Origin of the sequence: Actinacidiphila guanduensis (genome assembly GCF_900103985.1) — a bacterium.
GTDB classification, from domain to species: domain Bacteria; phylum Actinomycetota; class Actinomycetes; order Streptomycetales; family Streptomycetaceae; genus Actinacidiphila; species Actinacidiphila guanduensis.
Genome location: NZ_FNIE01000003.1, coordinates 287,871 through 343,662, shown reverse-complemented (window position 1 = coordinate 343,662; position 55,792 = coordinate 287,871). Strand labels below are relative to the sequence as shown.

Sequence of the window (55,792 nt, the reverse complement as noted above, 5' to 3'; positions counted from 1 at the left end):
CACCGGCACCGCGACCGACGGCCGGCCCGGCACCGACTGGGCCGCCTGGCAGCGCAGCTGGGATCGCCAGCAGGAGTGGTACATGCCCGACCGGGAGGAACGCTTTCGGGTGATGATCGACATGGTCCAGGCCGCGGTCGGCGACACCCCCAGGGTGCTGGACCTCGCCTGCGGTACCGGAAGTATCACCGACCGGCTGCTGCGCCGGCTGCCCGGCGCCCGCAGCACCGGCGTCGACCTCGACCCCGCGCTGCTCGCCATCGCCCGCGGCTCCTTCGCCGGCGACGCGCGGGCCGCCTTCGCCACTGCCGACCTCAAGGCGCCGGACTGGCCCGCCGCGCTGCCGGGCGGCGGGCAGGACGGCGCAGGCGGCCGCCAGGGGTACGACGCGGTGCTCACCGCCACCGCCCTGCACTGGCTGCGCTCCTCGGAGCTTGAGGTGCTCTACGGGCAGCTGGCGGGCCTGGTGCGGCCCGGCGGGGTGTTCCTCAACGCCGACCACATGCCGGACCCCGGCACCCCGCGGATCAACGGGATAGAGCGCACCCAGCGGCACGCCCGCATGGAGCGGGCCCGCCGGGAGGGCGCGCCGGACTGGAGCGAGTGGTGGCGGGCCGCCGCCGCGGACCCGGTGCTCGCCGGCCCGACGGCCGAGCGGTTCCGGATCTACGGCGAGCACGCCGAGGGGGACACCCAGCCGGCCGCCTGGCACGTCCGCGCCCTGCGCGCGGCCGGTTTCGGCGAGGCCCGGGTGGTGTGGGCCTCGCCGTCCGACGCGATGGTGCTCGCCCTGCGCTGACGGGCGGGCCGGGCGGCCCGCCGGAGCGCCCCGCGCGCTCACGTCACCCGCTCACAGCACCTTGGACAGGAACGCCTTGGTGCGGTCGTGGCGGGGATTGGTGAGCACCTCGCGCGGGTGGCCGGTCTCGACGACCTGGCCGTCGTCCATGAAGACCAGCGCGTCGCCCACCTCGCGGGCGAACCCCATCTCGTGGGTGACCACGATCATCGTCATGCCGTCCTCGGCCAGGCCGCGCATGACGTCCAGCACCTCGCCGACCAGCTCGGGGTCGAGCGCGGAGGTCGGCTCGTCGAAGAGCATCAGCTTGGGCTCCATGGCCAGCGCCCGGGCGATCGCCACCCGCTGCTGCTGGCCGCCGGAGAGCTGGGCCGGGTAGTTGGCCGCCTTGTCGGCCAGCCCCACCCGGTCCAGCAGCCGCCCGGCCCGCTCGCGGGCCACGGCCTTGGTCTCCTTGCGGACCATCACCGGGCCCTCCATGACGTTCTCCAGCGCCGTCATGTGCGGGAAGAGGTTGAACCGCTGGAAGACCATGCCGATGTCGCGGCGCTTGGCGGCCACTTCGCGGTCGCGCAGCTCGTGCAGCCGCCCGCCGTGCTCGCGGTAGCCGACCAGCTCGCCGTCCACCCACAGCCGGCCGGCGTTGATCTGCTCCAGGTGGTTCACGCAGCGCAGGAAGGTGGACTTGCCCGAGCCGGACGGGCCGATCAGGCAGAACACCTCCCGCGGGGCGACCTCCAGGTCGATGCCCTTGAGGATGTGCGCGGCTCCGAAGGACTTGTGCACCCCCTCGGCCCGCACCATCGGCTGCACCCCGCTCGGGGTGCCCTTGGCCGGGCCGGCGGTGCTCGGTGTGCTCGGTGTGCTCATCGGGGTCAGGCCACCTTCGGTCGGCGCACGGTGGTCAGGCTCGCCCGCACCTTCTGCCACGGCGTGGGCGGCAGGGTGCGCAGCGAGCCGCGGGCGTAGCGGCGCTCCAGGTAGAACTGGCCGACGCTGAAGACGCTGGTCAGCACCAGGTACCAGATGGAGGCGACGAAGTAGAGCTCCATCACCGCGGTGGTGTCGCTGCCGATGTTCGAGGTCGCGCGCAGCAGTTCGGTGTACTGCACGACCGAGACCAGCGAGGAGGTCTTCAGCATGTTGATGAACTCGTTGCCGGTCGGCGGGATGATCACCCGCATCGCCTGCGGCAGCACGATCCGGCGCATGGTCTGCACGCTCGTCATGCCGAGCGCGTGCGCGGCCTCGGTCTGACCCTCGTCCACCGACTGGATGCCGGCCCGGACGATCTCGGCCATGTACGCGCCCTCGTTCAGCCCCAGGCCCAGCAGCGCGGCCACGAACGGGGTGATGACGGCGACGGTGTTGTTCTTGTAGAGCGGCATCAGGTTGATCACGGGGAAGATCAACGAGAGGTTGAACCACATCAGCAGCTGCACGTACACCGGGGTGCCGCGGAAGAACCAGATGTAGAGCCAGGCCACCGCGCCTGTCACCGGGTTGCGCGACAGCCGCATCACCGCGAAGAGCACGCCGAGCACCAGGCCCATCGCCATGCTGCAGATGGAGATGAGCAGGGTGTGCCAGACGCCCTGGAGCACGGTGTGGTCGAAGATCCGGTCCCCGACGGTGTGCCAGAGGATGTTGCCCTGGGAGAAGGCGTAGCCGAGCCAGCCCAGCAGCGCGAGCACCACCAGCCCGGCGACCCAGCGTCCGTAGTGGCGCACCGGGACCGCCCGGATCGCCTCGTACGGCTGGCCGCCGGGGACGGCGTCGCGGGGCGGGCTGTCGGGGCCGCCCGTCGTCACGCCACTCACGTCAGGAGCCGCCGTTGATGGTCGCGGACTTCACGGCACCGATGGAGGCGTTCCACTTCTGCAGCACCTTGCCGTAGCTGCCGTCCGCGATGATCGCGTCGAGCGCTTCCTTCAGGGCGTCCCGCAGCTGGGTGTTGCTCTTGTCCAGCGCGATGCCGAACGGGCCGGCGTCGGCGGGCGAGCCGGCCACCTCGAAGGCGCCGCCGGACTTCTGGGCGATGTAGGCCGCCACGGGCGTGTCGTTGAGGTCGGCGACCGCGCCGCCGGCCTTGACCCGGGTCTGCGCCTCGGTGTCGGTGTCGAACGCCTCGATGGTGAGCTTCTTGGAGCCGCACGCCTTCTGCTGGGTCTTGAAGGCGTCCTCGTATATGGTGCCGCGCTGCACGGCGACCGTCTTGCCGCACAGGTCGGCCATGGTGCTGACGTGCTGCGGGTTGCCCTTCTTCACCAGCAGCGAGGAACCGGACATGTAGTAGTCGACGAAGTCGACGCCGTGGCCGGTCTTCTTGCCCTTGTCGTCCACGCCCTGCTGGCGGTCCTTGGTGTCGCTCATAGCGGACATGACGATGTCGTTGCGGCCGGCGTACAGGGAGGTGATCAGGCCGTCAAAGGTGCCGTTGGTGAACTCGAAGCGCACACCGAGCTGCTTGGACAGGGCGTCGGCGATGTCGGGGTCGATGCCGACGATCTTGCCGTTCTGGGTCTGCTCCATCGGAGCGTAGGAGGCGTCGGTGCCGACCTTGATGACCTTGGACTGCTGGAACTTCGCCGGCAGCTTCGAGAACAGCGGGGCGGAGGAGGTGCTGGTCGAGCCGCTCGGGGCGGAACCGGAGGAGTCGTCCTTCTTCGTCTGGTCACCGCACCCGGCGAGCACCAGGGCGCCGGCGACCGCGAGGGCGGCGACCGCGGCGAGGCGGGACGGGGGAGTGGTACACCGGCGGGTGCCTGCGGTCATCGCTTGGGACCTCCTGCGAGACGGGGGTGTTGCCTGCGGGCGGTGAGGGCACGCACCTTCGGGTACCGCCACCCTGTGTGATCTGTGCATCTTGCCATCCGGACAGCGGCAGACAGGGTGCCCGTTGTGTCAAAATCGGATAACGGGCGATCCCCGGGCTCCCTTCGGGCCGGCACACCAGGGCCGGACCGCGATCGGAGCCGCGCTGGCACTTCAGGACCAACCAGCCCACTCGCCACCGGAGTCGACGTCCGGCGGAGCGAGTCCCCCCATCCCTCATCCGGGGCCCTCGGCGCGCGTGCGGCACGCCGGGCGTGGAATGCGTCACCGCTTCTCACTCGTTACGTGGTGACGCGCCCGCCGAAGCCCGCCTCCCCCTGCTCGCGGGGGGAGAATTCCCTCATCCTTCGACAAAGGGGTCACAAGTGGCAACGGAGATCGTCAACGCCCTGGCCGGTGCGGCGGCCGACGGCGAGAACGGTTCGGCGAACGTGTCCGTCAGCGGTACGGAGAACAGCGCGGCCAGCGGCACGCACAGCACGCACAAAAACCCGGCGACGGGCGGCGGCTCGACCGCGGATACCGGCGCGGACGCCGACTCCGCGGTGTCCGGGCCGGTGTTCGCCCTGCACCGCGGCGGCAAGCTGGAGGTGACCGCCACCGTCCCGGTGCGCGACGCCGCCGACCTGTCGCTCGCGTACACCCCGGGGGTGGCGGAGGTCTGCACGGCCATCGCCGAGCGTCCCGAACTCGTGCACGACTACACCTGGAAGTCCCAGGTGGTCGCCGTCGTCACCGACGGCACGGCGGTCCTCGGCCTGGGCGACATCGGCCCGGAGGCGTCGCTGCCGGTGATGGAGGGCAAGGCGATCCTCTTCAAGCAGTTCGGCGGGGTGGACGCGGTGCCGATCGCGCTCGCCTGCACCGACACCGACGAGATCGTGGAGACCGTGGTCCGGCTCGCCCCGTCCTTCGGCGGGGTGAACCTGGAGGACATCTCCGCGCCGCGCTGCTTCGAGATCGAGCGGCGGCTGAAGGACGCGCTGGACATCCCGGTCTTCCACGACGACCAGCACGGCACCGCGGTCGTCACCCTGGCGGCCCTGCGCAACGCCGCGCGGCTGACCGGGCGCAAGCTCGGCGAGCTGCGGGCGGTGATCTCGGGCGCGGGCGCGGCCGGGGTCGCGATCGCCCGCATTCTGGTCGAGGCGGGCATCGGCGACGTCGCGGTCACCGACCGCAAGGGCGTCGTCCACTCCGGCCGCGAGGACCTCAACGAGGTGAAGCGCGAACTCGCGTCGTATACGAACAAGGCCGGGCTGACCGGCTCGCTGGAGTCGGCGCTGGCCGGGGCGGACGTCTTCATCGGCGTCTCCGGCGGCACCGTCCCCGAGGCGGCCGTCGCCCGGATGGCCGAGGGGAGCTTCGTCTTCGCGATGGCCAACCCGACGCCGGAGATCCACCCCGACGTCGCCCACAAGTACGCCGCCGTGGTCGCCACCGGGCGCAGCGACTTCCCGAACCAGATCAACAACGTGCTGGCCTTCCCGGGGATCTTCGCCGGGGCCCTCCAGGTCAGGGCATCGGCCATCACCGAGAACATGAAGCTGGCCGCGGCCGAGGCGCTGGCGGCGGTCGTCGCCGACGAACTCTCCGCCGACCGGGTCATCCCCTCCCCGTTCGACCCGCGGGTCGCACCGGCCGTCACCGCGGCGGTCGCGGCGGCGGCGCGGGCCGACGGGGTGGCCCGGCTGTAGCGACCAGGCCCGGACCGACCGGGTGCTGACCCGGCCCTGACCGGGTACTGATCGGGCCCTGACCGGGCTCGGCCGGAACCCGATCGGAACCTGACACGGTCCTGACTGGGTCCTGATCGGGGCCGCCGTACCGACGCGGTGCGGCGGCCCCGGCGTCCTTCCCTACCGGAGGGTAGGGAACGTAGGGTCGGCGGCATGTTTGCTGTCTATGCGGGGCGGATCGATCCCGAACAACCGCTGAACGGGCTGGAACTCGGCGAGCGGCCGGAGCCCGAGGAACGGGCGGGGTGGACGACGGTCGAGGTGCGGGCCGCCTCCTTGAACCACCACGACCTGTGGTCGCTGCGCGGAGTGGGGCTCGGCGCCGAGAGCCTGCCGATGATCCTCGGCTGCGACGGCGCCGGGGTGGACCCGGACGGCAACGAGGTGGTCGTCTACCCGGTGGTGGGGCTGAGCGGGCACGGGGTCGGGCCGACCGAGCGGCGCACCATCCTCACCGAGAAGTACCAGGGGACGTTCGCCGAGCGGGTCTCGGTGCCGACGTGGAACCTGGTGCCCAAGCCGCCGGAGCTGTCCTTCGAGGAAGCGGCCTGCCTGCCGACCGCCTGGCTCACCGCGTACCGGATGCTCTTCACCAACGCCGGGGTGCGGCCCGGGAACTCCGTGCTCGTGCAGGGCGCCGGCGGCGGGGTCGCCACCGCCGCGATCGTCCTGGCGAAGGCCGCGGGCCTGCGGGTGTACGCGACCAGCCGGGACGCCGAGAAGCGCGAGCGGGCCACCGCGTTGGGCGCCCACCGTGTCTTCGAGCCGGGGGCGCGGCTGCCCGAGCGCGTCGACGCGGTGATCGAGACGGTGGGCGCGGCCACGTGGTCCCACTCCGTCAAGTCCCTGCGCCCGGGTGGCACCTTGGTGATCTCCGGCGCCACGAGCGGCCCCAACCCGGCGGCCGCCGAACTCACCCGGATCTTCTTCCTCGAACTGAAGGTCGTCGGCTCCACGATGGGCACGAAGGACGAACTCCGGGACCTCCTCGCCTTCTGCGCCACCACGGGCATCCGCCCGGTCGTGGACTCCACCTATCCCCTCGCCGAGGCCCGTGAGGCCTTCACCCGCCTGGAGAAGGGCGACCTCTTCGGCAAACTGGTCCTCACCCGCTAGGACTCCGCGGTCCGCTGGGCGGCGGCGCCTGGACCCGCGGCTGATCAGGGGCGGGGGTGAAGGGTGGCGGCGATGCGGGCCGCCGTCGCGGCCAGCTGGCGGCGGATCTCGCGGAGTTGGGGGTCGGTGACACCGGAGTCGCGGGCCGCGTCGCGGATGTCGTCGCGGAAGCGGTCGAGGAGGCGCTCCAGGTCACGGACCGGATTCTGCGAGGGGGGCTCGGCGTCCGCGGAGGTGTCCGCGGCCGGGGCCGGGTCGGCGGCCTTGTGCGCGGAAGCGGCGTCGGGGCGGGTGAACTGGCCCAGCTCGCGGGTGAGTTCGGCCAGGCCCTCGCGCAGGCCGCTCTGCCAGTCGCCCGTCCGCGCGTGCGTCTGGACCTGCTCCTGGACCTGGCGGACGATCCGCTGGACCTCGTCGCGGGCGGTGTCCACCGCATCGCGGGCCGCCTTGGCCTGCCGGCGGGCGTCGCGGGCCTCCTCCTTCGCCCTGCGGCTCTCCTCCTTGGCCCGGTGCGCCTGCTCCTTCCAGTGCCGCTTGGCCTCGTCCCACGCCTGGCGGTCCCGGGTGTCGCCGCCCGCCCGCGCCTGCTGCGCCGCGGCCCGCACCTCGGCCCGCAGGTCGCCCGCGGCGCCCCTGACGTCCTCGCGGATCTCGGCGGCCAGGAAGGAGACCGACTCGCGGATCTCCTCCTCCAGGCCCGCGATCTCCCCGGCCCGCGAGGCGAGTTCGGCCCGGCCCTCGTCGGTCAGGGCGTACACCTTGCGGCCGCCCTCGGTGGAGTGCGTGACCAGGCCCTCCTTCTCCAGCTTCGCCAGCCGTGGGTAGACGGTGCCGGCCGAGGGCGCGTAGCGGCCCTGGAAGCGCTCCTCCAGCAGCCGGATCACCTCGTAGCCGTGGCGGGGGGCCTCGTCCAGGAGCTTGAGCAGGTACAGCCGCAGCCGGCCGTGTGCGAAGACGGGCGCCATGTCAGCCCTCCTTCCGGAAGGAGGGCGCCCCGCCGGCCGCGGAGGGGTCAGGCCCGCCGCCGTCCTCCAGCGGCGGGCGGCGCAGCAGCGCGATGGCCCCCGAGACGGTGGTGGCCCGCAATCGGGCCCGTCCCGAGCCGATCCGGCCGCTGAGCCGCTTGGGCCCCCACGGGCCGGTGACGTTCAACTCCTCGAAGGCGCAGGAGACCTGGCCGCTGGTGGTGCTCGCATCGACCTCGGCGTCGCCGGGTTCGGGGATGCGGATCGCGATCTCGCCGGAGACGGTGGTGAGTTTGACCTGCGCGCCGCTCGACGGGTCCAGGTCGAGCACCATGTTGCCGCTGACCGAGTCGGCCTTGACCCGCGGCCCGCTGCCCTCCACCACGGTCAGGTCGCCGGAGACGGTATGGAAGTCCAGGTCCCCGGAGAGCGACTGCGCCTCCACGCTGCCGCCGACCGTGTTCGCCTTCACCGCGCCCGTCAGGCCGACCAGCGTCGTGTCGCCGTTGACCGCCCCCACCGTCGTAGCGCCCGAGATGCCCGAGACGACCGCGTTCGCACCCACCACGCCGACCCCCACCCGGGTGCCCTGCGGCACCGCGAGCGAGACCACGGCGTGGCGCTGCCAGCCCTTGCGGTCCCACCATTTGAGGAAGCCGGTCCGGCGCAGGTCCTCGTACCCGACGGTGAGGGTGCCGTCGGAGAGCTCCACGACCAGCGGCGGGCCGCTGATCTCGGTGACCTCCACCCGGGCCGGGCCGCCGTCCGTCCCCACCACGTTGACCGCGCCGTTCACGATGCGCACGTTCAGGGTGTCGACCCGCTCGTCGAAGACGAACTTCTCGGGCTCAGCGACGGTCCGTTCGGACGTACCGCTCATCGCGCCCCTCCTCGGGTGCCGGGCACTCGCGTACCATATCGCGTCTCTGGGGAGACACGATATATCGCGTGAGCGGGAAGTCAAGGGGCGCCCGAGCGGGCGGCGGCCTACTCGTCCTCGTCGTCGTCCAGCCGGGCCAGCCAAGTGGCCAGGCGCTCGACCGGGACCTCGAACTCCGGGTTGAGGTCCACGAACTCGCGCAGCCGGTCGGCCAGCCACTCCAGGCTGACCTCCTCCTCGCCGCGCCGGTCGGCGAGCTCCTCGATACCGCGGTCGGTGAAGTACACGATCTGCTCCGGAACAGGGGGTCGGACGGGAAAGGACGGAACGAAAGACGGCGAGGAAAACGGAACGGGGACGCGGGGCCGGCAGACAGCACCGCCCCCGCCGCGGACGGCGGGGGCGGAAGGGCACTGGCCGGCACCGGACGGCGCCGACGGTCCGGTCGGCGGGCCGGCAGCCACCGGCCCGCCCCCGATCAGATCTCGAACACCTCGCGCACCAGCTGCTGCTGCTGCTCCTGGTGCCGCTTGGCCGAGCCCACCGCGGGGGAGGACGAGGCCGGGCGGGACACCCGGCGCAGCCGGTCCGCGTTGTCGGGCGCGGCGCCGAGCACCAGGTCGAGGTGGTCGATCAGGTTGAGCGCGATGAACGGCCACGCGCCCTGGTTGGCCGGCTCCTCCTGCGCCCAGACGAACTTCTGCGCCTTGGTGTAGGGGGCGAGCGCCTCCTGGATCTCGGTGCCCGGCAGCGGGTAGAGCCGCTCGATGCGGATCAGCGCCACGTCCTGCGCGCCCCGCCGCTCCCGCTCGGCCACCAGGTCGTAGTAGACCTTGCCGGTGCAGAAGACGACCTTGCGGACCGCGTCGGGCTGCACCGAGGTGTCGCCGATCACCGGCTGGAACTGCCCGCTGGTGAAGTCCTCGGCCTTGGAGGCCGCGGCCTTCAGCCGCAGCATCGACTTCGGGGTGAAGACGATCAGCGGCTTGTGGTGCGGGTTGTGCACCTGCCAGCGCAGCAGGTGGAAGTAGTTCGCCGGGGTGGTCGGGAAGGCCACCGTCATGTTGTTCTGCGCGCACAGCTGCAGGTAGCGCTCGATGCGGGCCGAGGAGTGGTCCGGGCCCTGGCCCTCGTAGCCGTGCGGCAGCAGCAGCACGACGCCGGAGGTCTGGCCCCACTTCTGCTCGGCCGCGCTGATGTACTCGTCGATGATCGACGAGGCGCCGTTGGCGAAGTCGCCGAACTGCGCCTCCCACATCACGAGCGCGTCCGGGCGGGCCAGCGAGTAGCCGTACTCGAAGCCCATCGCCGCGTACTCGCTGAGCAGCGAGTCGTAGACGTTGTAGTGCGCCTGGTCCTCGGACAGGTAGAGCAGCGGGGTGTAGTCCTCGCCGGTGACCCGGTCGATGAGCACCGCGTGCCGCTGGCCGAAGGTGCCGCGGCGGGAGTCCTGGCCGGCGAGCCGGACCGGGGTGCCCTCCAGCAGCAGCGAGCCGATCGCGAGGGTCTCGCCCATGCCCCAGTCGATGGTGCCGTCCTCGACCATGGCCGCGCGGCGCTGCAGCTGTGGCAGCAGCCGCGGGTGGACGGTGAAGCCCTCGGGGATGTTCACCTGCGAGGCGGCGATCCGCTTGACGACCTCGCTGGAGACCGCGGTCGGCACCGCCACCGGGAACTCGGCCCGGTTGTCCTGCGCGGAGGACTCCGCGGGCGCGGAGGTGACCTCGCGGACCTCGGTGAAGACCTTCTCCAGCTGGCCCTGGTAGTCCTGCAGGGCCTGCTCGGCCTCCTCCAGGGTGATGTCGCCCCGGCCGATCAGCGACTCGGTGTAGAGCTTGCGCACCGAGCGCTTCTTGTCGATCAGGTCGTACATCAGCGGCTGGGTGAACGCCGGGTTGTCCGACTCGTTGTGGCCGCGGCGCCGGTAGCAGATCAGGTCGATCACGACGTCCTTGTTGAACGCCTGCCGGAACTCGAAGGCCAGCCGCGCCACGCGGACCACGGCCTCCGGGTCGTCGCCGTTGACGTGGAAGATCGGCGCCTCGATCATCCGGGCCACATCGGTGCTGTACATCGAGGAGCGGGCCGACTCCGGGGCGGCGGTGAAGCCGACCTGGTTGTTGATGACCACGTGCACGGTGCCGCCGGTGCGGTAGCCGCGCAGCTGCGACATGTTGAGCGTCTCGGCGACCACGCCCTGGCCGGCGAAGGCCGCGTCGCCGTGCAGGGCGACGGGCAGCACGGTGAAGTCGGTGCCGGCCTTGTTGATGATGTCCTGCTTGGCGCGGGCGATGCCCTCGATGACCGGGTCGACAGTCTCCAGGTGCGAGGGGTTGGCCGCCAGCGACACCCGGATCTGCTCGCCGTCCAGGCCGGTGAAGGTGCCCTCGGCGCCCAGGTGGTACTTCACGTCGCCGGAGCCGTGCATCGACTTCGGGTCGAGGTTGCCCTCGAACTCGCGGAAGATCTGCGCGTAGGACTTGCCGACGATGTTCGCCAGCACGTTCAGCCGGCCGCGGTGGGCCATACCGATGATCGCCTCGTCGAGCCGGGACTCGGCGGCCGCGTCCAGCACCGCGTCCAGCAGCGGGATGACGGACTCGCCGCCCTCCAGCGAGAAGCGCTTCTGGCCGACGTACTTGGTCTGCAGGAAGGTCTCGAACGCCTCGGCCGCGTTCAGCCGGCGCAGGATGCGCAGCTGCTCCTCACGCTCGGGCTTGGCGTGCGGGCGCTCGATGCGGTCCTGGATCCACTTGCGCTGCTTGGGGTCCTGGATGTGCATGTACTCCACGCCGACGGTCCGGCAGTAGGAGTCGCGCAGCACGCCGAGGATGTCGCGCAGCTTCATCAGGGACTTGCCGGCGAAGCCGCCGACGGCGAACTCCCGCTCCAGGTCCCACAGGGTCAGCCCGTGCTCCAGGACGTCCAGGTCCGGGTGCTTGCGCTGGCGGTACTCCAGCGGGTCGGTGTCGGCCATCACGTGGCCGCGCACCCGGTAGGAGTGGATCAGCTCGAAGACGCGGGCGGCCTTGGTGACGTCGTCGTCGTGCCCGGCGTCGATGTCGGTGCGCCAGCGGACCGGCTCGTACGGGATGCGCAGCGCCGCGAAGATGTCGTCGAAGAAGTCGTTCTCGCCGAGCAGCAGCTGGCTCATGATGCGCAGGAACTCGCCGGAGGCGGCGCCCTGGATCACCCGGTGGTCGTAGGTGCTGGTGAGCGTCATCACCTTGGAGATGCCCAGCCGGTTCAGGGTGTCCTGCGAGGTGCCCTGGAACTCGGCGGGGTAGTCCATGGAGCCGACGCCCAGGATCATCGACTGGCCGGGCATCAGCCGCGGCACCGAGTGGACGGTGCCCAGGCCGCCGGGGTTGGTCAGCGACGCGGTGACGCCGGTGAAGTCGTCCATCGTCAGCTTGCCCGAGCGGGCGCGGCGGACGATGTCCTCGTACGCCTGCCAAAACTCGAAGAAGTTGAGCGTCTCGGCCTTCTTGATGGCGGCGACGACGAGCTGGCGGTCGCCGTTGGGCTTCACCAGGTCGATGGCCAGGCCCAGGTTGACGTGGTCGGGCTTGACCAGGGTCGGCTTGCCGTCCTTCTCCTCGAAGTGCCAGTTCATCGACGGCATGGCGGACAGCGCCCGCACCATCGCGTAGCCGATGAGGTGGGTGAAGGAGACCTTGCCGCCGCGGGCGCGCTTGAGGTGGTTGTTGATGACGATGCGGTTGTCGAAGAGCAGCTTCACCGGGATCGCCCGCACCGAGGTGGCGGTGGGCAGCTCCAGCGAGGCGTTCATGTTCTTCGCGACGGCGGCGGCCGGGCCGCGCAGGGTGACGAACTCCGTGACGGGCTCGGCGGCCCCAGAAGGCGCGGCGGGCGCGGCGGCCGGGGCGGGCTTCGCGGTGGCGGGCGCGGCCGGGGCCGCGGGGGCGGGCGCCGGGGCGGCGGGGGCCGCGGCGGGCGCGGGCGGAGCCGCGGGGGCCTGGGCGGCCGGTGCGGCCGGGGGAGCGGCCGGTGCGGCCGGGGCGGGGGCCGTGGGCGCGGGCACGGCCGGTGCGGCCGCCGCGGGGGCGGCGCCGGGCACCCCGGCGTTCGCACGGGTGGCGGCACCGGAGGCACCGCCCTGGCCCGCGGGGGCGGCCGGCGTGGCCGAGCCGTCCGGCTTGTAGTCGGCGAAGAAGTCCCACCAGGCTCGGTCTACCGAGTTCGGGTCCTGGAGGTACTGCTGGTAGATCTCATCGACGAGCCACTCGTTCGGGCCGAAACCCGCTGCAGGGCCCTCGCCCTGCGGTTCGTGGTCGGTCGAGACACTTGAGCTATTGGGGGACTGTGGCGACACGGCGGCAACCGCCCTCTTCCGCTTCACAAGATGGTGGACAGCGGGAATAAAGGCTACGCCTTCGGAACCCCAAGATGCAGTTTAGGGGACCGGTCGTCGCGCAAGTCACACGCGCGGGCGGGTTTCGGTGCGATACGTGGCGGGAAAGTGGTCCCTCTTGGGGGTTGTCCGGCCAGTGGTCTATGCCAGCGGTCCGCCCTGTGTGCTCCGGGTGTCCGCAGGGCGAGACGCCCGGCGGCGTCAACGCGACGCCTCGGGCGCTCCCGGGAGGGTGACGTGGATGCGGCAGCCGCGGGGGGATTCGGCCACCTCGATCCGGCCGCCGTGCAGGTCCACCGCCCAGCGCGCGATGGCCAGGCCCAGGCCCGTGCCGCCGTCCCGACCCGGGTGCGAGCCGCGGTGGAAGCGCTCGAAGACGCGTACCCGGTCCGCCTCGGGTATGCCCGGGCCCTCGTCGCGCACTTCGAGGTCGAGGCTGCCGGGCGTCGGTCCGCCGCGGGCCCGCACGGTGACGCGGCCGCCGGGCGGGCTGTGCTTGACCGCGTTGTCCACCAGGTTCGCCACCACCTGGTGCAGCCGCTCCCCGTCCGCGTAGGCGACCAGCTCCGGCGGTGAGACGTCCAGGTGCAGCGGCACGTCCGCGCGCGGCCGGGAGCGCGAGACGCTCCCCGTCCTGCCGTCCATGCCCAGGCTCGCCGTCTTCAGCACCGCCGACAGGTACGGCCACACCTCGAACCGCTTGGCGTCCAGCCGCACCGCGCCGCTGTCCAGCCGGGACAGGTCGAGCAGCTGGCTGACGAGCTTGCCCAGCCGCTCGGTCTGCTGCAGCGCGAGCCGCATCGTCTCGGGGTCCGCCGCCGAGACGCCGTCCACGACGTTCTCCAGCACCGCCCGCAGCGCGGCGATCGGGGTGCGCAGCTCGTGTGAGACATTTGCCACCAGCTCCTTGCGGTGCCGGTCGGCGGCGGCCAGGTCGGCGGCCATCCGGTTGAAGGTCTCGGCGAGCTCGCCGACCTCGTCCCTGCGGGCCTGGGCCACCCGGCGGCTGTAGTCGCCGCCGGCCATCGCCCGGGCCACCGCGGTCATCTCCCGCAGGGGCGCGGTCAGGTTGGTGGCCACGATCTGGGTGATCAGCAGGGAGGCGATGATCGAGAAGATCGTGATCACCCGGGTCGAGGTGGCCGAGTGGATCGCCACCAGGACCAGCAGCGTGGTGATCATCACGGAGGCGATCACCAGGGCCTGCAGGGCGGCCTTGATCGAGCGGGCGGGGTCCCAGGGGCGCAGCGCCTCCCACAGCCGGGCGATCCAGCCGCGCACCGCCACCCGCAGCCGCGGCCACAGCCGCCGCCGCAGCGTGCGGCCGGCGCCGGAGGGTGTCATGGCGCGGGGGTCTCCAGGGCGTAGCCGACGCCGTGCACGGTGCGGATGCGTTCGGCGCCGATCTTCCGGCGCAGCGCCTTGACGTGGCTGTCCACGGTGCGGGTGCCGGAGGCGTCGGTCCAGTCCCACACCTCTGCGAGCAGCTGCTCGCGGGAGAGCACCGCGCGCGGCTGCTGCGCCAGGCAGACCAGCAGCTCGAACTCGGTCGGGGTCAGGTGCACATCGCTGCCGTGCACCCGCACCCGGCGCTGGGCGTGGTCGATCTCCAGGTCGCCCAGGTGGATGCTGGCGCTGCGGCTGGTCTGCGCGGCGCTCGCGGCCCGCTCCATCCGGCGCAGCAGCACGTGCACCCGCGCGGCCAGCTCGCGCATGGAGAACGGCTTGGTCATGTAGTCGTCGGCGCCGACCCCCAGACCCACCAGCATGTCGGTCTCGTCGTCGCGCGCGGTGAGCATCAGCACCGGCACCGGCCGGTCGGCCTGCACCCGGCGGCACACCTCCAGGCCGTCGTAGCCGGGCAGCATCACGTCCAGCACCAGCAGGTCGGGGTGCCAGGCGTGGGCCGCCTCCACCGCGGAGGGGCCGTCACCCGCCGTGCGCACCTGGAAGCCCTCGGCCTGCAGCCGGGCCGCGATCGCCTGCACTATCGTCTGGTCGTCCTCGACCACCAGCACCCGGCGCTGCGCGCCCGTCGTCTGTGCGCTGTCCACTACCGCCCCATACAAGTCGTCCCGTTACCGGCAGCGTACGGGGCGGGCAGCTGCCATGACTATGACGCCTTTACGCCTTGACGGCTATGTGCACGACGTCCGGGACGCCGCGCCGCACCGGCACTTCCAGCGTGCGCACCCCCGTGAAGCCCGCCCTTCGCAGCGCCGCCTCGAAGGCGGTCGAGGGCTGTGCCGACCAGACGGCGAGCACGCCGCCCGCAGTCAGCCGCTCTCGGCAGTCGAGGAGGCCACTGGGATTGTAGAGATTGCCGTTGTTCTCAGTGACTGTCCAGTCCGGGCCGTTGTCGATGTCCAGGCACAGCGCGTCGAAGCGGTCCTCGGTGGTGCGCAGATGGACCGTCAGATCCTCCTGGACCAACTGCACACGCGGGTCGGCCAGTACGTCGCCGACGTACGGCGCGAAGTGGCCCGCGCGGTGCCAACCGACCACCGCGGCCTCGCGTTCCACCACGGCGATGCGCTCCCAGCGCGGCTCGGCCACCGCCCTGGCCAGCGAGAAGCCCACCCCCAGGCCACCGATGAGCACGCTCGCGCCCGCGCGGCCGGCGGGCAGCGCGGCCAGGGCCGCGTCGACCAGCAGCCGCTCGGAGCGGCCGTCGGCGGTGTCCATCAGGAAGGTGCCGTTGGCGATGATCTCCAGCCGGCCGCCGTGCCGGCGCAGCACCGCCTCGCCGTAGGGGCCCTGCCGCCGGTCCAGCACCTCGGGCCGCTCCTGCGGGTCGCCGTCCCAGCGGTCCGGAGGGGCGGGAGCGGGAAGGTAAAGGTCGTCCATCGCAGCCATGACCCCATTTTGACCGACCCGCGGTGAACCCATGGGCGCCCGTCGGCCGCCGATCCACCGGAGGTTAACCTTCCGTACCGGAGGACTTCCGGCGATCTGTTCCCGCAGTCGGCCCGCTGCCGCGGGGCACCGGCGTAGGTTCCGCCCCATGTCTTCCCTCCTCAGGAACCCGGTGGCCAAACGCCTGCTGCGGCCGGCCGCCGCACTGGTGGACCAGCGCGTGCAACGGCCGGTGAACCGGCTGCGCAAGGAACTGGACTCGCTGCGGCGGGAGGTGCACGAGCTGCGCGGCAACGAGTACGCCGTCAGCCTGCTCTTCGACCGCACCGGGCGCAGCGGCCCGCGCCTGCCCACCCCGGCCCAGATCGACCGGCTCGTCGCCGAGGTGGCCCAGGTCAGCGGCGCCGACCAGGCAGCCGCCCGGCGCAACGTCACCATCGCCTTCCGCAACGTGATCGCCCTGGAGGCGCTGGCGGTCGGCCGGCTCGCCGGCTCCACCCAGAACGTGTGCGGCAAGCTCGCCACCGTCCCGCTGCTCTCCCCGCCCAACGCGCAGGTGCTGGAGATCGGCACCCTCTACGGCCTGTTCTCCGCGACCCTGCTGCGCATGCTGCACCGGGCGGGCATCGAGCCCGAGCTGACCATCGTCGACCCGCTGGCCGGCAGCCAGTTGCAGCCCGGCGGCCTGGAGGGCCTGGACCCGACCGGCACCCCGGTCCGCGTGGACGTGGTGCGCGCCAACCTCGCCCTCGGCGGCAAGGCCGGCGAGCGGGCCCGGGTCGAGGTCGGCTTCTCCGGCGACCCGGAGGTGCGCTCGGCGGTCTCCGACCGGCAGTACGGCGTGATCGTGGTCGACGGCGACCACTCCGCGCGGGGCGTCACCGAGGACCTGGAGTGGGCCGAGGAGATCGCCGCTCCCGGCGCCGTGGTGGTCCTCGACGACTACGGGGACAGGAAGTGGGCCGGCGTGCAGCAGGGGGCTGACGCGTACCTGGCCGGAGCGACGCGGTTCGAGCTGATCGGACGGGTGTCCACCTCGGCCTTCCTGCGCGCCCGCTAGCTCCGCTGGTGCGGGGGAATTCCACCGCCCTTGTGCGCGCTGCGCCCCTCATGCGCTCCCGCTTGCACGGCTCATTGCGCCCTGCCCCCGCCCGGGCCGCTCCTCCCGGCCGTCGCCGGACCGTCCGCCTCCTACGGCTTGTCGCGCAGTTCCTCCCCCAGAGCCTCGTCTGGGGTACCCCCAACGCCCCTGGGGTTGCGCAGGGCTCGCCCTGTGCGCCAAGGGCAAGGTGTTTCGAGGGGTGCGGGGAACTGCGCGACCGGCCATCTGCCGGGTGCAACCCGGCGACGAGACGGAACCGTTACGGCGGGTAGCCGTGCCCCACCCCTAACTCCCCTGCGGCGGCTTCGCTGACGGCGAACGGCAACCCCGGGAACCCCGGGAACACCGGCGGAGCCGATCGCATTGAGTCTGGTGTACTCAACTTGCTTGCAAAGGGAGCGATCATGGCGTTTGAGCCGCAGAGTTCCAACCTCACCCTCCCCGTACTGCCCCTCGACGGTGAAGTGGTCCTGCCCGGCATGGTGGTGCCGCTGGACCTGACCGACAGCGAGGTACGGGCCGCGGTGGAGGCCGCCCAGGCGGCCCACTCGGGCAGCACGTCCGGCAAGCCGCAGGTGCTGCTCGTCCCCCGGATCGACGGGAAGTACGCCGCCGTGGGCACCCTCGGCACCGTGGAGCAGGTCGGCCGGCTCTCCGACGGCGACCCCGGCGCCGTGATCCGCGGCCGCTCCCGGGTGCGGATCGGCGCGGGCACCACCGGCCCCGGCGCCGCGCTGTGGGTGGAGGGCATCCTGGTGGAGGAGCCCGCGCCCCAGGAGGCGCCCGGCACCGTGGCCGAGCTGATGAAGGAGTACAAGGCGCTGGCCACCAGCTGGCTGCGCAAGCGCGGCGCCTGGCAGGTCGTGGACCGCGTCCAGCAGATCGACGACGTGAGCCAGCTCGCCGACAACTCCGGGTACTCGCCCTTCCTGTCCGTCGAGCAGCGGGTGGAGCTGCTGGAGACCGCCGACCCGGTGGCCCGGCTGCGGCTGGCCACCCAGTGGCTGCGCGACCACCTGGCCGAGCAGGACGTGGCGGAGCGCATCCGCAAGGACGTCCAGGAAGGCATGGAGAAGCAGCAGCGCGAGTTCCTGCTCCGCCAGCAGCTGGAGGCCGTCCGCAAGGAGCTGGCCGAGCTGAAGGGCGACCCGGAGAACGAGAGCGACGACTACCGCGCCCGCGTCGAGGCCGCCGACCTGCCGGAGAAGGTCCGCGAGGCGGCCCTGAAGGAGGTCGAGAAGCTGGAGCGCTCCTCGGACGCCTCCCCGGAGGGCTCCTGGATCCGCACCTGGCTGGACACCGTCCTCGAACTGCCGTGGAACACCACCACCGAGGACACCTACGACGTGGCCGGCGCGCGGGCGGTGCTCGACGCGGACCACGCGGGTCTGGACGACGTCAAGGAGCGCATCACCGAGTACCTGGCCGTCCGCAAGCGCCGGGCCGACCGCGGCCTGGGCGTGGTGGGCGGCAGGCGCGGCGGCGCCGTGCTGGCGCTGGTCGGCCCGCCCGGTGTCGGCAAGACCTCGCTGGGCGAGTCGGTGGCCCGCGCGATGGGCCGCAAGTTCGTCCGGGTGGCGCTCGGCGGCGTGCGGGACGAGGCCGAGATCCGCGGCCACCGCAGGACGTACGTGGGCGCGCTGCCCGGCCGCATCGTCCGCGCGATCAAGGAGGCCGGGTCGATGAACCCGGTGGTCCTGCTCGACGAGGTCGACAAGGTGGGCTCGGACTACCGGGGCGACCCGGCGGCCGCGCTGCTCGAGGTGCTGGACCCGGCGCAGAACCACACCTTCCGCGACCACTACCTGGAGGTCGAACTCGACCTGTCCGACGTGGTGTTCCTCGCCACCGCCAACGTGCTGGAGGCGATCCCGGAGCCGCTGCTGGACCGTATGGAGCTGGTCCGGCTGGACGGCTACACCGAGGACGAGAAGGTCGTCATCGCCCGGGACCACCTGCTGCCGCGGCAGCTGGAGCGGGCCGGGCTGGAGGCGGACGAGGTGAGCCTGCAGGAGGACGCGCTGCGCCGGCTGGCGGGCGAGTACACCCGTGAGGCGGGCGTGCGCACCCTGGAGCGGACCATCGCGCGCATCCTGCGCAAGATCGCCGCCAAGCACGAACTGGGCGAGCAGAAGCTGCCGTTCACGGTGGGCGCCGACGATCTGCGGGCCCTGATCGGCCGGCCGCACCACGTGCCGGAGGCCGCCCAGGACCCCGAGGAGCGGCGTACGGCGGTGCCCGGCGTGGCCACCGGCCTCGCGGTCACCGGCGCGGGCGGCGACGTCCTGTACATCGAGGCGTCGCTCGCCGACCCGGAGACGGGCGGCTCGGGCCTGCAGCTCACCGGTCAGCTGGGCGACGTGATGAAGGAGTCGGCGCAGATCGCGCTCTCCTTCCTGCGCTCGCGCGGCGCCGAACTGGAGCTGCCGGTGGGCGACCTGAAGGACCGCGGGGTGCACATCCACGTGCCGGCCGGCGCGGTGCCCAAGGACGGGCCGAGCGCGGGCGTCACCATGACCACGGCCCTGGCCTCGCTGCTGTCCGGCCGCCGGGTGCGCCCGGAGGTCGCGATGACCGGTGAGGTGTCCCTGACCGGTCGGGTGCTGCCGATCGGCGGGGTCAAGCAGAAGCTGCTGGCCGCGCACCGGGCCGGGATCACCACGGTGGTGATCCCGAAGCGCAACGAGCCGGACCTGGACGACGTCCCCGCGGAGATCCTCGACGCGCTCGACGTCCACGCGGTCAGCGACGTCCGCCAGGTGCTGTCGCTGGCCCTGGAGCCGGCCGCCACGGCCGCCGAAGCAGTGCCTGCGGCGGCCTGACGGGGGCTTGATGCGGGGGCAGCCCGGCCCCGTCCGCCCCACGGCGTCCGACGTCCTCACGAGGACGTCGGACGCTCGGCGCGCGGTTCCCCTCCCGGAGCGAAATCCGGGGGAGGAACCGCGCGTTCGGCTGTGTCCGGGGACGGGGTGGAGGGGGGCAGCCCGGACGGAACCCCGTGGTTCCGGGCCGTCAGCCCAGGGCGAGCGCCTGCAGCCGGGAGAGGTCTCCGTTGAAGTAGTCCTGGTCGCCGGGGAACGTCCCGGCGTCCGCGTACTGCCAGAACGTGTAGTACCCGTAACCCGCCGGGAGGGTCCCCGCCGAGGACGCGTACTTCGCGATCCAGAACGGGCTCGTGGTGGCGAAGCCGCTGTTGTTGCCGGTGCAGGTCGACCACCAGTCGTACGTGGAGTAGATCACCGGGTAGACGCCCTCACGCGCGTGGTACTCGTTGGCGAACGCGTGGATCCAGCTGACCATGCTCGCCTGGCTGAGGCCGTAGCAGGTGGCGCCGTAGGGGTTGTACTCGATGTCGAGCGCGCCCGGCAGGGTCTTGCCGTCGGCGGACCAGCCGCCGCCGTGGGCCACGAAGTAATCCGCCTGGGCGGCGCCGCCGGAGGTGTCCGGCGTGGCGAAGTGGTAGGAGCCGCGGATCATCCCGACGTTGTACGACCCGTTGTACTGCTGGGTGAAGTACGGGTTGGTGTAGGTCGTGCTCTCGGTGGCCTTCACGTACGCGAACTTCGCGCCGTTCGCCCAGGCCGTCGACCAGGCGACGTTGCCCTGGTAGCCGGAGACGTCCATGCCGGGGGTCTGCGCGGCCATCGGGACCACCGTGGTGCCGCCCGCGGTGGAGGTGGTGGACGACCCGCTGCCCTCGTGGGCCGGGATGGTGGAGCCCATCCAGTCGAGTTCGGGGTGGGTCAGGTGGCCGGATCGCGCGCCCGAGGTGCCCGCGGCGGCGTGGGCGGCGCCGGGCGCGGTGAACGCCAGGGCGATGGCGGTGAGGAACAGGCCGGCCAGGACTGCCAGTCTGGTACGGGCCGAGCCGGTGCCGTGCACGACGGAGAAGACTCCGTGGGACATGCGTGCCTCCAGTGGGGGACTCGGCATGACCTTGGGATGGTCATGACAGAAATGACCGTACGGTGGGGCCGGGGGCCGTGGAAGAGGGGCCAGGAACCGCCGTTGGTCTACGCCTGCGAAATACTTGACGTGCTGCGGAAACCACCGTCCGTGAAGAGAACTTTCAGCCGTTGAAAGCGGGGCCGACGTGACCCAACAGAACCGAGCCGCACCCGGGACCGGTGGTGGGGGCGGAACCGGTGGTGCGCCGGCGGTACACACCGACGCGACCCAGGGCGCGGCGGCCGCCGTGGAACGGGAACTGACGGTGCTGCTGCGCCGCGCCCGGGCGGCCTCCGGCGAGCTGGCCCGTGCGGTGCACCCCGAACTCGAGCCGGCCGCCTACGGGTTGCTGGTCCGCCTGTCCGAGGTCGAGCCCGAGCGGGCCACCGAGCTGGCCGCGTACTTCGGCGTGGGCAAGGCCACGATGAGCCGGCAGCTGCGGGCGCTGGAGGAACTGGGCCTGGTCGCCCGGGAGCAGGACCCCACCGACGGACGCGCGTACCTCATGCGGATGACGGAGGAGGGCCGGGAGCGCTTCTCGCGCGTGCGCACCGCCCGCCGCCAGCGGTACCTGGACCAGCTGGCCGCCTGGGAGCCCGAGGAGGCGCTGGAGCTGGCGAGGCTGCTGCACCGCTTCAACGAGCTGGGCTGAGACTCGGGGAGCCGGGGAGCCGGGAAGTCCGGTGGGCGGGCGGAAGGGGCCGGGCGGCCGCCGACGGGCCGTCCCGGGCCTGTCGGCGGGCTGTCCGCAGGCAGTCGGCAGCCGGTTCACGGGCTGTCCGCGGCCCGTCCTCGGGCGGGGCCGGGCCTGTCGGCCACCGCGGCGGCGTCAGAACTCGGCGAGCAGCACCGTCGCGTCGTCGTGCGCCTTGCCGGGCGGCGGGGTCCGGGTGGTCTCCAGGGCGCGCACGCGGGCGATCAGGGCCCGCGGGCCGCCCTCGCGCAGCAGCGCGAAGACCGAGGACCAGTCGTCGGCCCGGAAGTGCTCCACGGACCGCGTGGCGCCGTCGGTGAGCGCGGCCAGCGCCCGCACCCGCTCGCGTGGCACGCGCCCGGTGACCGCGCGGGCGGACACCTCCGGGTCGGCCGCCGCGGTGAAGAAGCCGCCCTCCAGATTCCGCAGCGGGGCCACCCGCAGGCCCTGCGCCTGCAGCCGGTCGATCCGGTCGTCCAGCACCGCCTCGACCCCGCCCCGCGGGTCCTCCAGCAGCAGCACGGAGTCCGAGAGGACCAGGTACTCCAGCTCCGCGTCGTCCCAGCGGGCCGTCACCACCGTGGCCTGCGGGGTGAGTCGGTGAGAAAGATCACACGTGGTCCGGTGCGCCTCCGCCGTACGGGAGATCGCCGCCGACAGGCACTCCGCGAGCGCCAGGTCCCGCCGCGCGGCGGCGAGTTCGAGCAGGGCGCCGCCGAGCCGGGCGGTGAACCACGGGACCGAGTGCACGCAGCCCCCGTTGTCCGGCGGCGGCGTCACGCCGTCCAGCAGCACCAGCGCCCCGCCGCTGCCGCCGGCGGGCAGCGCGGCGGACACGTAGTCCTCGTTGGGCACCTCGGCCCGGCCGGGCTCGGTCGCCGTCTCGATCCGCATGGGGCCAGTCTGGCAGCCGCGTGATCGCGGCCGCCGTCCGGCGCCGGGCGGCCGCACGGCGGCGTCCCGCGGGGGCCGCGTGAAGGGGATGTGAGCGGCCGCGGGATTGGTCCGGACCGCAGGACGGCCGGGATGTGCGGGCGCATCCTGCCAAAGCCCGGGGCGCCCGCGCCAGGACCGTCCGCGCCGGCGGCCCGCTGCCGGACTTGTCGGTCAACTCACCTGTGCGATTCACTCGTTCGAGTGTCCGGGGGAGGGACGTCTGGCCCCCTTCCCGTCGCGGCTGCAAGGGTCGGAGCACTCCTGCACATGCCCGGGGACCGGCCCCGGAGCCCATGCGACACGTGATTGCGAGCACCGACAGTGCGTGAACGACGTCCACGGCGCCGGGAACGGCGGGTCAGGCAGCGCATGCTCGGCTGCCTGGTGGGGTGCGCGGCCATCCTCCTGGCGGCCGCCGCCCCAGGCGTCGTCCTCGCGGCCGACGACCTGTCCGCCGCGCAGGACCGGGTCGGCGCCGCCGACCTCGCCACGAAGGCCACCGCGCTGGCCCACAGCCTCGCCGACGAGCGGGACGACCTGGCGGCCGCCGAGGCCGCGGGCCACCCGGCGCTCACGGCCGGCGACAAGGACCGCACCGACCAGCAGGCCCAGGACCTCGCCGCGGGCGCCCACGGCGACCTGCACACGGCCCTGGCCGGCCTGCCGGCCGCCCGCAGGGCCGCCCTGGCGGCCAAGGACCCGCAGGGCGTGGTGAACGCCTACCAGCCGCTCGCCGACGCGCTGGGCCGGGCCGTGGAGCCCGTCACCGCCACCCTGGCCCGCGCCACCGCGGCCGCCGCCCTCCAGCGCGGCCTGCTGGTGGCCGCGCTCACCGGGCACGGCGGGCAGAGCGGGCCGGTGGCCGCCGCGCAGACCGCGCGGCTGCAGGAGCGGGCCGCCCTCGCGGAGTTCCGGGGCACCGCCCCCGCCGCCCTGCGGTCCCGCTGGGACCAGACCGTCACCGGCGCCGACACCGACGAGGCCGACCACGACCTCGACCGGCTGCTGGACGGCCCCGAACTCACCTCGCACGACCGCGACCTGAGCACCTCAAAGGTCAAGTCCGCGCTCACCACCCGGATCGGCCTGATGCGGGGAGTGGAGGCGTCCGCCGCCGCCGACGAGGCCAAGGCCGCCCGCGCACACCGCGATCACGTGGTCACCGTCCTCGAACTGCGCTGCGCCCTGGCCCTGCTGTGCCTGCTGCTCCTCGTCGGCGTGCTCGCCACTCTCTTCCGCGGCCTCACCCGGCCGCTGGCCGCCCTGCACCGCTGGTCCCGGTCCGACCCGGAGAGCGGCGAGGGCGCCCGGGTCGTGGGCGCCGACGAGTTCGCCGTCATCGCCCGCCGGATCAACGCGCTCACCCAGGAGGCCCAGGCCCTGCGCGGCCGCGCCAAGGAGCTGACCCAGGCCCGTACCGCGGCCGCGGCCGCGCACGCCGCCCTGGCCGCCGAGCACCGCGCGGCACTCCAGGCGAACACCGAGCTCCAGCGCACCCGCGACGACCTGATGCGCTCGCGCGAGGAGATCGCCGGGCAGCTCACCGACGCCACCGCGCGCAACGCCGTGCAGGTCGCCTACGTCAACCTCTCGCTGCGCACCCTCGGTCTGATCGAACGGCAACTCGCCGTGATCGAGGGCATGGAGGAGCGCGAGCAGGAACCCGAGCGGCTGGACCTGCTCTTCCGGCTGGACCACCTGGCCACCCGGATGCGGCGCAACAGCGAGAACCTGCTGGTGCTCGCCGGCACCGAGCACAGCCACGGCGCCACCGCCAGCCCGATCGCCCTGGTCGACGTCGCCCGCGCGGCGATCTCGGAGGTCGAGCGGTACGAGCGGGTGCGCATCCAGTCCGTGCCCGAGGCGCAGGTGGCCGGACGCGCCGCCGACGACATCGGCCACCTGATCGCAGAACTCCTCGACAATGCCGCCGCGTTCTCCGCGCCCGGCTCCGACATCCACCTCAGCGGCTGGGTGATGCCCGGCGGCGGCGAGGTGATGCTCACCGTCGAGGACTCCGGCATCGGCATACCCCCGGACCGGATGGCCGAGCTCAACGCGCTGCTCGCCGACCCCGATCCGCCGGCGCCCGGCACGGTCGTCGGGCTCGGCCTCTACGTGGTGGCCCGGCTGGCCCACCGGCACGGCATACGCGTCCAGTTGCGGCCGCAGGAGGCGGGCGGCACCACCGCGGTCGTCGTGCTGCCGCAACTGCTGCTGCCCTCGATCGACCCGCACTCGGCGGTCGTCCCGCCCCGGCACGAGGCACCGCCCCGCCGCGACCCGAACGGCTTCACTCAGGAGCCGGGCGGCTTCACGGCGGAGCCGGCCGTGTCCGCCCAGCAGAGCGAGGCGCTCGGCGCGGAGCGGTTCGGACTCGCTGCGGGGGAGGGCGCCTTCGGGACCGGGGGAGCGGAACTCACCGCGGAGAGCGGTGCGTACGGCTCGGAGGGGGCCGGGTTCGCCACGCAGGGCGGTGGGTTCGGCCCGGACGGAACCGGCGTGGGCGCGCAGGGCGGTGGATTCGGCTCCGAGCAGGCCGGGGCCGACACGCAGGGCGGTGGCTTCGGCTCCGACGGTGCCGGGCTTCCCGCGGAGAGCGGTTCTTTCGGCACGGAGGGGGCCGGACTCGCCGCCGAAGCGGGCCCGTTCGCGCCGTCGCCTGCCCCCCTCCCGCCGGAGGCGCGGCCCTTGGCGCCCGAGCCGGCCCGGTTCGGGGCGCAGGCCGAGCCGTTCACGGCAGAAGCGCCACCCGCGCCTGTCGTGCCGTCGCAGGCGCGGCCGGTGGTGCCGCAGCCGCTGCCGCCCGAGCACGCGCGGGCCGACCAGCAGCCGGTGCGGGCCGAGGTGCCGCCGCAGGGCGGCCCGGCCGCACGGGAAGCGGCGGCGGGTCCCGCGCTTCCCAAGAGGACCAGGGCGGCGGGCGGGGTGCGGTCGGTGCGGCCCGCCGCCGAACGGGCGCAGCGCAGCGCCCCGTTGGACGCCGAGAAGCTGCGGCGCAAGCTGGCCGGCCTGCAGCAGGGCCTGCGGGACGGCCGCAGGGACGCGGAGTTGGAGACGCCGGGGCGCACACCGCCCGGGAGCATCGAGGAGGCGACCCGTTGAACGCGGTCGGCACACAGAACGCACTGAGCCACGAAGCACGCAACCTCCAGTGGCTGCTGGACAACTTCGTGGGGGAGGTGCCGGGGGTCCACTCGGTCGCCGTGGTGTCCTCGGACGGGCTGCTGCTGCTCGCCTCGGAGCCCAAGGGCGCCGACGAGGGCCGCGGCAGGGCGCCGCGGTCCGCCGGCGGGCCCGGTCGCGTCACCGAGGCGCGGATGGACCTGGCCGCGGTCGTCTCCGGCCTGGCCTCGCTCACCTTCGGCGCCGCACGGCTGATGGACGGCGGCAAGGTGCGGCAGACCACGGTGGCGATGGAGGAGGGCATGCTCTTCGTCATGGCGATCAGCGACGGCTCGCTGCTGGGGGTCCACACGGACGCGGAGTGCGACACCAGCGTCATCGCGTACCAGATGTCGCTCTTCGTCGGCCGGGCCGGTCACGTCCTCACGCCCGCCATCCGGGGGGAGTTGCGGCAGGCCATGGACAGTGCCCGCTGATGCGGGCGGACTCGCCGGCGCAGCCGCTGCCCCGGCGCGGGAAGGACCGCAGGACGTCCCGGGTCCGCCCCTACGCGCTCACCGGGGGCCGGACGCGATTCGGACACGTGCTGCTGGTCGAGACTTTCGTGGCTACGATCGATCGTCCGGACGAACCGTCCGCCCTCCCCAGGGGTGGTCGGCCGGAGCGGGTGGTGCCCGAAGTGCGCGCGATCGTCGACCTGTGCCGCAGACTGCGGTCGGTGGCCGAGGTGTCCGCGCTGCTGCGGATACCGCTCGGTGTCGTCCGGGTCCTGATCAGCGACCTGGCCGACCAGGGAAGAATCCGCGTGTACGGTACCGGGCACGGGCCCGGAGGCCCCGACCGCGCGCTGCTCGAAAGGGTGCTCAGTGGACTACGCAGGCTTTGACCAGCGGGAGGGCCTGCAGGACTGGCAGGATCCCCGCGTCCGTGCACCCATCTCCACGAAGATCGTCGTGGCCGGCGGGTTCGGCGTGGGCAAGACCACGTTCGTGGGCGCCGTCTCCGAGATCACGCCGCTGACCACCGAGGCGGTGATGACGCAGGCCAGTGAGGCGGTGGACGACCTGGCGTCCACCCCGGAGAAGGTCACCACCACCGTGGCCATGGACTTCGGCCGGATCACGCTCGACAAGGACCTGGTGCTCTACGTCTTCGGCACGCCGGGGCAGCAGCGCTTCTGGTTCATGTGGGACGACCTGGTGCGCGGCGCGATCGGCGCGGTGGTGCTCGCCGACACCCGCCGGCTGGCCGACTGCTTCCCCGCGCTGGACTACTTCGAGAGCAGCGGCCTGCCCTACACGGTCGCGGTCAACCAGTTCGAGGGCACCGCCGCCTACAGCTCCGAGGACGTCCGGGACGCGCTCGCCGTGCCCTCGCACATCCCGGTGCTCGTCATCGACGCCCGCAAGCGGCACTCGGTGGTGGACGCCCTGCTCGCCCTCGTCACGCACGCGCTGGCCGAAGACCCGCTGTAGGCCGGTGGGGTGCCCGCATGCGCAGTGTCCTCATCGTCGGAGCCGGCCAGGCCGGGCTCCAACTCGCCCTGGGGCTGCAGGCGCAGGGCCACGACGTCACCGTGCTGACCGACCGCACGGCGGACGAGATACGCACCGGCCGGGTGATGTCCACCCAGTGCATGTTCGCCACCGCTCTGGGCCACGAGCGCGCCCTGGGGCTGGACTTCTGGGCCGACCAGGCGCCGGACCTGGTGGGCCTGGGGGTTTCGGTGGCCGAGCCCGGCGGCGGCCGCGCGACCGACTGGCTCGGCCGGTTCACCGCCCCCGCCCAGTCGGTGGACCAGCGGGTGAAGATGGCCGGCTGGCTGGAGACCTTCGCCGAACGCGGCGGCCGGGTCGTGGTGCACGCGGCTTCCGTCTCCGACGTGGACTGGTTCGCCACCGCCTACGACCTGTGCCTGGTGGCCGCCGGGCGCGGCGAGCTGGTCTCCATGTTCGCCCGGGACGCCGCCCGCTCCCCGCACACGACCGCCCAGCGCGCCCTCGCCGTCGCCTACGTGCACGGGCTCGGCCCGCGCCCCGAGCACCCGGGGACGGACGCGGTGCGCTGCAATCTGGTGCCGGGCGTGGGGGAGTTGTTCGTGATCCCCGCGCTGACCACCTCGGGGCGCTGCGACATCCTCTTCTGGGAGGCGCTGCCCGGCGGGCCCGCCGACATCTTCCAGGGCGTGCGCGATCCGGACGAACACCTGCGGCGGACACTGGAGTTGATGGCCCGGCACGTGCCCTGGGAGTACGAGCGGGCGGCCGCGGTGGAGCTCACCGACGCCGGCGCCACCCTGACCGGCCGCCTGGTGCCGACGGTCCGCCGCCCGATCGCCGAACTGCCTTCCGGCGGCCTCGCGTTGGGCGTCGCGGACGTGGTGGTGGCCAACGACCCGATCACCGGCCAGGGCGCCAACAACGCGGCCCGCTGCGCCGCCCACTATCTGGCGGCCATCGCCGGGCACGGCGAGCGCCCCTTCGACCGGGCCTGGATGCAGGCGGCCTTCGACGGCTTCTGGGCCGTGGCCGAGCCCGCCACCCGCTGGACCCACGCGATGCTGGCGCCGCCGCCCGCGCACGTGCTGGGGCTGATCGGCGCCGCTGGTGAACTCCAGCCGGTCGCCGACCGGTTCGCCGACGGCTTCGACAACCCCGCCGACTTCGACGACTGGTTCTACGAGCCCGAGCGCGCGGCCGCGTACCTGGCGCAGGTGCGGGCGGGCTGAACCGCCCGTGCCCGCGGCCCCGGTGGCGACCGGGCCGGCCCCACCCGGGTTATCGGCCCACGGGGCGGCTAGGAGCCGTCTCCCGGGCCCTCAGCCGCCCGGTCGGCGTCCCCGGCGTTCCCCTGGGGGCTCCCTTCGGAGGAAGCCTGCGCGCCGATCGGGGTGGGCGCCTCCGCGTTCTTGGGGATGGGCCTGGGGGTGTAGTCGCGCAGCGGGCTGCTGCCGGAGTCGGGGCGGACCGCGCCGAGGATCGGGTTCGCCGCGATCGGCGAGACCTTGACGTACGAGCCGGGGCGCGGGGCCTGGATCACCAGGCCGTCGCCGATGTAGAGGGCGACATGGGTGGCGCCCTTGAAGTAGACCACCAGGTCGCCCGGGCGCAGGAGCTGGAGCGGCACGTGCGGCAGCTTCGCCCACTGCTCCTGGCTGGTGCGCGGGATCGGCACCCCGGCGTGCGCCCACGCCTGCGAGGTGAGCCCCGAGCAGTCGAAGGCGTCCGGGCCCTGGGCGCCCCACTGGTAGGGCCGGCCGAGCTGGTCGAAGGCGTAGCCGATGGCCCGGTCGCCGGCGAGCGAGGGCGCCCGCAGCGCGGGGTCGTCGCCGAGCGCCTTGGCGTCCATCAGCCGCGTCTGCGCCTTGTCGTCGTCGCTCTGCTCCAGCGCCTGGAGCTGGTCGATCTGCACGCCTGTCAGCCCGGCGAGCATGCCCTCGACCTCGGAGAGCCGGCTCTGCACGTCCTTCTTCTTTGCGGCGGCCACGCTCTGCGCGTGCTCGGCCTTGTCCAGGGCGCGCTGGGCCGAGGTGTTGAGCTTCCTCAGCCGGCTCTCGCCCGCGGTCAGCCGCTTCACCTCGGCCTGCTGCTGCCCGGCGAGCTGGCCGAGCACGTGCCGCTGCCCGAAGAAGTCCTGCGGGGTCTGCCCGGTGAGCAGCGACAGGTAGGGCGAGACGGCGCCGTCCCGGTACATCTGGCTGGCCATCAGGCCGAGCCGGGTGCGGCTGCCGTCCACCGCGACCTTCTGCCGGGCGAGCTTCGCGTCGGCCGAGCGGGCGGCGGCGCGCAGCCGGTCGGCGTCGGCCTTGGCCTTGTTGTACGCCTCGGTGGCGGTCTCGGTCTGCTGGTAGGCGCTCTGCAGCCGGGTGAGCAGGTCGGCCAGCGGGACGGCGGACCCGGCCGCGGAGTCGGTCGTGCCTGCCGCGGAGCCGGCGGACGGGTCGGACGGCTGGGCGGAGGCGCGCTGGGCGGCGGGCAGCGCCAGTGCGGCGGCGGCCAGCAGGCTCCCGCACATCACCGCTGACCTGACGCGCCGTGACCCGGGCCGGCGGGCGGCTGACATCTCCTCATCTCCCCTCAACCCGTGGGCACCAGGCTGCCGCCCTGGAGAGAAGCATGAATCGTCATATCTTCGACAGGGTCACTAGCCGAAACCGCCCACAACGGTCACTCGCACGAGTGAGTGTCGCATCCGTCCCCCGCGTCACCGAAGCACCTCGCGGCCTTCCGCGCGCCGCGGGCCGGCCACCGCACGCACGGTGGCCGGCCCGCCGGGGAGCGGTCTTCGGCCGGGTCAGCCGAAGTAGCTGTCGAAGTTGTGGCTGAACTCCCAGTTCCCGAAGCGGTCCCAGTTGACCGACCAGGTCATCAGGCCGCGCAGGGCGGGCCAGGTGCCGTGCGTGGTGTAGCCGCCGCAGTTCGTCTTCTTCGTCAGGCAGTCCAGTGCCTGGTCCACCTGGGTGGGCGCGGTGTAGCCGTTGCCGGCGTTCACCGAGGCGGGCAGGCCGATGCCGACCTGGGAGGGGGCCAGCGCCGGGAACATGTTCGCGGTGTTGCCCGCCACGGGGAAGCCGGTGAGCAGCATGTCCGTCATCGCGATGTGGAAATCGGCGCCGCCCATGGTGTGGTACTGGTTGTCCAGGCCCATGATCGGCCCGGAGTTGTAGTCCTGGACGGTGAGCAGCGTGAGGTCGTTGCGCAGGGCGTAGATCACCGGCAGGTAGGCGCCGCAGCGCGGGTCCTGGCCGTTGAACGGGCCGGAGCCGTAGAACTGGTAGCCCATCTGCACGAAGAAGGTCTCCGGGGCCATGGTGAGCACGAAGCTGCTGCCGTAATGGGCCTTGAGGGTCTTCAGGGCCGAGATCAGGTTGACGATCACCGGTGTGGTGGGGTTCTTGAAGTCGGTGTCACCGCTGTTCAGCGAGAGCGAGTGGCCCTCGAAGTCGATGTCCACCCCGTCCAGGCCCCACTGGTCGATGATCGACTCCACCGAGGAGACGAAGTTGTCGCGGGCGGCGGTGGTGGTCAGCTGGACCTCGCCGTTGGCGCCGCCGATGGAGAGCAGCACCTTCTTGCCCGCCGCCTGCTTGGCCTTGATCGCGGCCTTGAAGTCCGCGTCGGACTCCACCGAGGGGCACTCGGTGGCCGAGCAGCGGTTGAAGTGGATGGTGCCGGAGGTGGGGGAGTCGGTCTCGCCGAAGGCGAGGTCGATGATGTCCCAGTCGGCGGGCACGTCGGCCAGGCGGGTGTAGCCGGAGCCGTTGGCGAAGGTCGCGTGGAGGTAGCCGACCAGGGCGTGGGTGGGCAGGCCCTGGGAGGGCGGCGAGGTCGGGGGAGAAGTGGGGGGCGTGGTCGGCGGCGTTGTCGGAGGGGATGTCGGAGGCGAGGTCGGCGGGGTCGTGGTGCCGCCGCCCGGGCCCTGCAGGGAGATGTCGTCGGCGAGGTAGGCGGGCTGGCCGTACCAGCCGTGCACGAAGACCTTCGCGGTGGTCTGGGTGGCGCCGGTGGTGAAGGAGACGCTGAGCGGGGCGTACGCGCCGTTGGTGCCCGGCGTCCAGGTGGAGGCGCCGCCGTCGACGCCGAGGTAGACGTAGGAGCCGTTGACCTGCGCGGTCAGCGAGTACGTGGTGTTCGGGGCGACCGTGACGTTCTGGGCGCACTGGGCGGTGGCCGAGGCGCTGGGCGTGCCCTGGAGGGCGTGGCTGCCGGTGTGCGCCTGGCTGACGACGGCGGTGCCCGCGTCGCAGGTCCAGCCGGAAAGAGTGCCGGACTCGAAGCCGCCGTTGGTGAGGAACTCGCCCGCGGTCGCCGAGGGGGCGAGCGCGACCAGGCCACCGACGGCGAGGGCGGCGGCGAGCGCGGTGGAGGCGGCGGCGATGGTGCGTCTGCGGACCGGGCCGCGCGGTGCGGTGACCATGGGGGGAGCTCCTTCTGACGGGGCGTTGCCAGGCGCCGACAGGGGCATGTCACCCGGTAGCAAACAGGTCCAGACCAATCACGTCAATGGTCCGCACCAGGATTCGGCGCCGGGAGCGCTGTCCGCGCGGCGGGCGGGGACGCGCTCCGGCGGCGCCGCGGGGCCGGGCCCGGCGCCCGGTCCGGGCCCGCCGCCGCCCTGCATACGGCGCCGTAACGCCCACCGCGACCCCCGTTCAGGGCCGCTTCGACCACGGCCAGCGCGGGCGGTCGGGGTGCGGCCTGCCTTCCGGGTCGTGCACGTAGGCCCAGCGGGTGCGGCCCCTCCCGGGCGCGCGGTGGTAGACGTGCACGGTCTCCGGGCCGCCCTCGGGTGCGGGCACGGGCACGCGGTAGTCCGGCGGGGGCTGGCCCGTCATGCCGGTGACGACCTCCAGCACGCGGCCGTCCAGCGGCCCGCCGACGAACTCGGTCTCCTCGTGTCGCACCGGCCCAGGCTCCCACGCCCGCCGCCGGCGCCGCCCGCCGCCACGCCTGGCCCGCCGCCCTCACGCACGGTGAGGATTCCGTAACGCGTCTTTAGTCCCGATGACTTCGATCGGCAACGCCCGCTGGCTGAAGTGGTCCTCACACGCCGCAGCCGACGGCTCTCCCCGCCACCGGCCGCGTCCCGCATGGAGGACAGGCATGCCCGAGCTCTACGTCCACGTGCGCTGGCCCGACGGACGGACCCAGCGCTGCTACTCGCCGTCCACTGTAGTGGAGGACCACCTCACCGCGGGCGCCCGCTACGAGGTCGCCGACTTCGTGGCGCGCAGCCGCGCCGCGCTGGGCGAGGCGAGCGAGCGGGTCCGCGCGAAGTACGGCTTCGCCTGCACCGCCGCGGCCGAACAGCTCGCCCGTATCGAGGAGTCGGCGGCCGCCTACCCGCCCGGTGCGCAGATGACCGTGGAGTCGCTGGTCAACCCGGACGGGAGCCCGCGGTGACCGCCCCGCCCCGGCTCGCCGGCGGGCACTGGCCGGTGGCGGTCGTCGGCGGCGGCCAGGCCGGGCTGTCGGCCAGCCACCACCTCACCCGGCGCGGCATCGGGCACGTCGTGGTGGAGGCCCACCGTGTCGGCCACGAGTGGCGCGCGCGCCGCTGGGACTCCTTCTGCCTGGTGACGCCCAACTGGCAGTGCCGGCTGCCCGGCTTCCCCTACCGCGGCGGCGGCCCGGACGGCTTCATGGTGCGCGACGAGATCGTCCGGTACCTGGAGGACTACGCCGCCTCCTTCCAGCCGCCGCTGGTGGAGGACACCACCGTTACCGCGCTGCGCCGGCTGCCCGGTGGCGCCTTCGAACTCGGCACCAGCCGGGGCACCTTCACCGCCGACCAGGTGATCGTGGCCACCGGGCCCTACCACACGCCCAAGGTGCCGCGGCTGGCCGAGCGGCTGCCCGCGGACCTGGTCCAGCTGCACTCCTCGCAGTACCGCAACCCCGGCGCCCTGCCGCCGGGCGCGGTGCTGGTGGTCGGCTCCGGCCAGTCCGGCGCCCAGATCGCCGAGGATCTGCACCTGGCCGGGCGCCGGGTGCACCTCGCGGTCGGCGGCGCGCCCCGCGTGGCCCGCTTCTACCGCGGCCGGGACTGCGTGGCCTGGCTGGACGAGATGGGCCACTACGACCGGCCGGTCGACGAGTTCGACGACGCCGAGGCGGTGCGGGTCCGGGTCAACCACTACGTCACCGGCCGCGACGGCGGCCGCGACATCGACCTGCGCGCCTTCGCCCGCGACGGCATGCGGCTGTACGGGCACCTCACCGGCGCCGAGGGCGGCCGGCTGGAGTTCGCCGCCGACCTCGCGGCGAACCTCGACCGGGCCGACGCCGTCGCGGAGTCCATCAAGGACGCCATCGACCAGCACATCGCCGCCCGCGGCCTCGCCGCCCCCGACGAGGCCCGCTACGTGCCCGTCTGGCGGCCGGGGCCCGGCCACCCCAGGACGCTGGACCTGGCCGCCGAGGGCGTCGCCGCCGTGGTGTGGGCGACCGGCTTCCGCCGCGACCACACCTGGATCGGGGTGCCCGTCTTCGACGGCCGCGGCTACCCCATGCATTGGCGCGGCGCCACCAGCTGCCCCGGCCTGTACTTCCTCGGCCTGCCCTGGCAGCACACCTGGGGTTCGGGCCGCTTCGAGGCGGTGGGCCGGGACGCGGAGTTCCTCGCCGACCACATCGACGCCAACCGGCGGCTCGCCGACGTCTGCGGCACCCTCACCGGCGCCCCGACCTCGCTGGCCCCCGCCCTGCCCGCGGGCTGACACCGCCGGCCCCGCCCGCCCACCGCCCACTCCTGCCCAAGTCCCGCCCAAGCCCCGCTCGCATCCTGCTCGCATCCCGCTCGAAGGACGCGCCCCATGGTCTTCGACGCCCACCGCCACATCGGCGTCCTGCCCGCCCACCCCTTCTACGGCGGTCCGCCGGTCAACCCCGACACCACCGCCCGCGGCACCGTCAAGCAGCTGCTCGCCGACCTCGACGCCGAGGGCACCGAGCGCGCCCTGGTGATCCCCAACTACGGTGTGCCCGACCCGGATGCCGCCTTCCGGCTCAACGACCTGGTGCTGGAGGCCGCCCAGGCCGACGACCGGGTCCGGGCCGGGCTGTGGGTCTCGCCCCGCCCGGCCGACGCCGAGCGCACCGCGAAGGCGCTGGCGCTGGCCGGCGAGCCCGGTGTGCGCGCCCTCAAGCTCAGCTTCCTGCTGGGCGGGCGCCCCACCGACCCCGACTGCCGGGCGCCGCTGGACGCGATCTTCGCCGCAGCCGAGCGGTACGGCCTCGTCGTCCACGTGCACACCTCGCCCGGCGCGGCCTCCGACATCGACGAGGTCGGGCACCTGGTGGAGTGGTACGCCGACCGCGTGCCGGTGCACCTGGTGCACTTCGGCGGGGGCATGAGCGGCCACATCAAGCTCGCCGGCGGCCGGTTCTTCGACTGGATCGCCGCCGGCAAGCGGGTCTACACCGACCTGTCCTGGGCGATCGGCTTCGCCCCGCGGTGGCTGGCCGCCGAGATCGAGCGGCGCGGCCTCGGCCACGACCGGGTGCTCTTCGCCAGCGACCAGCCCTGGGGCGACTACGCCGGCGAGCACGCCCGCACGGCCGCCGCGCTGGCCGGCAGCGAACTGCAGGCCCGCGTCTTCCGCGACACCTTCGCCGCCCTCTACGACTGACCGTCCCCCGACCGGCTCAACACCGGCTCAACACCGGCCCGAGCCCGACTCATGACCGGCCCGAGCCCGGCCCGGCACCGCCCGCACCGGCCTCCCCGACCACCCTCCCCAAGCCCCAAGCCGTCCCCTCTGCAAAGGAGTCACCACGTGTCCGACACCGCAGCGCTCACCGACGTCGAGCAGAAGTCGCTGACCGAGATCCCGCACCCCTCGCTGCCCGAGGGCTCCTCGCTCTACGGCTCCACCAAGGTCTTCCCCGACTACCAGGCCGAGAACGGCGAGACGTACTTCACCCTCGTGCACGGCATCGCCCACGAGTCGTCGGTCTCCTTCGTCGCCGTCCTGCAGGCCACCCGCGCGCTGCGCAAGGGCTTCGAGACCGCGATCTACTTCTACGGGCCCGGCTCGCTCAACTGCCTGGCCACCCGCGGCTTCCCGACCACGGGCACCTCCGCCTTCCCCGGCGAGCACAACATCAACAACCAGCTGAAGACCTTCATCGCCGAGGGCGGCAAGGTCTACTGCTGCCGGTTCGGCCTGTCCCTGCACGGCGCCCGCGAGGAGGACCTGATCGAGGGCGTCATCCCCACCCACCCGCTCGACGTCCAGGACGCGCTGATCCACTACGCGCGCAAGGGCGCCATCATCAACTCGACCTACCAGCTGTAGGAGGCGCCCCCGTGAGCGTTGGCACCGGATCGACGGCGGTGGACGTGCGGATCATGACCCGCGCCGAACTCGCCCTGCACGGAGTCGCCTCGGACGCCCCCGTACGGCGCCCCGACGGCGCGGGCCCCAGCGACGACGGGCACGTCCTCGTCGACGGTGCCAACGCCGCGCTGCCCACCAACCCGGCCAGCCCGTACCGGGTCCGCGACGGCCGGGTCTGGCTCGGCGAGCAGGACACCGGCCTGACCCTGACCCCCGTACGCCGCCCGCGGTTCTACGACCTCGCCACCGCCGACGGCACCCCGTACGAGCACATCGCCCGCCTGCACGGCGCCGACGTGCTCGCCACCACCGTCGTGCAGACCTGCATCCGCTACGGCGAGGCCGACCGCTGCCGCTTCTGCACCATCGAGGAGTCGCTGCGCTCGGGTGCCACGGTGGCCGCCAAGACCCCCGCCCAGCTCGCCGAGGTCGCCGAGGCGGCCGTACGGCTCGACGGGATCCGGCAGATGGTGATGACCACCGGCACCACCACCGGGCCCGACCGCGGCGCGCGCACCCTGGCGCGCTCGGTGCGGGCGGTGCTCGCCGCGGTGCCCGGGCTGCCGATCCAGGTGCAGTGCGAGCCGCCCGGCGACCTCGCCTGGATCGGCGCCCTGCACGAGGCCGGGGCGAGCGCCATCGGCATCCACGTGGAGTCCCTGGACGAGCAGGTGCGGCGGCGCTGGATGCCCGGCAAGTCCACCGTGCCGCTCGCGGAGTACGAGGCCGCGTGGGACGAAGCGGTGCGCGTCTTCGGCCGCAACCGCGTCTCCACCTACCTGCTCGTCGGCCTCGGCGAGGACCCGGACGAACTCATCGCGGGCGCGGGGGAGTTGATCGAGCGCGGGGTGTACCCCTTCGTCGTGCCCTTCCGCCCCATGCGCGGCACGCTGGCCGCCCGCGACGGCGTGCCCGCGCCGTCCGCGCACCTGCTGCGGCACGTCACCGAGGGCGTGGCCGCCAAGCTGCGGGCCGCCGGGATGCACGGCGCCGACCAGCAGGCCGGCTGCGCGGCCTGCGGGGCGTGCAGCGTGCTGATGACGGCCGGCGGGTGAGCGCGGTGTCGCTGCTCGACGGCGGGCCCGCGGCCCCGCCCGCCCCCGAGGCCCAGGACATCCTGGCGCTGCTCGGCGACCGCGCCACCCTGGCCCGAGCCCGCGCCGGCTTCCGGATCGAGCAGGCCACCGACACGGCCGCGCACGCGGAGTACCGGCAGTTGCGCCGGCAGGTGTTCGTCGCCGAGCAGGGCCTGTTCGACCGCCACGACCTGGACGGCCACGACGCCGACCCGCGCACCGTGGTGCTCCTGGCCCGCGACCGCGAGGGCGCCCTGCTCGGCGGTGTGCGGCTGCACCCGGTGCCGGACGGGCCGGACATCGGCTGGTGGGCCGGCAGCCGGCTCGCCGTCCACCCGGCCGCCCGCCGCGCCTCGGGTGTCGGCCCCGCTCTGGTCCGCGCCGCCTGCGCCCGCGCCGAGCAGGAGGGCGTGCTGCGCTTCGACGCCACTGTGCAGCCCGCCGCCGAGCGGATGTTCGCCCGGCTCGGCTGGCAGCGGGTCCGCCCCGCTGTCGCCGCCGGCCGCCCGCACGTGCTGATGCGGTGGCCGATCGGCCGGATCGCCGCGCTGGCCGAGGCGGCGAAGTCCCCCCTGGGCCCGCTGCTCGCGGCCCTGCGCGGAGCGGTGCCGGACACCGAAGGGCCCCGCCCGTACGGCGCGTCGGGCCCGGCTTCCTCCGGCTTCGCGGGCGCGTATCCGGATGGCCCGGCGGCGGTGGCGGGCTCGTACGGTGCTTCTGCCGGCTTCGACGGCACGTACCCAGGTGGCCCGGGGACCGCGGCGGGCTCCTACGCCGGGCCGGGCGACGCCGGTTCGCCGGGCGGCTACGAGGGTCGTGCGGCGGCGGGGCCGTACGCCGCCGTGCCCGGGGTCCCGGGTGCGTACCCGGGCGGCCCGGGCCGACTCCCGTCCCCGTACAGTGGGTTCGCCGGGCTCGGTGGGGCCGGGTTCGTCGGGGACGACGGGGCGCCCGTGCCCGGCTCCGACGTGATCGCCGCCTGCGACGCCATCCTGCCGTCGATGGTGGCCCGCGACCCCGAGTGGGCCGGCTGGTGCGCGGTGCTGGTCAACGTCAACGACCTTGCCGCGATGGGTGCTTCGCCCGTCGGGCTGCTCGACGCGCTCGGCGCGCCCGACGCCGCCCACGCGCGGCGGGTGCTCGACGGGCTGGCCCGCGCCTGCGCCGCCTGGGGCCTGCCGGTGCTGGGCGGGCACACCCAACTCGGCGTGCCCGCCGCCCTGTCGGTGACCGCGCTCGGCCGCACCGCGCACCCCGTGCCCGGCGGCGGGGGCCGGCCGGGGCACCGGGTGCGGCTCACCGCCGACCTCGGTGGCTCCTGGCGGGCCGGGTACCGCGGCCGCCAGTGGGACTCCACCAGCGGCCGCCGGGCGGACGAACTGCGCGCCATGGCGGGCGCGGTGGCCGCCGCACGGCCCGCGGCCGCCAAGGACGTGTCCATGGCCGGGGCCGCGGGCACCCTCGGGATGCTCGCCGAGGCGAGCGGCTGCCGCGCGGTGCTCGACGTGGCCGCGGTGCCGCGCCCGCGAGGGGCCTCCATGGGCGACTGGCTGACCTGCTTCCCCGGCTTCGCCATGCTCACCGCCGACGCCCCCGGCGCGCCGGAACTGTCCGCGGGCCCGGCGACGGGCGCGGTGTGCGGGGAGCTGACCCAGGGGCAGGGCGTCGGGCTGCGCTGGCCCGACGGAGAGACCACCGAGGCGGTCACCGCCGCCGTGACCGGAATGGGACCCGCATGACCACCCTGACCATGGCCGCGGCCGCCGCGCCCTTCGGGCGCGACCTGGCCGCGGACTTCGAGGCCGTCGAGCGGATCGTCGCCGACGCGCGCGCGGCCGGCGTCGGCCTGCTCGCCCTGCCGGAAGCCGCCCTCGGCGGCTACCTGCTGAGCCTGGACGGCGACAGCGCGGACGCCGGGCCGCCGCCGCTGGACCCGGACGGCCCCGAGATCCGCCGGCTGGCCCGGATCGCCGGCGAGATGACGGTGATCGCGGGCTACTGCGAGGCGGACGGCGACGTGCGCTACAACAGCGCCGTGTGCGTGACCGGCGACGGCGTGCTCGGCAACCACCGCAAGGTGCACCAGCCGCTGAGCGAGGACGCCAGCTACGCCAGCGGCGACGGCTTCCACGCCTTCGACACACCGGCCGGCCGGATCGGCATGATGATCTGCTACGACAAGGCGTTCCCGGAGGCCGCCCGGGCACTGGCGCTGGACGGCGCCCAGATCGGGGTGTGCATCTCCGCCTGGCCGGGCTCGCGCACCAACGCGGCCGCCGACCTCGCCCAGGACCGCTGGAAGCGCCGATTCGACCTCTTCGACCGGGCCAGGGCGCTGGAGAACCAGATCGTCTGGCTGTCGGCGAACCAGGCCGGTACCTTCGGTGCGCTGCGGTTCGTCGGCAGCGCCAAGGTCGTCGACCCGGGCGGCGACGTACTGGCCGACACCGGCGTCGGCGGGGGCCTGGCGGTCGCTTCGGTGGACGTCGGCGCGGCCCTGCGGACGGCCCGCCGCTCGATGGCGCACCTGCGCGACCGCCGCCCCGACAGCTACGTGCCGCGCACCCCCGTACCCGCCCCGGCGGGCGCGGCGGCGCCAGTACCGGCACCGGCACCGGCCGCAGCACCCGCACCACAACCGGCAGCAGCACCAGCAGCAGGAGCACCTGGCAGATGAGCACCGTCCGGATCGCGGCCGCCGCCGCACACTTCGGCCGCGACCTGGAGTTCGACCTGGCCCGCGTGGCCAAGCTGATCGGCGACGCGCGCGCCTCGGGCGCCGGGCTGCTGGTGCTGCCCGACGCCGCGCTCGGCGGCTACCTCGCCGACCTGCGCCACCCCGACCCCGACGCGCTGCCGCCCGCGCTGAAGCCCGACGACCCGCTGATCGGCCGGGTCGCCGCGCTCGCCGCCGAGATGACGGTCTGCGTCGGCTACTGCGAGGACGGCGGCGACGTGCGCTACAACGCGGCGGTCTGCGTCAGCGGCGACGGCGTCCTCGGCCGGCACCGCAAGGTGCACCTGCCCGCCGGGGAGGTCGCCGCCTACACCGCGGGCGACCGCTTCGACGCCTTCGACACCCCCGTCGGCCGGATCGGCATGCTGATCGACTACGACAAGACCTTCCCGGAGGCGGCCCGTTCGCTCGCGCTGGACGGCGCCGGTGTCCTCGCCTGCCTGTCCGCCTGGCCCACCAGCATCACCAACCGGGCGCCGCGGATGGCCCAGGACCGCCAGGCCCGCCTGTTCGACCTCTACGACCAGGCGCGGGCCGCGGAGAACCAGGTCGTGCTCGCCTCCTCCAACCAGACCGGCACGATGGGCGGCATCCGCTTCCTCGGCCAGTCCAAGGTGGTCGGCCCCGGCGGCGACATCCTCGCCCGCACCTGGTCCAAGGCGGGCCTGGCCGTCGCCGAGGTGGACGTCGAGGCCGAGATCGACCGGGCCCGGCGCATCCTGCACCACCTGGCCGAACGCCGGCCCGACGTCTACCGGGAGCGCCCGCGATGAGGATCGCCCTGCTCAGCTACTCCACCAAGCCCCGCGGCGGGGTCGTGCACACCCTGGCCCTGGCCGAGGCGCTGGCCGCCCAGGGCCAGGACGTCACCGTGTGGTCGCTCGGCCGCGGCGGCGACGCCGGCTTCTTCCGCCCGGTGGACCCGGCCGTGACGGTCCGCCTGGTGCCCTTCCCCGACGGGCCCGCGGGCGAGGGCACCGGGGCGCGCATCCTGCGCTCGATCGCGGTGCTGCGTGAGGCGTTCGCCCCGCACGCGGGCTCGTACGACATCGTGCACGCCCAGGACTGCATCAGCGCGAACGCGGCGGGCCCCTGCGTGCGGACCGTCCACCACATCGACCACTTCACCACCCCCGAACTGGCCGCCTGCCACGAGCGGGCGATCACCGAGCCCTACGCGCACGTGTGCGTCTCCGCCGCGGTGGCCGCCGAACTCGCCGACGGCTGGGGCCTGCGGGCGCGGGTGATCCCCAACGGCGTGGACGCCGCCCGCTTCGCCGCCGCCGACCCGGCCGCCCGCGACCGCCTGCGCGCCCGACTGGGCCGCTACGTCCTGACGGTCGGCGGCATCGAACCGCGCAAGGGCTCCCTGGACCTGCTGGAGGCCTACGCGCTGCTGCGCGAGCGCGTGCCCGGCATCGCCCTGGCCATCGCCGGGGGTGAGACCCTCTTCGACTACCGCGACTACCGGGCCGCCTGGGAGCGGCGGGCGGCCGAACTCGGTGTCGAACCGGTCGTGCTGGGCGCGGTGCCCGACGACGACCTGCCGCCGCTGGTCGCCGGGGCGGCCGCCTTCGCCTTCCCCTCGGTCAAGGAGGGCTTCGGGCTGGCCGCGATGGAGGCGCTGGCCGCGGGCGTGCCGCTGGTGGTGCGCGATCTGCCGGTGCTGCGCGAGGTGTTCGGGCCCGCCGCCCGTTTCGCAGCCGGGCCGCGCGATCTGGCCGACCGGCTCGCCGAAGCGCTCGACGGCCCCGACCCGGCCCGCCGCGCCGCCGGCACCGCCCTTGCCGCCCGCCACACCTGGGCCGAGGCCGCCCGCCGCCACCTGGACTTCTACGCGCAGCTGCCGGTGCGCGCGTAACCGGCACCCTCTCCCGCGATCCGGCGTCCGCGGGCGGCCCGCCCGATGGCAGCGGCGGCGGGCGCGTCCGTAGGCTTTCGGGCATGAGCAGCAGCGCGGTGCCCGCCTACCGGCGGATGAGTGTGGAGCGGCGCCGCGAGCAACTGCTGGCCGCCGCCGTGGACCTGTTCGGGCACCGCAGGCCCGAGGACGTCTCGGTGGAGGACGTGGCCGCGGCCGCCGGTGTCTCGCGCCCGCTGGTCTACCGCTACTTCCCCGGCGGCAAGCAGCAGTTGTACGAGGCCGCGGTCCTGGGCGCCGCGGAGGAGCTGACCGGCAGGTTCGCCGTACCGGCGCAGGGGCCGCCCACCGAGCGGCTGGCGGCGGCGCTCGGCCGCTACCTCGCCTATGTCGACGAGCACGACGCCGCCTACGGGGCGCTGCTGCGCGGCGGCGGGGTGGTGGGCACCAGCCGTACGGACGCCATCGTGGACGGGGTGCGGCGGGCCGCGGCCGAGCAGGTGCTGCGCCACTTGGAGGTGGCCGAACCCGGGCCGCGGCTCGCGCTGATGGTGCGCTCGTGGATCGCCTCGGTGGAGGCGGTCTCCCTGCTCTGGCTGGACGAGGGCAAGCAGCCGCCGCTGCCCGAGCTGTGCGGGTGGCTGGTGGACCACTTCACCGCGCTGCTGCTCGCCACCGCGGCCACCGACCCGCAGACCGCCCGCGTGGCCCGGGCCGCGCTCGGCCAGGAGTCACCCGCGAGCCCCGGAACGGCGCTGCTGGGCCGCCTCACCGAGCTGTTCGGCTGAGCTGCCGTCCCGTCCCTGCCGGGCAGTCGGAACGTGCCGCAGCTGCGGGCCGGTTCGTTTTGTTCGGCCGGCACGGCCGGCCGAGCGTGACGAGCGGAACGAACGTGCCCGGTCGCAGGGGCTTCCCGCACTGTTCGGCCGAGACGGCCGCCTGCCGACTGTCCGCCGCTGCCCGACGTCGTCAGAGCAGCCCCGACGCCTTCCACAACGGCCGGGCCGGGCCGCGCAGCAGGCCGATCTCCTCCAGGAAGTCCATCAGCCGCTTCGCCGACTGCCGCATCACGTCGCGGCGGTGCGGGCTGGTGCGGGCCACTTCGGCGGCGTGCGCGGGGTCGAGGCCGACCGCGGCGTACACCTTCGGGCTGATCAGCGAGCGGGCGATGACGCGGGCGGCCTCACCCGAGGCGACCCGGGTGACGGCCAGCTCCCACCGCGGGGCGGTCACCATCTGGCGGCGCAGCTCCTCGCGGGCGTAGCGAATGTGCCGGGACTCCTCGACGACATGGATGCGGGTTACCCCGCGGATGAAGGGCTGCACCCGCTCGTCGGGGAAGGTCAGCCGCTGCATCCAGTCCAGGATCTCCTCCGCCAGCAGGGTGCCGGTGAACGAACCCGGCGTGGTGGAGACCGTCTTCAGCACCCGGCCGAGCGCGTGGTCGAGCCGGCTGGGCCCGTAGACGGGGGTGCCCATCTTCGTCACCGCGCGGGCGAACATCTTCGAGTGCCGGCACTCGTCGGCGATCTCGGTGAGCGCGTAGCGGACGTGGCCGCTGGTCGGCTCCAGGTCGTAGGTGTGCCGCAGCAGCAGCTGCATCAGGATCGTCTCGAACCAGACGCCGACCGAGCACAGCGAGGCCGCCTCGTGGCGGGACAGGGTGATCTGCTGCTCCGGCGTCATCCGCCGCCACAGCTCGGTGTCGTAGAGGGAGACCAGCTCGGGCGGCCAGAACCAGGCGCCCTCCTCGAAGGGCGCGTCCCAGTCCAGTTCGGTGTCCGGGTCGAAGGAGTGCTTCGCGGACGCCGCCAGCAGCCGCTCGGCGGTCCTCTCCCGGTCGATCAGGTGCGCGTCCATGGGTGAACCGGCCTCCGCTGCATGAGGGTTACCGAAGGTACGGCTCTTATAAGACTCCGTGTCAACAAGCCCGTCAACCCTTCGTGCGCGGCTTGTCCGGAAGTGAGGTGCGGCTGCCGGGTGCGACCGCCGCCGACACGTCGATGGCAAAGAGGGTGAATCGGGAGGAATAATGAAAATATGACCTTATGTTGATGTGATGCTCGACGGATCAGATCGCCGCGCGCCCCGCCGTACCCGCACCCGGACCCGCCGTCGCGGGGCGGCCGCGCTGACCGCGACCTGCCTGCTGCTCGCCGCCACCGGCGCCTCCGACCGGCTCGCCGCCCGCCCCGGCCACCGCGCGGGCGCCGCCGAAGGCCCCGCGGCAGCAGCGCGCCGCGCCCCGGGCACCATCACCCTCGCCTTCGCCGGCGACGTCCACTTCGCCGGCCGCACCGCCGCCCGCCTCGGCCTCGACCCCGCGCTCGGGCCGGTCTCCGCGCACCTGGCCGCCGCCGACTTCGCCATGGTCAACCTGGAGTCGGCGATCACCACCCGCGGCACCCCGCAGCCGAAGACCTACCACTTTCGCACCACCCCGGCCGCCCTGACGGCCCTGCGCGACTCCGGCGTGGACGCCGTCACCATGGCCAACAACCACGCCGTGGACTACGGCGCCGAGGGCCTGGCCGACACCGTGGCCGCCGCCCGCGCCGCCCGCATCCCCGTACTCGGCATCGGCGCCGACGCGGCCCAGGCGTACCGGCCGTACACCGCCACGATCGGCGGGGTGCGGCTGGCCCTGCTCGCCGCCAGCCAGATCGACGACATCACCAACGCCGACTTCCGGGCCGGGCCCGCCACGGCCGGCATCGCCTCCGCACTGGACCGCCCGAGGCTGCTGGCCGCGGTGCGCGCCGCCAGGGCGCACGCCGACGCCGTCGTGGTCTACCTGCACTGGGGCACCGAGGGCGAGAGCTGCCCCACCGCCGAGCAGACCTCGCTCGCCGCGGACCTGGCCGCGGCCGGCGCCGCCGCGGTCGTCGGCACCCACGCGCATGTCGTGCTCGGCTCCGGCATGCTCGGCCGCACCTTCGTCGCCTACGGCCTCGGCAATTTCCTCTGGTACGGCACCTCGCCGTACCCGCACTCCGACGAGACCGGTGTGACCACCCTCACCCTCGACCGGGCCGGCCGCGTCACCGGCGCGGGCTTCAGCCCCGCGCTGGTCGGCAGCCAGGGCCTGCCCGAGCCGCAGACCGGCCGCGAGGGCGTTGAAATCACCCGCCGCCAGGCGGAGTTGCGCGGCTGCACCGGGCTCGCCGCCCCGCCCGCCGGATGACCGGTCGGGCCGCCGGCCCGTGCGCCCGCGTGTCCTGATCGTGTAACGCCCGCAACGCCCGCGCGGCGGCAGGGAACCGTACCCTGGGCGGCCGCATCTATCGGATCGCGGGCCCGCCGACCACCGGGTCCGCCCGGGCGGTTCCGCGGCTCCCGGGAGTCGCCGGGAAGCTGCGCCACGAGCCGCACGGCAGCCGCAGCAGGAACACCGAAGACCATGGACAAGGGGCGGACCAGCGCATGACCGTACGGGGACGAATAGCGGGCCGGCCGAAGAGCGGGCACAGCGCGGGCATCGGGCAGTCGGGGTCCAGGACGGCGGGCGAGCGGCTGCGGGCGGCCCCGCAGGCCGTCGCGATCACCGCCGCCGTCCTCGTGGTCGCCCTGACGGCGGTGATCACCGCGCTGGTCTCGCCCGGAGGCACCCGCACCGCCGCCCACACCACCGCTGTCCGCACCGCCCCGAAGGCGCCGGCCCGCACCCCGGGCGGCACCGCGCACCCCGGCACGGCCGGCCACGCGCCCGCCGCGCCCACGTACCCGCTGGTGCCCGACTCCATCCAGCACGCCGCCGAGACGCCCGGCCGGGCGGTGAACATCACCATCGACGACGGGCCGGACCCGGTATGGACCCCGAGGGTGCTCGCCGTCCTCGCCAAGCACCACGCGCACGCGACCTTCTGCATGATCGGCCCGCAGGCCCGGGCCAACCCGGCCGTGGTCCGCCAGGTGGTGGCCGCGGGCGACCGGCTGTGCGACCACACCGTCCACCACGACGAGGCCATGGACAAAAAGCCGGTGGCCTACCAGCAGGCCGAGATCATGGACGCGCTCACCATGATCGAGCAGGCGTCCGGCGGCGCCCGCGTCTCGTACTACCGCGCCCCCGGCGGCGCGTTCACCCCGGCCAGCCGCGCCTTCGCCGCCCACCACGGCATGCGGCCGCTCGGCTGGAACGTCGACACCAAGGACTACGAGCGCAGGGGCGTCGGCACCATCGTCCGCACCGTCAAGGACGAGATCGGCAACGGCCCGACGATCCTCTTCCACGACGGCGGCGGCAACCGCTCGCAGACCGTCGCCGCCCTCGACCGGACCCTGACCTGGCTGCACACCCAGGGCTACGCCTTCAGCTTCCCGAAGGTGAACTGACCCCCGGCAACCGGCGATTTGCGGCTGCCCCGGGGCCCCCGTCAGGGGGCCGGCGGCGGGGCGGCCAGGACCGCCCGCATCACCGCGCGGGCGATCGGGGCCGCGTTGCCGCCGCCGGAGATGTCGGCCCGCACCGCGGCCGCGTCCTCCACCACCACGGCCACCGCGACCGAGGCCCGGTCGGCGCCCGGCGGCTTCGCGTAGGAGACGAACCAGGCGTACGGCGTGCCCTTGTTGGCCGGGCCGTGCTGCGCGGTGCCGGTCTTCCCGCCGACCACCACCCCGGGGATCGCCGCGTTGCCGCCCGTGCCGCGGGTCACCACCGCCTCCATCAACTCCTGCAACAGCGCGGCCGTGCGGGCGCTGACCGCCTGGTGCAGCAGGCGCGGGCGCGTCCGCGACACCGTCGTCCCGCCGTGGCTGGTCACCTCGTCCACCAGGTAGGGCGCCATCAGCCGGCCGCCGTTGCCGACCGCGGCCGCCACCATCGCCATCTGCAGCGGCGTCGCGGTGGTGTCGAACTGCCCGATCGAGGAGAGCGCCACCTGGTCCGGGCTCATCCAGCGGTCCACGGTGCTCACGGCCACCGCGGGCGGGATGCGCAGCCGCGTGTCGTCGAAGCCGAACCGCTCGGCCTGCGCCACCACCGCCTGGTCGCCGAGGTCCGCGCCCAGCTTGGCGAAGACCGTGTTGCAGGAGTACCGGAAGGCGTCGAACATGCTCGCGTTCCGGCACCCGGCGCCCTCGTTGGTCAGCCGCACCGTGGTGCCGGGCAGGGTGTACGGGTCGGGGGAGGCGGTCCGCGCCCGCAGGTCGGTGACCTCGCCGCTCTCCAGCGCCGCCGCCGCGGTGACCACCTTGAACGTCGAACCCGGCGGGTAGGTCTGCCGGATCGCCCGGTCCAGCATCGGCTGCGCCGGATCGGCGTTGAGCTGCTTCCAGGTCGCCGTCACCGAGGGCCCGGCGCCCGCGAGCCGCCCCGGGTCGTAGGACGGCGAGGAGACCAGCGCCAGGATGCGGCCCGTCGCCGGGTCCAGCGCGGCCACCGCGCCCCTGCGCCCGGCGAGGCCCGTGAAGGCCGCCTGCTGGGCCGCCGGGTCGATGGTGGTGTGCACGTCGCCGCCGCGCTGCCGGGCGCGGGTGATCTCCGGCCACAGCGGCTGCTCGTCCAGCGCCGGGTCGCTGCCGTCCAGCAGCGCGCCCTCGGTGCCCTCCAGCAGGCTGGCGCCGTAGATCTGGGAGGCGAAGCCGGTCACCGGCGCGTACAGCGGGCCGTCGCGGTAGCTGCGCACGTACCGCAGTTGGCCGCCGGTGGCGCGCGAGCTGGTGACAGGGCGGCCGGCCACCAGGATGTTCCCGCGCGGCTGCCGGTACAGGGCGATGTCGGCCCGGCGGTCGGCCGGGTTCGCGGCGAGGCGGCCGGCCTGGACCAGCTGCACCCGGACCGCGTTGGCCAGCACGGCGAGCAGCAGCAGGGCGCAGAAGGCGGCCGCGTGCCGCACGCAGCGGTTCACCGGGCGGCCCGCTCGGCCGCCGGGACCGCCGCCGGGGCGGGCTCCGGCCGGCGGGCCCGGTCGCTGATCCGGATCAGCACCGCCACGATCAGCCAGTTGGTGACCACCGAGGAACCGCCCTGGGCGAGGAACGGCATCGCCATGCCCGTCATCGGGATCAAATCCATCACCCCGCCGGTGATCACGAACACCTGGAGCGCCAGGATCGAGGCGAGCCCCACCGCGAGCAGCCGCCCGAAGGGGTCCCGGGTCGCCAGCGCCGCCGCGAACCCGCGGGCCACCAGCAGCGCGTACAGGCCGAGCAGCCCGCACAGCCCGGCCAGGCCCAGCTCCTCGCCCGCGGTGGCCAGCACGAAGTCGGACTTGGCGGCGAAGCCGATCAGCGCGGACGAGCCCTGCCCGAGCCCGGCGCCCAGCGCGCCGCCGCTGCCGAAGGCGAAGAGAGACTGGGCGATCTGGCTCGGCCCGTCGCCGGCCGCGATCGAGGCGAAGGGGTGCAGCCAGTCCTGCACCCGCTGGTGGACGTGCGGCTCGTTCGCGCTCACGGCCGCCGCCCCGCCGGCCGCGAGCAGCAGGCCGACCGCGATCCAGCCGGTGCGGCCGGTCGCCACGTAGAGCATCACCACGAACAGGCAGAAGAACAGCAGCGAGGTGCCCAGGTCCCGCTCCAGCACCAGCACCCCGACGCTGGCCAGCCACACCGCCAGCACCGGCCCGAGCACCCGCCCGGTCGGCAGCTGGAGCCGATCGATGCCCAGCACCCGGCGGCCCGCGTAGGCCAGCGCGGCCCGGTTCGCCGACAGGTAGCCGGCGAAGAACACCGCGAGCAGCACCTTCGCGAACTCGCCCGGCTGGATGGAGAACCCGGCCGCCCTGATCCAGATCCGCGCCCCGTTCACCGACGGGAAGGCGATCGGCGCCACCAGCAGCACCAGCGCCGCGGTGACGCTCACATACGCGTACCTGGCCAGCACCCGGTGGTCGCGCAGCGCCAGCACGGTGACGATGAACAGCCCCACCCCCGTGCCGGACCACACCAGTTGGGCCGGAGCCGCACGCGGGCCGAGCGAGGGCTCCAGGTCCAGCCGGTAGATGAGCACCAGGCCGAGGCCGTTGAGCAGCACCGCGATCGGCAGCAGCAGCGGGTCGGCGTAGCGGGCGCCGGCCCGCACCGCCGCGTGGGCCAGCAGCGCCAGGCCGCCGAGCCCGCCGCCGTAGGCCGCCGCGTCCTTCGGGACGGCGCCGGTGCGGGCCAGGCCCACCTCGGCGTACCCGTACACGCAGATGCCCACCGCCGCCACCAGCAGGCACAGTTCCACCCCGCGGCGGTCGGCCCGGCGGGTGGCGGCGGGCCCGCGCGGTTCGGCCGGGCGCCGCGGCGGCGGCGCGGTCGCCGAGGTTGCGCTCATGGGCCGCCACGCTAGCAACCGGCGAGGGTTATGTCCGTTAAGTCGGGCCCGCGTGCTGAAGGGTGGCGCCGCGGAGCCCGCGCACAGGCCACCGGTTCCGCTGCCCCGGCAGCCGCTGTCCCGGCCGCTCCGTCGGCGGCTCCGGCGCCCGCTCCGCTGTCGGTGGCCCGCACTAGGGTCCCGTCCATGGACGCACCCGACGAACTCGCCGATCTCCCCTACGCCGACCTGCTGCGCCGTTACGACGGGCCGCTGGAGACCGAGGGCGACTACGACACCGTGCACATCGACGGGCGGGAGTTCACCGGCGGCGCGGGCAACGACGCGGGCGGCGCGCGGTTCCTGGAGTCCGCCGTCACCGACTGCGTCCTGGACGGCACCGGGCTGCGCAAGGCGCGGATGAACGACCTGTGGCTGTCGGGCACCCGCCTGACCGGCGCCACCCTCGCCGAGAGCACCTGGCTGGACTCCGCGCTGGTCGGCTGCTCGCTCGCCGGCGTGGAGGCGTTCTCCGCGGTACTGCACCGGATGGTCCTGCGCCGCTGCAAGCTCGACTCGGTCAACCTGCGCGGCGCCAGCCTGCGCGAGGTCGTCTTCGAGGACTGCGTGCTGCGGGACGTGGACTTCGGCGAGGCCCGCTTCGACCGGGTGGCCTTCCCCGGCAGCCGGATCGAGCGGGCCCGGCTCGGCCGCGCCCAGCTGAAGCGGACCGACCTGCGCGGCGCGGTCACCGTCGAACTGGCCGACGGCTACGACGCACTGCGCGGCGCCGTCATCAGCTCCGCCCAACTGCTCGACCTGGCACCGGCGCTCGCGGCCGCCCTCGGCATCACAGTGAAGGACGAGCAGGGCCGCTGAGCAGCCACGACGGCGACGGTCCCGAGGCCGCCGCACCCCCTTCCCGGGGCCCCGGCCGGCCGGCCCAGACGTCACACGAACACCGCGCGCCACCCCTGGTCAACGGCCTCACGGATGCCCTAGATGCGCGAATGCGCCATTGCAGAATCCGGCCGGTCGGTGGACATTGTCCGGATCGCCTGCTTCCTGGAACGCTCTACTTACCGCCCCGGCGAGGAAGGGACGAAGGCAGTGCAGGACATCGAGTTCCGGAGCGCGCACCATCTGTGCGTCGAGACGGACCCTGCCCTGTGCGTCCCTTGCCAGGAGCGGTTGGATCGGCAACTCGCCTTGCTTCCCCGGGTATACGGCGAGTTGGAGGCAGCACTCGTACCGGCGCCGCACTCCGGCGACCGAGAGACCGGCACTGACCGGCCCGGCATCCCCCTGAACGGGCCGGCTGTCGAGGCGCGCGCAGCGGTACGAGGCACACTCACCTCCTGGGCCGATCTGCTTGTCGAGGGCCGCACCGTCCGTCTCCCCCTACGGACGGTGCCGGCCCTCGCCGCATTCCTCCGCCGGCACCTGGGCTGGCTCGCCGTGCACCCGGCGGCCGAGGACGCCGCCGCGGAGATCGACACGGTGCTCCGCAGGTCCCTGTACGCCCTGCACCGCACCCCGTGCCCCGTCGCGGGCTGACGACGACCGCCCACCCCTTGCGGTCGGCCGGGCCCGCGATCCGGCACCCGGCAGACCACCGACACCCGTGCTCCCCTGGCCCCTTCGGGGCAGGCGGGAAACGCGAGAGCCGGCACGCCAACCGCTCGCGTACCGGCTCCACCCGCCTGCTGCGGGGAGTTCGCCGAACTCCCCGCGGGGTCACATCCCTACGGCCACCAGCTGTCCGGGGCGGCAACCTGGTTGCCCGCCGCGGCGGCGGTGGCAGGAACCGCGTCGGTGCCGGCGGCCTGGCCGGCCTGGCCGGACACTGCCACCTGCGCGGACGTGGCAGGAGCGTCGTCGGCGTAGGCGGCGGCAACCGTACCGGCTGCGGCCGAGGCGCCCAGTATCAAGCCCGCAACGGCTGAGACACGGAGGAGTCCCCGAGTACGCGACATGGCCATCCTTCGAGGTGTGCTGAGGAATGCTCGCGTTGACATCTGTTGGCGTACGACAACTCATACAACCAGGCCGATCCTGGCAGGATCGGCAGATAGAAGGCAACGCTCCGCTTGTGCGCATATGCGCCATGGCGTAAGCGCGCACATCAAATAAGCCCCTGGGCCGCCGCGAGAACACCGGCCTGGAACCGGCTCTCCGCATTCAGATACCGCATGATCTCAGAGACCAGGCGACTCACAGTACGCAGTGATACCCCTAGTTTGCGGGCGATACGCTCATCTGTCAGCCCGTTTGCCAGAAGCCGCAGTGTGGTGCGGTGCTGTTCGGTCAGTTCGTCGTCCTCGCTGCCGGCCGGTTTGGTGGTGTACGGGACCGAGCGCAGCCAGCAGTCCTCGTAGAGCGCCACGTAGGAGCGGACCAGCGCCGGGCCGCGCACGATCACCGCCGGGCCGTGCGGATCGTCGGGATCGGCCGATACCAGTGCGCTGTGGGTGTCGCCGATCATCAGGTCGAAGGGGACCTGCGGGGCGAGCCGCACCTCGGCGCCGACCGCGGCGAGGTCGGAGAGGTACTTGCGCTGCCTGGGCGCGGAGTTGATGCTCTGCCCGTAGATGCAGCGCACCCGCACCCCCCGCTCGATCAGCGCCGCGTCCCCGGCGAGCGAGGAGACCAGCACCTCGCTCGGCGGCAGCGGACCCGGATGCATCGAGCCGGCCGAGGAGACGATCCGCGCGTCGAAGTCCCGGACGAACTGGCGGCCGCGGTTGTCCCGCGTCACCAGCTCCACCTCGATCTGCGCGATCTCCCGCATCACGGCCGGCCGGTAGTGCTCGATCAGGTGCTCGGCGGCCCTGATCACCCCGGAGAGCTCCTCACGCTGCGTGCGCAGCACGTCCCGCTGCCGGGCGAGCAGTTCGATGAGCGCGGTGTCCGGCTCGACCGGCGCCACCTCGTCGGGTGCCTCGCCCGGGCGGATCAGCCCGAGGCCCTTCAGCTCCGACCAGCCGGCCGCCGCCTCCTCGTCGGTCAGCCCGATGCCGGCGGCGGCCTTGGCCGGAACGGAGGAGCCGCCCTCGCGCAGCGTCTGGTACAGCGCGAGGCCGATATCAGCCCCGTCCGGCCCGTCGCCGCGAACGGAGTTGGTCACGATATTTCCCCCTTTCCGCACCGCCTTGCCGCGCGTGCGACCCGCGCGCGGCGCAGCGCTGCACCCGATGCGACTCTAGCAATGCTTCGCCGCGGTGCCAGCGGGCCGAAGCGCACCATGACCAGCGGTGGGACGCCCCCGGGCGGCGCGGACCGACGACCGCGCGGTCACTGTGCGTACACGATTATCCTCGTCGCCGGGGCGCCGGACAACGCTCGGCAGCAGCCGGCCGGGAGCGGCGGCGGCGACCTCGCGCGCGCCCTGGGGTCCTGCGCCGCGGCGCCGTGTGCGGGCGTGCGCCGGGACCGGTGCCCGGGGGCCGGCGGGGCTGCCCCCGGAGACAACGCGAGACAACGCGAGACAACGCGGGACACCGCGGGACGGGCCGTTGCGCCCGGGAGAGGGGCCGTCATGGGGCAGCAGGCCGGCCGGGAACCGGTCCCGATCGCGCTGATCGGGGTCGGCAGGGTGGCGCACGCGGCGCACCTGCGCGAGCTGCGGGACCTGCCGCACGCGCTGCGCCTGGCCGCCGTGGTGGACACCGACCCGGCGCACCGGGCGGCCGTGCGTGCGGCCGGCTTCGAGGCGGCCGCCTGCGCCACGCCCGCCGAGGCCGCCGCCGTGGGCGCCCGGGCGGCGCTGGTCTGCACGCCGTGGTGGACCCACCGCGAGGTGGTCCAGGAGTGCCTGGAGCTGGGGCTGCCGGTGCTGTGCGAGAAGCCGGTGAGCCTGGACCCGGCCGAGATCGACGCGCTGATCGCCGCGCAGGCGCGTACCGGCGTGCCGGTCGCGGCCGGCTACATGAAGCGGCACGACCCGGTGGTCGCGCTGTTCGTCGAGCACTGCGCCGCGCACCTGGACAGCGCGCGCCGGCTGACCGTGGACATCCACGACCCCAACGCCCCCCATCAGGTGGCGCACCTGATGCCGTACGACCCGCCGCCCTTCGGGCCGCAGCCGCCGCCCGCGCGGGCCGCGCTGGAGCGGGCGCTGGGGCCGCGGTCCACGCCGGTGCAGCGCGAGGCGTACGCGCGCGGCCTCGGCGGCTCGCTCATCCACCAGGTGAACCTCGTGCACACGGCGCTGTCCGCCGCCGGCCGCGAGCTGGCCGGGCACCTGCTCCACGCGGATGTGTGGGCGGGCGGGGACGGCGTCTCGTGCCGCTGGCGGCCGGCCGACGCGCTCGTGGTCGACCTCACCCACCAGCGGCTGCCCGCCCATCGCCGCTACCGGGAGGTGCTGGAGTTCACCGCGGAGGAGGGCACGGCGACGCTCGCGCTGCCCTCGCCCTATGCGCGCGACGAGTCGGCGACGCTCACCCTGGAGACGTGGGACGCGGTGACCGGGCTCGCCACCAGGACCGTGCGTACGGCCGAGCCCGGCCGCACCGGTTTCCGGCGCCAGCTGGAGCGGTTCGCCCGCGCGCTCGGCCCCGGTGGCGACTTCGGGCGGCTGCCCGGCCTCGCCGATGTCGCCCGCGACGCCCGGGCGGTCCGTGAGGCGGCGTTGCGGTTGCGCTGAAGCCGCACCGATCCAGCAGCACCGATCCAGCACCGGCCCGGCACCGGCCCGGCACCGATTCGGCGCCGCACCTTGCTCCTGCCGGCCGGCGGCCGCCGCTGTGTGTCCTCTGTGATGCGGGGTAGGCGCTGTGTCAAGGAGCCCCTTCTACTCGGAGGTGACCTCATGCTGGTCCTGGGACTTCTGCTCCTTGCGTGTACGGCGGCCTTCACCGGGCTGGCGATCTCGGACAACCTGGGAGGAGGGCCCGACTACTCGGTGACGGTGATGGGCAACCACATCGCCACCATGAACGGTCTGGCGCTCTTCTGCGCGGGCCTGGCGCTCGCGCTGGTCTTCTCGCTCGGCTGCGCGATGGCCATGGCCGGCGGCCTGCTGCACCGGCGCAGGAGCCGCAAGTATCGCGCGGTGCGCCGTGACGCGGCCGCCACCGCGCGTGAGCGCGACCATCTCGCGGCCCGACTGGACGAGACGCAGCCGGTGGACACGGCGCCGGAGTACACACCCGAGGGCGGCGGTGCCAACCGTGTGGAGACGGAGCCGGCCAGGCCCCGCCACCACGCCCGGCACCTGTTCGGCCACTGACCGGGCGGCAGCCGCCGGCGGACACCTACAAGAAGAGGCCGCAGGACCATGTGTCCTGCGGCCTCTTTTTCTGCGCGGTTCCTCTGCGCGGTTCTTCTGCCCGGGGACGGTGTCCCGCACCGACGGCAACGGCTCCCGGCCACCGGAGGGGACAGTGGTGGCGGGGAGCCGGAAAGAGAGGTGCAGTGGCGGCCCCGGGGGGGGATGGGGGCCGCCACGCAGGAACTACGTTACGCGTGTTCGGCGGCGGGTGTGGGCAACGGCGTCTTTTCGGCGTGGCGGAATCGCGCACGGGGTGCGGCCGGGCCGGGGACCACGGGGGAGATCACCGACCCGGCCGGTCCTGGGCGCCGTTGACGCAATCGGCGGGCGCGGACCCCGCGGGGGCCTACGGTCTTCCGCCATGGTGGCCTCGCCAGACCGGTACGTCAACGGAAGTGAACCGGCCAGTCGCCGTCATTCATCCTGGCTCATGTCCCGCCCGGCCGGGCCGGCCCGCCGGACCCGGCCCGGATGCACCCGGGACCGGGCTCGGCGGGCCGGTGTACGGCGCGGGGCGCCGGTCGGCCGCCCGGGGCTCAGGACGGCCCGGTCCACAGCTGGTTCGACGCCCCGGTGCAGCTCCAGATCTGCAGCCGGGTGCCGTCGGCCGAGCTGGGACCGGTGGCGTCCAGGCACTTGCCGGAGCCGGTGTTGACCAGTTCCGAGCCGCTGCGGGTCCACGCCTGGGCGGCGGTGCCGTTGCAGTCGTAGAGCTGGACCTGCGTGCCGTTGGCGGTGCCGGCGCCGGTGACGTCCATGCACTTGCCCAGCGCCCGCAGGGAGTTGCCCGAGCTGGTGGACCAGCTCTGCGCGCTCGTGCCGTTGCAGGTGTAGAGCTGTACCGCGGCGCCGTTCGCGCTGGAGGCCCCGGCGATGTCGACGCACTTGCCGCCGTAGCCGGTGATCCGGCCGGAGCCGGCCGGCGGAGTGGTGCCGCCGCTGCCCGAACCGCCGCCGCCCAGCCAGGTGGTGGCGGCCGCGCTGCCGGTGGCGTCGATGGCGCTGTTGTTCTCCACCGGGCTCGGCACGTGGCCGGGGAAGACGATGAAGGTCACCGGGCCGTCGGTGCCGCCGGTGTCGGGGTCGGGGTCGATGCCGAGCGCGGTGGCCAGGGCGTAGGAGCCCTCGCCGATGATGGTGCTCGGGCCCTCGTCGGCGAAGACCGCGTAGGCGACCTTGCCGTTGTAGACCACGGCGGCCACGCTGCCGGGCGTGATGCCGGCGTTCTGGTAGCTGAACCGGCTGCTGGGCAGCGGGATGACGAAGTAGCGCGTGACGTCCGAGGTGAACCAGTTCCCGGTCGAGGTCTGGAACGAGGTCTGGTCCTGGTACCAGGGGTCGGTGGAGCTGTTGCAGTGGCTCGTGGTGACGCCGTCGCAGTCGATGTCCATGTCGGAGGTCCAGGTGTACGCGGACCCGTTGCTGCAGATCTCCACGGTGGGGGGCTCGCCGTCGTCGGTGGCGTACTCGCCGTTGGAGGCCGGCGTGCAGTTCGCGGCCTTCGCCAGGAGCTGGGACGCGGTCGGGCCCGCGGCGGGCGCGGCCGCCCGGGCCGGTGCGGCCGAGGAACTGGCCGCGCCGAGGGTGAGGGCGCCCGCGAGAGCGAGGGCCGCTGCTGCCAGGGTGGCGAGCAGGATGCGGAAGCGTGGACGTGTCACGGCAGTGCACTCCTTCCGGAGGTGGGGCGGAAGTTGTGGCGGCGGTGAACCGATAGGTAACCTTACTTACAGATACATGTCAATGAGCGGGACGCAGCTCCCCGCCCCCTTCCAGGGCGCCCCCATGGGGGCGGGGAACTGCGGGTCCGATGCCGGGGTCCGGGTGGGGTCCGGAGTGGGGCCGGTTTCACGGATATGAATCATGGACGTGCTGATGAACGCACGTGGTGCTGGTGACGGTAGGACCCGGGGTTCCATGGCGTCAAGGGTTCCCGTACGTGAACGGCGAGTTGGAGGAGACGCGGCCGAGCCGAGGGGCCGGCCCGTGGCGTCAGTCCGGGGTGTCCGTCCCCGCGGGGGCCGCCGGGGCCGCCGCGCCCGCCCTGCCCGACGCGTGCCGGGCGAAGCGCAGCGCCACCTCGCGCCACACCGCGGCGGATTCGGCCTCGTGCGCCAGCGCCGCCCGCTCCAGGGCGGCCCGGTCGGCGCCGTACCGGGCCAGCCGGGCGGCGTCCCAGCCGCCGATGCGCCCGGCGTCCGCCTCGGGGTGGAACTGCACGCCCCACGCGGCCTCGCCGACCCGGAACGCCTGGTAGGGGCAGTCCGCGCTGGAGGCGAGCCACACCGCGCCCGGCGGCAGCTCCGTGATCGCGTCCACGTGGTTCTCGATCGCCCGCGGGCGCGCGGGCAGCCCCGCGAACAGCGGGTCGCCGGCGGCCTCCTGACGCAGGGCCAC

General features: G+C 73.9%; 49 protein-coding genes (1 of these 49 running past the window's edge). 27 read left to right on the top strand and 22 right to left on the bottom strand.

From position 1 onward, the window contains the following. The first annotated feature begins 82 nt into the window (after positions 1-82). Entirely contained in the window at positions 83-799 is a 717-nt protein-coding gene (locus tag BLR33_RS07765) for a class I SAM-dependent methyltransferase (RefSeq protein WP_093783791.1), read from the top strand. 51 nt (positions 800-850) lie between these two features. On the opposite strand, the gene BLR33_RS07760 is transcribed toward BLR33_RS07765, so the two are convergent. The 3 genes from BLR33_RS07760 to BLR33_RS07750 form a co-directional block, all read right to left on the bottom strand. Further along, positions 851-1,603, bottom strand: coding sequence for an amino acid ABC transporter ATP-binding protein (locus BLR33_RS07760; RefSeq protein ID WP_093783790.1), 753 nt, complete (start codon positions 1,601-1,603; stop codon positions 851-853). A gap of 71 nt (positions 1,604-1,674) precedes the next feature. Beyond that, entirely contained in the window at positions 1,675-2,610 is a 936-nt protein-coding gene (locus tag BLR33_RS07755) for an amino acid ABC transporter permease (RefSeq protein ID WP_245771244.1), read from the bottom strand. Between the two features lie 10 nt (positions 2,611-2,620). Beyond that, positions 2,621-3,574, bottom strand: a complete 954-nt coding sequence (locus BLR33_RS07750; protein ID WP_093783536.1) for an ABC transporter substrate-binding protein — start codon at positions 3,572-3,574, stop codon at positions 2,621-2,623. A 605-nt stretch (positions 3,575-4,179) separates the two neighbouring features. Between BLR33_RS07750 and BLR33_RS07745 the strand changes: the two genes are divergently transcribed. Both BLR33_RS07745 and BLR33_RS07740 read left to right on the top strand, forming a co-directional pair. Continuing rightward, complete coding sequence (locus BLR33_RS07745) at positions 4,180-5,331, top strand: NAD(P)-dependent malic enzyme (protein ID WP_093783789.1); 1,152 nt, start codon at positions 4,180-4,182, stop codon at positions 5,329-5,331. Between the two features lie 195 nt (positions 5,332-5,526). Continuing rightward, positions 5,527-6,489: a zinc-binding dehydrogenase gene (locus BLR33_RS07740; RefSeq protein WP_093783535.1), complete on the top strand. Its 963-nt coding sequence runs from the start codon at positions 5,527-5,529 to the stop codon at positions 6,487-6,489. A gap of 44 nt (positions 6,490-6,533) precedes the next feature. Here the strand turns inward: BLR33_RS07740 and BLR33_RS07735 are convergent, their stop codons facing one another. From BLR33_RS07735 to BLR33_RS07705, 7 genes are all read right to left on the bottom strand, one after another. Beyond that, entirely contained in the window at positions 6,534-7,454 is a 921-nt protein-coding gene (locus tag BLR33_RS07735) for a PadR family transcriptional regulator (protein WP_093783534.1), read from the bottom strand. A gap of 1 nt (position 7,455) precedes the next feature. Beyond that, entirely contained in the window at positions 7,456-8,334 is an 879-nt protein-coding gene (locus BLR33_RS07730; RefSeq protein WP_093783533.1) for a DUF4097 family beta strand repeat-containing protein, read from the bottom strand. Positions 8,335-8,441: 107 nt separating this feature from the next. Then, positions 8,442-8,621 carry a DUF6104 family protein gene (locus BLR33_RS07725; RefSeq protein ID WP_093783532.1) on the bottom strand — a complete coding sequence of 60 codons (180 nt, stop codon included), beginning with the start codon at positions 8,619-8,621 and terminating at the stop codon, positions 8,442-8,444. 191 nt (positions 8,622-8,812) lie between these two features. Then, complete coding sequence (locus BLR33_RS07720) at positions 8,813-12,670, bottom strand: multifunctional oxoglutarate decarboxylase/oxoglutarate dehydrogenase thiamine pyrophosphate-binding subunit/dihydrolipoyllysine-residue succinyltransferase subunit (RefSeq protein ID WP_093783531.1); 3,858 nt, start codon at positions 12,668-12,670, stop codon at positions 8,813-8,815. A gap of 240 nt (positions 12,671-12,910) precedes the next feature. Next, on the bottom strand, positions 12,911-14,053 hold the full coding sequence (locus BLR33_RS07715; RefSeq protein WP_093783530.1) for a HAMP domain-containing sensor histidine kinase: 1,143 nt from the start codon (positions 14,051-14,053) through the stop codon (positions 12,911-12,913). Further along, positions 14,050-14,763: a response regulator transcription factor gene (locus tag BLR33_RS07710; RefSeq protein WP_245771243.1), complete on the bottom strand. Its 714-nt coding sequence runs from the start codon at positions 14,761-14,763 to the stop codon at positions 14,050-14,052. The genes BLR33_RS07715 and BLR33_RS07710 overlap by 4 nt, the downstream gene beginning before the upstream one ends. 70 nt (positions 14,764-14,833) lie before the next feature. Further along, entirely contained in the window at positions 14,834-15,556 is a 723-nt protein-coding gene (locus BLR33_RS07705) for a spermidine synthase family protein (protein ID WP_245771286.1), read from the bottom strand. Between the two features lie 157 nt (positions 15,557-15,713). On the opposite strand from BLR33_RS07705, the gene BLR33_RS07700 reads away from it, so the two are divergent. Both BLR33_RS07700 and lon read left to right on the top strand, forming a co-directional pair. Continuing rightward, positions 15,714-16,625, top strand: a complete 912-nt coding sequence (locus tag BLR33_RS07700; RefSeq protein WP_093783528.1) for a class I SAM-dependent methyltransferase — start codon at positions 15,714-15,716, stop codon at positions 16,623-16,625. A gap of 446 nt (positions 16,626-17,071) precedes the next feature. Further along, positions 17,072-19,489 (top strand): endopeptidase La, encoded by a 2,418-nt coding sequence (gene lon, locus BLR33_RS07695; protein WP_093783527.1) that lies wholly within the window; start codon positions 17,072-17,074, stop codon positions 19,487-19,489. 190 nt (positions 19,490-19,679) lie between these two features. On the opposite strand, the gene BLR33_RS07690 is transcribed toward lon, so the two are convergent. Further along, positions 19,680-20,573 (bottom strand): lysozyme, encoded by an 894-nt coding sequence (locus BLR33_RS07690; protein WP_093783526.1) that lies wholly within the window; start codon positions 20,571-20,573, stop codon positions 19,680-19,682. A 187-nt stretch (positions 20,574-20,760) separates the two neighbouring features. Between BLR33_RS07690 and BLR33_RS07685 the strand changes: the two genes are divergently transcribed. Then, a complete protein-coding gene (locus tag BLR33_RS07685) occupies positions 20,761-21,267 on the top strand; it encodes a MarR family winged helix-turn-helix transcriptional regulator (RefSeq protein ID WP_093783525.1) in 507 nt (168 codons plus the stop codon). A gap of 177 nt (positions 21,268-21,444) precedes the next feature. Here BLR33_RS07685 and BLR33_RS07680 read toward each other — a convergent pair whose 3' ends face one another. Beyond that, entirely contained in the window at positions 21,445-22,203 is a 759-nt protein-coding gene (locus BLR33_RS07680) for a hypothetical protein (RefSeq protein ID WP_093783524.1), read from the bottom strand. A gap of 411 nt (positions 22,204-22,614) precedes the next feature. Here BLR33_RS07680 and BLR33_RS07675 point away from each other — a divergent pair, with 411 nt between their 5' ends. From BLR33_RS07675 to BLR33_RS07655, 5 genes are read left to right on the top strand one after another with little or no spacing between them, the layout of a single operon-like run. Beyond that, positions 22,615-25,350, top strand: a complete 2,736-nt coding sequence (locus BLR33_RS07675) for an ATP-binding protein (RefSeq protein ID WP_093783523.1) — start codon at positions 22,615-22,617, stop codon at positions 25,348-25,350. Further along, entirely contained in the window at positions 25,347-25,847 is a 501-nt protein-coding gene (locus tag BLR33_RS07670) for a roadblock/LC7 domain-containing protein (RefSeq protein WP_093783522.1), read from the top strand. Before BLR33_RS07675 ends, BLR33_RS07670 begins: the two co-directional genes overlap by 4 nt. Next, positions 25,847-26,257 (top strand): DUF742 domain-containing protein, encoded by a 411-nt coding sequence (locus BLR33_RS07665; protein WP_093783521.1) that lies wholly within the window; start codon positions 25,847-25,849, stop codon positions 26,255-26,257. Before BLR33_RS07670 ends, BLR33_RS07665 begins: the two co-directional genes overlap by 1 nt. After that, on the top strand, positions 26,238-26,846 hold the full coding sequence (locus tag BLR33_RS07660; RefSeq protein WP_093783520.1) for a GTP-binding protein: 609 nt from the start codon (positions 26,238-26,240) through the stop codon (positions 26,844-26,846). The genes BLR33_RS07665 and BLR33_RS07660 overlap by 20 nt, the downstream gene beginning before the upstream one ends. A gap of 17 nt (positions 26,847-26,863) precedes the next feature. Further along, entirely contained in the window at positions 26,864-28,099 is a 1,236-nt protein-coding gene (locus BLR33_RS07655; protein WP_093783519.1) for a styrene monooxygenase/indole monooxygenase family protein, read from the top strand. Between the two features lie 68 nt (positions 28,100-28,167). Here BLR33_RS07655 and BLR33_RS07650 read toward each other — a convergent pair whose 3' ends face one another. From BLR33_RS07650 to BLR33_RS07640, 3 genes are all read right to left on the bottom strand, one after another. Then, positions 28,168-29,385 carry a C40 family peptidase gene (locus tag BLR33_RS07650; protein ID WP_245771242.1) on the bottom strand — a complete coding sequence of 406 codons (1,218 nt, stop codon included), beginning with the start codon at positions 29,383-29,385 and terminating at the stop codon, positions 28,168-28,170. Between the two features lie 279 nt (positions 29,386-29,664). Beyond that, on the bottom strand, positions 29,665-31,287 hold the full coding sequence (locus BLR33_RS07645) for a chitinase (protein WP_093783517.1): 1,623 nt from the start codon (positions 31,285-31,287) through the stop codon (positions 29,665-29,667). 235 nt (positions 31,288-31,522) lie between these two features. Continuing rightward, the gene (locus BLR33_RS07640) at positions 31,523-31,774 is read right to left on the bottom strand and encodes a hypothetical protein (protein WP_093783516.1); all 252 of its coding nucleotides are present in this window, start codon (positions 31,772-31,774) and stop codon (positions 31,523-31,525) included. A 199-nt stretch (positions 31,775-31,973) separates the two neighbouring features. Here BLR33_RS07640 and BLR33_RS35605 point away from each other — a divergent pair, with 199 nt between their 5' ends. From BLR33_RS35605 to BLR33_RS07595, 10 genes are all read left to right on the top strand, one after another. Next, on the top strand, positions 31,974-32,273 hold the full coding sequence (locus BLR33_RS35605) for an MSMEG_0570 family nitrogen starvation response protein (RefSeq protein ID WP_218136623.1): 300 nt from the start codon (positions 31,974-31,976) through the stop codon (positions 32,271-32,273). Then, entirely contained in the window at positions 32,270-33,589 is a 1,320-nt protein-coding gene (locus tag BLR33_RS07635) for an MSMEG_0569 family flavin-dependent oxidoreductase (protein WP_218136622.1), read from the top strand. The genes BLR33_RS35605 and BLR33_RS07635 overlap by 4 nt, the downstream gene beginning before the upstream one ends. Positions 33,590-33,685: 96 nt before the next feature. After that, complete coding sequence (locus tag BLR33_RS07630) at positions 33,686-34,501, top strand: amidohydrolase family protein (protein WP_093783514.1); 816 nt, start codon at positions 33,686-33,688, stop codon at positions 34,499-34,501. A 147-nt stretch (positions 34,502-34,648) separates the two neighbouring features. Next, complete coding sequence (locus BLR33_RS07625; protein ID WP_093783513.1) at positions 34,649-35,170, top strand: MSMEG_0572/Sll0783 family nitrogen starvation response protein; 522 nt, start codon at positions 34,649-34,651, stop codon at positions 35,168-35,170. 11 nt (positions 35,171-35,181) lie between these two features. Next, positions 35,182-36,267 (top strand): MSMEG_0568 family radical SAM protein, encoded by a 1,086-nt coding sequence (locus BLR33_RS07620; RefSeq protein WP_245771241.1) that lies wholly within the window; start codon positions 35,182-35,184, stop codon positions 36,265-36,267. Beyond that, a complete protein-coding gene (locus BLR33_RS35960) occupies positions 36,237-38,027 on the top strand; it encodes an MSMEG_0567/sll0787 family protein (RefSeq protein ID WP_245771240.1) in 1,791 nt (596 codons plus the stop codon). Before BLR33_RS07620 ends, BLR33_RS35960 begins: the two co-directional genes overlap by 31 nt. Further along, a complete protein-coding gene (locus BLR33_RS07610) occupies positions 38,024-38,965 on the top strand; it encodes a carbon-nitrogen hydrolase family protein (protein WP_093783512.1) in 942 nt (313 codons plus the stop codon). The genes BLR33_RS35960 and BLR33_RS07610 overlap by 4 nt, the downstream gene beginning before the upstream one ends. Further along, on the top strand, positions 38,962-39,798 hold the full coding sequence (locus BLR33_RS07605; RefSeq protein WP_093783511.1) for a carbon-nitrogen hydrolase family protein: 837 nt from the start codon (positions 38,962-38,964) through the stop codon (positions 39,796-39,798). Before BLR33_RS07610 ends, BLR33_RS07605 begins: the two co-directional genes overlap by 4 nt. Continuing rightward, positions 39,795-40,886, top strand: a complete 1,092-nt coding sequence (locus tag BLR33_RS07600) for an MSMEG_0565 family glycosyltransferase (RefSeq protein WP_093783510.1) — start codon at positions 39,795-39,797, stop codon at positions 40,884-40,886. The genes BLR33_RS07605 and BLR33_RS07600 overlap by 4 nt, the downstream gene beginning before the upstream one ends. Before the next feature lie 83 nt (positions 40,887-40,969). Further along, positions 40,970-41,674, top strand: a complete 705-nt coding sequence (locus BLR33_RS07595) for a TetR/AcrR family transcriptional regulator (RefSeq protein ID WP_093783509.1) — start codon at positions 40,970-40,972, stop codon at positions 41,672-41,674. 181 nt (positions 41,675-41,855) lie between these two features. Here the strand turns inward: BLR33_RS07595 and BLR33_RS07590 are convergent, their stop codons facing one another. Then, positions 41,856-42,746, bottom strand: a complete 891-nt coding sequence (locus tag BLR33_RS07590; RefSeq protein WP_093783508.1) for an AurF N-oxygenase family protein — start codon at positions 42,744-42,746, stop codon at positions 41,856-41,858. 199 nt (positions 42,747-42,945) lie between these two features. Here BLR33_RS07590 and BLR33_RS07585 point away from each other — a divergent pair, with 199 nt between their 5' ends. Together BLR33_RS07585 and BLR33_RS07580 are read left to right on the top strand one after the other, a co-directional pair. Beyond that, complete coding sequence (locus BLR33_RS07585; RefSeq protein WP_093783507.1) at positions 42,946-44,070, top strand: CapA family protein; 1,125 nt, start codon at positions 42,946-42,948, stop codon at positions 44,068-44,070. Positions 44,071-44,309: 239 nt separating this feature from the next. Further along, positions 44,310-45,221 carry a polysaccharide deacetylase family protein gene (locus BLR33_RS07580; RefSeq protein WP_093783506.1) on the top strand — a complete coding sequence of 304 codons (912 nt, stop codon included), beginning with the start codon at positions 44,310-44,312 and terminating at the stop codon, positions 45,219-45,221. Between the two features lie 41 nt (positions 45,222-45,262). Here the strand turns inward: BLR33_RS07580 and BLR33_RS07575 are convergent, their stop codons facing one another. Next, on the bottom strand, positions 45,263-46,735 hold the full coding sequence (locus tag BLR33_RS07575; RefSeq protein WP_093783505.1) for a peptidoglycan D,D-transpeptidase FtsI family protein: 1,473 nt from the start codon (positions 46,733-46,735) through the stop codon (positions 45,263-45,265). Then, the gene (locus tag BLR33_RS07570) at positions 46,732-48,144 is read right to left on the bottom strand and encodes an FtsW/RodA/SpoVE family cell cycle protein (RefSeq protein WP_093783504.1); all 1,413 of its coding nucleotides are present in this window, start codon (positions 48,142-48,144) and stop codon (positions 46,732-46,734) included. Before BLR33_RS07570 ends, BLR33_RS07575 begins: the two co-directional genes overlap by 4 nt. 186 nt (positions 48,145-48,330) lie before the next feature. Here BLR33_RS07570 and BLR33_RS07565 point away from each other — a divergent pair, with 186 nt between their 5' ends. Beyond that, positions 48,331-49,002, top strand: coding sequence for a pentapeptide repeat-containing protein (locus tag BLR33_RS07565; protein WP_093783503.1), 672 nt, complete (start codon positions 48,331-48,333; stop codon positions 49,000-49,002). Positions 49,003-49,161: 159 nt separating this feature from the next. Beyond that, a complete protein-coding gene (locus BLR33_RS07560) occupies positions 49,162-49,680 on the top strand; it encodes a hypothetical protein (protein ID WP_143031656.1) in 519 nt (172 codons plus the stop codon). Positions 49,681-49,868: 188 nt separating this feature from the next. Here BLR33_RS07560 and BLR33_RS07555 read toward each other — a convergent pair whose 3' ends face one another. After that, positions 49,869-50,054 (bottom strand): hypothetical protein, encoded by a 186-nt coding sequence (locus tag BLR33_RS07555; RefSeq protein ID WP_093783501.1) that lies wholly within the window; start codon positions 50,052-50,054, stop codon positions 49,869-49,871. A 194-nt stretch (positions 50,055-50,248) separates the two neighbouring features. Next, the gene (locus BLR33_RS07550) at positions 50,249-51,250 is read right to left on the bottom strand and encodes a helix-turn-helix transcriptional regulator (RefSeq protein ID WP_107408854.1); all 1,002 of its coding nucleotides are present in this window, start codon (positions 51,248-51,250) and stop codon (positions 50,249-50,251) included. A 411-nt stretch (positions 51,251-51,661) separates the two neighbouring features. Between BLR33_RS07550 and BLR33_RS34220 the strand changes: the two genes are divergently transcribed. Next, positions 51,662-52,771: a Gfo/Idh/MocA family protein gene (locus tag BLR33_RS34220; protein WP_107408852.1), complete on the top strand. Its 1,110-nt coding sequence runs from the start codon at positions 51,662-51,664 to the stop codon at positions 52,769-52,771. A 165-nt stretch (positions 52,772-52,936) separates the two neighbouring features. Then, positions 52,937-53,356: a hypothetical protein gene (locus BLR33_RS35955; RefSeq protein WP_245771239.1), complete on the top strand. Its 420-nt coding sequence runs from the start codon at positions 52,937-52,939 to the stop codon at positions 53,354-53,356. Positions 53,357-53,934: 578 nt separating this feature from the next. Here the strand turns inward: BLR33_RS35955 and BLR33_RS07535 are convergent. Both BLR33_RS07535 and BLR33_RS07530 read right to left on the bottom strand, forming a co-directional pair. Continuing rightward, positions 53,935-55,056 carry a glycoside hydrolase family 75 protein gene (locus BLR33_RS07535; protein ID WP_245771238.1) on the bottom strand — a complete coding sequence of 374 codons (1,122 nt, stop codon included), beginning with the start codon at positions 55,054-55,056 and terminating at the stop codon, positions 53,935-53,937. A gap of 331 nt (positions 55,057-55,387) precedes the next feature. Then, on the bottom strand, positions 55,388-55,792 hold the 3' portion of the coding sequence (locus BLR33_RS07530; RefSeq protein ID WP_245771237.1) for a type 1 glutamine amidotransferase. 393 nt of this gene lie beyond the right edge of the window; the window shows 405 of its 798 coding nt (coding positions 394-798); its start codon lies off the right edge, out of view; its stop codon occupies positions 55,388-55,390.

What these genes read in the sequence shown, in the direction of transcription:
- BLR33_RS07690 (WP_093783526.1), bottom strand. Translation starts at nt 20,573, where the DNA reads ATGTCCCACGGAGTCTTCTCCGTCGTGCACGGCACCGGCTCGGCCCGT.
- BLR33_RS07655 (WP_093783519.1), top strand. Translation starts at nt 26,864, where the DNA reads ATGCGCAGTGTCCTCATCGTCGGAGCCGGCCAGGCCGGGCTCCAACTC.
- BLR33_RS07680 (WP_093783524.1), bottom strand. Translation starts at nt 22,203, where the DNA reads ATGCGGATCGAGACGGCGACCGAGCCCGGCCGGGCCGAGGTGCCCAAC.
- BLR33_RS07750 (WP_093783536.1), bottom strand. Translation starts at nt 3,574, where the DNA reads ATGACCGCAGGCACCCGCCGGTGTACCACTCCCCCGTCCCGCCTCGCC.
- BLR33_RS07595 (WP_093783509.1), top strand. Translation starts at nt 40,970, where the DNA reads ATGAGCAGCAGCGCGGTGCCCGCCTACCGGCGGATGAGTGTGGAGCGG.
- BLR33_RS07675 (WP_093783523.1), top strand. Translation starts at nt 22,615, where the DNA reads ATGCTCGGCTGCCTGGTGGGGTGCGCGGCCATCCTCCTGGCGGCCGCC.
- BLR33_RS07645 (WP_093783517.1), bottom strand. Translation starts at nt 31,287, where the DNA reads ATGGTCACCGCACCGCGCGGCCCGGTCCGCAGACGCACCATCGCCGCC.
- BLR33_RS07740 (WP_093783535.1), top strand. Translation starts at nt 5,527, where the DNA reads ATGTTTGCTGTCTATGCGGGGCGGATCGATCCCGAACAACCGCTGAAC.
- BLR33_RS07705 (WP_245771286.1), bottom strand. Translation starts at nt 15,556, where the DNA reads ATGGACGACCTTTACCTTCCCGCTCCCGCCCCTCCGGACCGCTGGGAC.
- BLR33_RS07610 (WP_093783512.1), top strand. Translation starts at nt 38,024, where the DNA reads ATGACCACCCTGACCATGGCCGCGGCCGCCGCGCCCTTCGGGCGCGAC.
- BLR33_RS07600 (WP_093783510.1), top strand. Translation starts at nt 39,795, where the DNA reads ATGAGGATCGCCCTGCTCAGCTACTCCACCAAGCCCCGCGGCGGGGTC.
- BLR33_RS35955 (WP_245771239.1), top strand. Translation starts at nt 52,937, where the DNA reads ATGCTGGTCCTGGGACTTCTGCTCCTTGCGTGTACGGCGGCCTTCACC.
- BLR33_RS07605 (WP_093783511.1), top strand. Translation starts at nt 38,962, where the DNA reads ATGAGCACCGTCCGGATCGCGGCCGCCGCCGCACACTTCGGCCGCGAC.
- BLR33_RS07630 (WP_093783514.1), top strand. Translation starts at nt 33,686, where the DNA reads ATGGTCTTCGACGCCCACCGCCACATCGGCGTCCTGCCCGCCCACCCC.
- BLR33_RS34220 (WP_107408852.1), top strand. Translation starts at nt 51,662, where the DNA reads ATGGGGCAGCAGGCCGGCCGGGAACCGGTCCCGATCGCGCTGATCGGG.
- BLR33_RS07760 (WP_093783790.1), bottom strand. Translation starts at nt 1,603, where the DNA reads ATGGTGCGGGCCGAGGGGGTGCACAAGTCCTTCGGAGCCGCGCACATC.
- BLR33_RS07580 (WP_093783506.1), top strand. Translation starts at nt 44,310, where the DNA reads ATGACCGTACGGGGACGAATAGCGGGCCGGCCGAAGAGCGGGCACAGC.
- BLR33_RS07565 (WP_093783503.1), top strand. Translation starts at nt 48,331, where the DNA reads ATGGACGCACCCGACGAACTCGCCGATCTCCCCTACGCCGACCTGCTG.
- BLR33_RS07700 (WP_093783528.1), top strand. Translation starts at nt 15,714, where the DNA reads ATGTCTTCCCTCCTCAGGAACCCGGTGGCCAAACGCCTGCTGCGGCCG.
- BLR33_RS07730 (WP_093783533.1), bottom strand. Translation starts at nt 8,334, where the DNA reads ATGAGCGGTACGTCCGAACGGACCGTCGCTGAGCCCGAGAAGTTCGTC.
- BLR33_RS07715 (WP_093783530.1), bottom strand. Translation starts at nt 14,053, where the DNA reads ATGACACCCTCCGGCGCCGGCCGCACGCTGCGGCGGCGGCTGTGGCCG.
- BLR33_RS07585 (WP_093783507.1), top strand. Translation starts at nt 42,946, where the DNA reads ATGCTCGACGGATCAGATCGCCGCGCGCCCCGCCGTACCCGCACCCGG.
- lon (WP_093783527.1), top strand. Translation starts at nt 17,072, where the DNA reads ATGGCGTTTGAGCCGCAGAGTTCCAACCTCACCCTCCCCGTACTGCCC.
- BLR33_RS07590 (WP_093783508.1), bottom strand. Translation starts at nt 42,746, where the DNA reads ATGGACGCGCACCTGATCGACCGGGAGAGGACCGCCGAGCGGCTGCTG.
- BLR33_RS07650 (WP_245771242.1), bottom strand. Translation starts at nt 29,385, where the DNA reads ATGTGCGGGAGCCTGCTGGCCGCCGCCGCACTGGCGCTGCCCGCCGCC.
- BLR33_RS35605 (WP_218136623.1), top strand. Translation starts at nt 31,974, where the DNA reads ATGCCCGAGCTCTACGTCCACGTGCGCTGGCCCGACGGACGGACCCAG.
- BLR33_RS07765 (WP_093783791.1), top strand. Translation starts at nt 83, where the DNA reads ATGCCCGACCGGGAGGAACGCTTTCGGGTGATGATCGACATGGTCCAG.
- BLR33_RS07735 (WP_093783534.1), bottom strand. Translation starts at nt 7,454, where the DNA reads ATGGCGCCCGTCTTCGCACACGGCCGGCTGCGGCTGTACCTGCTCAAG.
- BLR33_RS07665 (WP_093783521.1), top strand. Translation starts at nt 25,847, where the DNA reads ATGCGGGCGGACTCGCCGGCGCAGCCGCTGCCCCGGCGCGGGAAGGAC.
- BLR33_RS07570 (WP_093783504.1), bottom strand. Translation starts at nt 48,144, where the DNA reads ATGAGCGCAACCTCGGCGACCGCGCCGCCGCCGCGGCGCCCGGCCGAA.